Raw genomic sequence first — 57,671 nt, 5'->3', positions numbered from 1 at the left:
TCATCGCTTTTGGTACAATCGGTGTTGCACTTGCACTTATTTACATTAACCTTTCTAAGAGAGGTGGAGATATCGGTGGAGGAAATGCCACTTCTAACGACCCAATCGGTGATATCCTAGAAGACTACTAGAAAGGGGAACAATCATGGCTGAAAAAATTCAATTATCAAAATCAGATCGTCAAAAAGTTTGGTGGCGTTCACAATTCCTACAAGGTTCTTGGAACTACGAGCGTATGCAAAACTTGGGTTGGGCTTACTCATTGATCCCAGCTATCAAAAAATTATACACTAAAAAAGAAGACCAAGCGGCTGCTCTTGAGCGTCACCTTGAGTTCTTCAACACTCACCCATACGTAGCTGCTCCAATCATGGGGGTTACTCTTGCGCTTGAAGAAGAGCGCGCTAACGGTACTGAAATCGATGACGCGGCTATCCAAGGGGTTAAAATTGGTATGATGGGACCTCTTGCTGGTATTGGTGACCCAGTATTCTGGTTTACAGTTCGTCCTATCCTTGGAGCCCTTGGTGCTTCACTTGCTGCATCTGGTAACATTATCGGTCCCCTTCTCTTCTTCTTTGGATGGAATGCTATCCGTATGGCCTTCCTATGGTATACACAAGAGTTCGGCTACAGAGCTGGATCTGAAATCACTAAAGACATGTCTGGTGGTATCCTCCAAGATATTACCAAAGGTGCTTCTATCTTAGGTATGTTTATTATTGGTGTTCTTGTAAAACAATGGGTCAATATTGGTTTCAAAATCGCCTTACCATCTACAACTCTTACAGATCCAAAGGCTTACGTTGAAATTCCTGATGGTTCTGTAACTGGAGAGAAATTAGTTGAAATACTGAACAGAGCTCCTGGTATAAACCTTGGACCAGTAAAACACAATACTCTACAAGGTCAACTTGATTCTTTAATTCCAGGATTGCTAGGATTACTCTTAACATTCCTCTGTATGTGGTTGCTTAAGAAAAAGGTTTCACCAATCATTATCATCGTTGCTTTGTTTATTGTTGGTATTGTCGCTCACTACTTCAAGATCATGTAATCCAAGCTATCGAGAATATAAATAAAAAAGAATCAGGTAATAAACCTGATTCTTTTTGTGTATCAACTTTTTCTTCTAGTCAGATAATGCAAGCCCCCAATCACCACTGCTAGGATGGCTACATAGACAACTTGGCTGGTTTCTAAAGGCACAAACGCTCCTTGCAAGATAAAGGTATTGGCAAGCACTCCTACAAGGGCTGCAAGGCTCAAAAACGTGAGCAAGAGCAACTTGTATCGATTAAAAGGCAGGCTGACCTTAGCAACTAGACACAGACCATTGATCAGGGCAAGTAGGAAGCAAATGAATTTGACCTGACCTGGGACAGTGATAAAGAAGTTCGTCAAGAGTACACTAGCGACTAGAATGCCACCACCAATCGCAGCATTGGTCAAAATATCTCGCATAAAATGTGTGCTGACCTTTTCTTTATTCGACTCAAAAGTTAGGAAGAAGGATGGAATCCCAATCGTAATAGCTGAAATGATTGTAAACTGAATAGGGATAAAGGCGAATTCCAAACCAAATACCACACTCAAAATGGCAAAAACGATGGAGAAGAAGGTCTTTGTTAGAAAGAGAGAGGCTACCTTTTGGATGTTATTGATGACCCGGCGACCTTCCATCAAGATATCATAAAATACCGCAAAATCATCGGTCAAAAAAACAATATTGGATACACTTTTGGCTGCGCTCGTAGCCCCCTTCATAGCAAAGCTGATATCTGCTTTCTTGAGAGCCAGAACATCATTGACCCCGTCACCACTCATTGCAACTGTTTTACCAGCATTTTGCAAAATAGATACCATCTTTTGCTTCTGTTCAGGTGTCACACGTCCAAAGATTTCGTGTTCCAAGACCACTCTTTCAAAATCTTGTTCACTCACCTTGGTCATATCAATCGCACGGGCTTCTTCCTTAAAACCTGCCTTACGAGCCACCCCATATACAGCCACATGATTATCACCACTGATAATCTTCACTTCAACACCTTGAGATTCGAAATAGTCAAAGGTTTCCTTGGTATTGTCCTTAATCTCATCTGACAAAACGACGTGGCCTAGTAGTTCCATATTAGCTGGACTCGTAATCTGGTCCTTGCTATGAGCGAGTGTTAAGATTCGAAAACCTTGCTGCTTCAGATGCTCATAGTAGGCATCCATCGGCTGGGTAAAGCCTAGAAATTCATAAGCACCGAAGAAATAGGTCCCACCATCTTTTACTTGAACAAAGGAATACTTGTTTTTACTTGAAAAGGCACCAACTTCTTGAACTTCCCATTTTTTCTCACAGGTTAAGTAAGTTTTCAGAGCCCGCGACGTCGCATTTTCATCTTCGAAATAAGCCAAATAAGAAGATAGTTTCTCTGCTACATTAGCATCCATTTCTTGGACCTTCATATTCCCCGTCGTGATAGTTCCCGTCTTATCAAAACAAAGAACATCTACTCGCGCCAAGGTCTCCACACAGTATAGCTCCTGCACCAGAACCTTCTTTTTAGCCAGCTTCATGGCCGCTACTGCTAGAGAAACGCTGACTAAGAGAATCAAACCCTCTGGAATCATGCCGACCAAGGCGCCTGAACTTCCCAAGACAATCTCAACATAAGACCGTCCTAGACTAAAACCTCTTACATAGAGCAGAATGGCAACTGGCACCAGCAAGATGGAAACGATTTTTAAAATCTTATCCATGTAATCGCGTAGTTGAGAAGGGTATTTTTTAAATTCCTTGCTGGATTTTGCGAGTTTGTTAATATAGCTATCTGGACCCACAGCCGTTGCCGTAACCAGACAAGTACCGCTGACGACATTACTTCCGCTCATCAGCTTGTCACCAACTGTTTTAAAGACCGAATCACTCTCACCAGTCAGCAAGGACTCATCCACTTCAATATTCCCTTCAAGGACTTCCGCATCAACAGGTACCTGGTCTCCCAGATTGAGATGCAGGTACTCCTCTAAAACAATATCCTCCGGATCAATCTCGATCGTTTGACCATCTCGATTGACCCTGTACTTACTCTTACCAAGCAAACTCAGCTTTTCCAAAGCATTTTTTGAACGCACTTCTTGGAAAATACCGATGGCTGTATTGATGGCAATCACACCTAAAAAGAGCATGTTCTCAAATCGCAAGGTTGTGGCTACCAGAACTGCCAGAGCCAAGTTCATAGCATTAAAGAAGGTAAAGATATTTGAAACGACGATTTCCTTGGTTGTTTTATAGGGTTTAATGTCACTGATGTTTCGTTGACGATCCTTGATTTCTTGGCTGCTTAAATACTTCATTTCTACTCCGATATCCTTTTGTACTACTATAATAACACATATCTTTTTCTCTGTCACTTAAATACTCAAAATAAGAAGAACTCTCTTGACAAGCATCATCTGTCACCACTTTTAAAAAAGAGGCTAGGATTTCCCTAACCTCTTTTCTCTATACTTTATTCTGCCAAGGCACCCATTGGATCCCAAGGTGCGAGTACGATTGGTTCTGCTTCATAAGCAGCTTGTTCTTCTGCTGTCAGCAATTCTTTGCGAACAACGATTTGGTAGGTGTATTCGTCCATCCAAGCGTCTGAGGCAACAAAGTACCCATCTGTACCGACCTTGTCTCCCCAAGAGTTCTCAACCTTCCACTTGATCGACTTACCATTTTCGTCCAAGTCCACGCCTGTCAAGACCATGGCGTGGGTCATCAAGCTTTCGCTGTAGTCCAAGCGTCCAGCCTTGTCTTGAGTCAGTTGAATATCCATGCTTGATTCAAAGTCATAAACATCTGTCGCAAGGATTCCTGCTTTGCGGTTGCTGAGCTGGCCAACATCTGAACCAAACCAAACAGTTTCTCCTGTTTGTATTTGGGCAATCGCCAATTCTTTCAAGCGCTCCATAGGAACGTTGATATAACGAACTGCACGGCTACCAACCACATTTCCCAACATCTCAACTGTGTAAGATTTGCCATAAGGCTTGTCAGCAGTGGGAGCATTGATAACAGAAACATAATCTTCTAGTGGAAGATTGACATATTTCTTGTAAAACTCTTGTGGAGTAATACCCTTTTCACTTTGATAGTTATCATCCTTGTCACGATAAGCAAAGTCAAACTGACGTGGTGGAAGACCCAAAGACATGGCAAGGAAGTTAAAGATTTCCTGCAAGAGGTCTTCTTTCTTAGCTTGAACAGTCGCTTGGTCTGCACCAGAAGCGAGCAAGTCACGCAAGATTTGAGCATCTTGGCGAAGCAATTTGTTAAGGATGGCATTGAGCTCACGGCTGCTGCTAGATGAGATAGACTCAGGGTAAACAGACTTGGGCACGACACCGTATTTCTCAAAGAGGGACACTACCATATCCCACTGACCACCGTCTTGTTGAGGTGTTTGGAGTAGAAAGCTAACCTTGCGGCTCGTCAATTCTTGGTCTGCAGTCGCAATGACTTGCTCCAAGAACCAGTTGGATTTCTCGTACTTGTCCCAGAAGAATGTGTGGGCTTGTGACAACTCAAAGTTTTCCAGTTTGTATTGAGAGATGAGTTTGTGGCGGAAGGTGTTGAGAGCTGCAAACATCCAGCAACGACCAGAGGCTTTCTGGTTAGTAACCTTGTCCTTGGTCAAATCCAATGAGAAAACAGGTGTATTGTTTACATGGCTTTGGCGACGTTCTAGGGCTGCAAAAATTCCGTTATGGCTGACAGCATTTTCAATCGCTTGGTATTTGACATTTGCTTCATAGTTGGCAAATAGTCTATCTGTAAATGATTCTTGAATCGCGTTCATAGATTCCTCCTTTTATTCTACTGTCTATTATAACTCTTTTCACAAAGGAAGCAACTGAAAAACGAAAAAAGCAAGGACATTCTCCCTCACCTTTTTCTAATATAAAGCAAATTAAGCAATACTTGCAAAGAGCACTTCTAACTCCTCCTTGGTCAAGCGACGCCATTCTCCTTGTTCTAAGTTCTCATCCAAGACTAGAGTTCCCATCGTCAAACGTTGTAAGTCCACCACTTCCTTGCCACAGAAGGCCACCATTCGTTTGACTTGATGAAACTTCCCTTCAGCAATAGTCACACGAACCAGACTTTGATTTTTTTCTGGATCTACTGATACAAACTCCAGTTTAGCTGGCTGGCAGGTAAAGTCCTTGAGCGGAATCCCCTTAGCAAATGTCTCCACGTCTTCTTGGCTCATGATTCCCTCGACTTGAGCCAAATAGGTCTTATCCACATGACGTTTTGGTGAAAGAAGAGCATGGGCCAGCTGACCATCATTAGTCAAAAGCAAAAGACCATGGGTATCAATATCTAAACGACCGACAGGAAAAACTTCCTTGGCACGAGCATAATCATCTAACAAGTCTAGAACCGTTCTATGCTTAGGATCTTCAGTTGCTGAAATGACTCCTTGGGGCTTGTTCATCATATAGTAGACAAACTCTTCATACTCCAGCACTTGGCCATCAAAGCGAATCTCATCTCTTTCTTCATCAATTTGCAGTTTAGCTGATTTCTCTTTTTTACCATTTACCGTCACGCGCCCAGCCTTGAGCAAGTTTTTGACCTCTGTTCGACTCCCTACAGCACAGGCAACTAAAAATTTATCTAATCTCATAAAACTATTATATCATACTCAAAAGGAGGCTGGTACAATGACCAACCTCCTTTTCTTTTCATACTCTTCAAAAATCTCTTCAAACCGCGTCAACGTCGCCTTGCCGTACTCAAGTACAGCCTGCGGCTAGTTTCCTAGTTTGCTCTTTGATTTTCATTGAGCATCAGATTTAAGAAATTAACTTCCTCGTCTCCAGAAAATAGCTAAGACAATCATAGCTCCTAAAATAGCTGGGATAATGGCCGTTCCTGCTATAATTGGACCCCAAGTTCCAAAGAGCAGGTGGCCCAGAAAGGCACCAATCCAGCCAAGAAACATTTTCCCAAAGCATCCCATGCTCTCTCCACGATTGGTCAAAGCACCTGCCAAGAATCCCACTAGGAGACCAACAAACATACTTCCAAGCATAACTTCTCCTTAAATTGCCCAGTCTCCATTACGGAAGAGAGGTACACGTGTTCCATCCTCACGGATACCATCGATATCCATTTGACTAGAACCAATCATAAAGTCAACGTGAACATCTGAACGGTTAAGTCCTGCAGCTTCAAGCTCTTCTTCGCTCATCTCTGCACCACCAACAACGCTAGTCGCATAGGCAGCACCGATAGCCAAGTGGTTTGACGCATTTTCATCGAAAAGGGTATTAAAGAAGGTAATGCCTGACTGAGAAATTGGACTTGGATCTGGTACCAGGGCACATTCACCTAAGGCACGCGCGCCCGCATTTTCAAAGACAAGATCTTTCATGACCTGATCACCCTTCTCAGCAGTGATGTCTACGATTTGTCCGTCTTTAAAAGTCACCTTAATACCTTCGATGATATTTCCGTTATAGCTAAGTGGTTTTGTAGAAGTGACATAGCCATCTGCACGACGGAAGTCAGGAGCCGTAAAGACTTCTTCTGTCGGCATATTTGGCAAGAAACCTTCCCCTTGAGCATTGATAGCACCAGCTGATTCCCAAACGTGGTTCTTCGGCAAACCAAGGGTCAAATCTGTCCCTGGCGCTGTGTAGTGAAGGGCTGAGAATTGTTCTTTATTGAGCATTTCTGCCTTGCTCTTGAGGATAGCTGCATGTTCTTCCCAAGCCTTAACTGGATCTTCTTCGTAGACACGGCAAGTTTTGAAGATTTGGTCCCAAAGGAGGTCCACTGCTTCTTCATCGCTCGCAGCATTTGGAAAGACTTTCTTAGCCCATTCAAGTCCAGCAGCGGCCGCCACTGTCCAGCTAACCTTGTTGGATTGAGTTGCGATACGCATTGGCTTCATCGCAAGTCCCATAGCTTTTGCAGAAGCTGAAAGCTTATCCGCATCCACTCCGTTCAAGGCACCTGGATCAGATGAACGGACACCGAGACGGCTAGCCTTGTTCTCCAAGAGATAGTTCATCTCAGCAATCTTGTATTCTGGCACATTGTCCAGACGCTCCATCGGCGCATGGAGGAATTTCTCACGGTTGATGACATCATCTGTCCACTGAACAATAACCTCATGTGCACCCAAGGCATAAGCTTCTTTCACGATCAAATGCGCCAACTCACGTTGCTCCACATCGATAGAGAGAGCCAAAGTGTGACCAGGTTGCACGTTAATTCCATTCGCAACCAACAATTTTGCATATTTTTCTAGATTTTCTTTAAAATTTGGTAAAACCATTTTGTTTTTCCTTTTCTATTGTTATTTTTCCTTCAAAGCAGAAAATAATCCTGCTAAAGCAATGGCACCAGACAAGAGCGCTGTCGATAGAATAATTGTTTCATCTGCCAGCTCTAGCTGATAGTCAAAAATCTTTTCAGCAGGTTTATCTTCCGCAAAAATTCTTAGTTTCATGAAATATCCTCCGTTACTAGTATATCACATATGATATAAATTTAAAAACAAGCCTAATAAAGCTTGTTTTTAATTAACTAAAACAAAAGTCGTGTACATATCTTTCCACTTCTTTTTCCATAGATTGAATCTCACAAATACCCCATTTATCATTCTTTACCGTTACATCTGCCATCATCTGTAATTTTAAACTCTGGCGATTGAAAATTCCTTCCCACTGTTTATACTTTGCACTTGGAACTAAATTTCCAAACTTCGAATTTTGACTATCTGTAATGATACAAAGATTCCCAAAAGAGTGCAAAAATTTATCATCAATTTTTTCAACTCTTTCATCACTATTTGGATGTTGTGGAAACCAATGTTCTATGGAGCGACGATAAGCAAATTTGAAATCTTCAAACTTAACATCGTATGCTTTCTTTAATTCTTCACGATTTTTCCATAAAACATAATCCACAAAGTTAAAAGCATAAACAGGAATTGCACCATATTTCTTAATTCTTCTATCCTCAGTAAAAAATCTTTCTTCTGCATACGTCACTGCCATTTTTTCTAGAAATTCTTTAAAATGAGCACCAAATTCTTGATCATTTAGTTCTTCAATATGTCTGAAGAGAAATTGTAAAATCTCATATAACCAACGACTATCACGATTAGCAGTGAAGGTTACAGCGAACATGGATTGAAGGAGGATAATGTTTTTGTTTAAATTGTCAAAAGTATTTTTTTGATAATTAATTCGGACATATTTCCATCCTCCATTTTCATTTCGTTGATATGTCTCATACTGACCTCGTTTAATTTGCCATTCGGTTTCATTTTCTAATTGGACATTTTTTACGATAAACGTATCAAATATATGCTTCATAGTCAGAAGTAAATTCCCAAATTGTTGGACCCATTCTCTATCTCGTCGTTCAATTTCAAAAATTTTCAATAATTTTTTATCATCAAATGTAGTTTCGTCATTTCCTTCCATGATGAAAAATACTTGAAGTAAAAATGTTGGAAAATCAATTACAGTCGTATAATTTGAAATATCTGCTCCATTATTTACTAAGCTACTACTTTCATATTTTGTCTGAGTAATTGCATCTAGTAAACTTCGTTGCTCAATTTTTTTTACTCTTATTTTCTCAAATACACTTTCCAATTTGAAGTTAGTAAATTCTTTACCAAAAATTTTCTCCCCCTCTTCATCAGTATTGTTTGGTCTACTTCGGATTTGAAAAGTTTTTATTACCGGCTTATCAAACTCTGCACAGGCATCCCAAATCCTTGCAAATTTTTGTGCCATTTCTTGATCTGCACCAAACTTGGTCATCATTTGCGCCTTAAGAATCTCATGAGCCTCTAGTTGTTCTCCACGAGAGTTGAAACGTTCGAAATAAAGATTTAAGTCTAAATCTTCAGGAAGTATACTCCGAAAAATAATAACTTTATCAAAAAGATAATCAACGAAAGATTGAGGATTAAGGTGGCGCTCCTCTAGCACTTTTTTCAATGCGTCTTTAGCATGTCCGTAACCTCTAGTTAATTCATTTTCATCGTCCTCAGAGATTTTTTGCTTAGTAAATAGTTTTTGAATGTTCTCATTTGATTTCTTCCTAGCTGGGAAGGTAAGATTGATAGCTTTCAATCTATCAAAACCAAACTCATGCTTCAAAGCTAAGGCAATCAAATTAAAAGCGGTTGTTCGTTGTTGTCCATCTATGATTTTGAAATTGTCATTCTCTTTATTAACGACTAATGTTCCAATATAATAATTGTCTCTATTTTCTTGAAAAGCATCTGCTACATCGTTCAATAACTGCTCAATTTCATCATAAGTCCAGGCAAAATTTCTCTGATAAAGAGGAATGGCATAGGTATCTTCATTTAACAAATGATTAACTGATAAGCTTATATGTGTTTCTACCATTTATCTTTTTCCACTTCTATAATCTTGTCCACAGTATAATTTTCAAATAACTCTCTATCTATCTTTATCATGAAATCATTCGGAGTGACGGCATGAGATAAAAGTTGAAATAGCTTTTGAACCTCTTTTTGTCTAAACCTTCCACCAGCAGCATAGTTCCCAACCGTCGCATCATATATGGCTTTAGATTTAACTCGAGGGTAGTAAGACCAAATAAACAAGATCTCTACTATCTCCTTTGATAGCTCCTCTTTTCCAAATCTATCTGCGAAAAGCGAGCAAATATTTAGGAATATATTGTGACACTTGAGATAGCGACCCTTTGAGCTATTGTAAATGTTTAACATACCTTCTGGGTAAGCTACATTTTTTTCTTCCCCTTCAGGTTCATCAGAAAATCCTAACTCTTCATTTAAAAAATCTTTATGATTTTTAATAGTTTCATGAGCAGATTCAATATACTCAAAAAATTTACTTCCATCAATTATTGGCATAGTAATTGAAAGAGGGAGTTTCTCAATATGACGATACAATTCTAGGTATGGAAAGTTCTGATTCAAATCAACGCCTTTAAAGTCGTCAATAAAATCCTCTGTAAATCGTAGATAAGAGCCATAACGCTTGTTTGTTAATCCTGTTTCTCCCCTAGACCACCGTCTCATACGAAAAAGATGTTTATCAAATAACTCTTTGAGACTTAAATCTTTATCCTCTACAAATTGCTCCCACTTTTCAACAATCTTTTCATCTTCTGAATCTTGCTTGCGAAGATGATAGGCTTTGAGCAAATCATGAGGTTCTAAAGATTTTCCACGATTGTTCTGAGAATCAAATAACTGAAAGGCCTCTGATAATCGTGCCTGTGGCATAGTAATCACGGAGACAGAACAATTTTCCAATAAAAAGTTGCAAATATCTTTTGCCTGATTTTCGCCGACCAATTGAGTCAAATTTTTCCACTCATTATAATTTTCACTCGCATGATAGCAAGACATCTCTCCAAATTCAGCACTCAGCAGTTGATTCGCACCCTTATAATTCCCTAAATCATCTAATAAATGAAGAAACAAGGAAATTGAAATTAGACGTTGCTGTCCATCGACAATATCTAAATATCTATCATTTTCATGCAAGATAACAGAACCAATCTGATATTCCTTTTTTCCCATAGCATCTCGTAAATCATAAAAAAGGTTACGGATATGTTTTCTGTTCCATTTATAAGGTCTTTGATAAGAAGGAATCCGCAATTTCCCTTCTTTCAGTAGTTCTCCAACCTTTTTAGAAGTAAATTGAATACTCATTTTATCCTCATTTATATTTATCTATCATTTCTTGAACTGTTTGCTTCATATCCTCTACTAAAATCCGAGGAGACAAAACAGTAACTGCTTCCCCTTGTCCCAACAACCAGCGTTTAAGACCCGGTGTATACTGACTTTTAAACTTAAAATGAGTCCAGGAACCATTTTTCCCAACTATTTTTGCATTTGGAAATTGATCCATCACAATAGTAGGATCATACAAATACCCAATCTCAATACTGATTTTCTTCCCGATAAAAGCATCAACTCTCTCGTTACGAATATCACCATCTCTAAATTTATCTCGATAAGAAATAGAGGGTTTCTCTATACCACTAAGAGACCATGATTGGATACGGTCTACTCTTAAAGTAATATAAGTAGCGTGTTTTAACTGATAAACAACCAGATAAAAATAATGACTATCATAGTAAAGAGATACAGGCAAAACCGTCTGCTTCTTAGAAGACTCCGAATAAGGTTTTTGATAGATAATGTCTAAGACCTGTTCATGTAGAATAGACTCCGATAAATTCCAAATTTTCTCTATTCTATCTTGCTGATCCGTTAAGGGAGCATAATTAAGCTTTTCACTACCAATGATTTGCTCAATTTCTTTCTGGTCATCACGAGGAATTAAAATCAGTAAATTTTTTAGTAAGCTATCAATTTCTGGCCGATTCAATGCTCGATTTTCCAATAAAATCTTTGAAATAACAAGTATATCCTTTTTATTAAAAACTGACTTACTTGATAGGCTATACTTATTCGTTTTACGACTATAAAGCAGGTCTCCATTAAAATCGGGATGACTGGATAAAATATCACGAAGGAGCGAAAAATCTCTCTGTATCGTCTTTTCACTAACCTCAAATTCCTGGGCTAATTGCTTTTTTCCTAACGGAGTCCCAAACTGTAAGCGTAAAAAGATTGTTAGTAATCTCTCTTGATCATTCATCTAATGTCCTTTTTGTTAATCTTCAAGCGATGTTAGACAAGCTGTCATTCCCCACTTAAAACGCACAATCAAATGAAAATTTAGATTTTCCAATTGATCTGGTTCAGAGTCACCAGAGAAAACCATTTGTTTATTCATATCATGTTGAGAATTAAAAAGATTAAAAAATTTTTCTTGAATCATATCATCCTTTTCTCCCAATATCTGAATATCATCTACTATTAGGAGATCAAACTTCTCACTTCTAACTTTTTGTATTTCTAGCTCATTTTCTAATAAATCTTTAGCAGAAATATATTTTACTCGCTTTTCTGGATTGTTCTCAAGAACCTTATTTCCAATTGCTTGCAGGAGATGTGTTTTTCCTGAACCTGATTGCCCATAAATATAAAGGGGATTGTATTTTAATCCTAAGTTCTTTACTACTTCTAAAGCTTCTTTTTTTGCTAAAGCATTACCGTCTTTTTCTATAAAATTTTCAAATTGATATTTGTTATCTAATCCTGTATTGTTCATCATTTAAACCTCTTTCTTTGTTATGCTATAAGTATAACAAAACAGATGGACAATTTTTGTCCGTCTGTTAATTTTTTTTAAAATAAATCATCAAACAAGCTCAACTGGTTATCCTCAGGCATATTACTAAGAATCCCCATTTCATCCATCTTTTCAACCAAGGTAGATGACAGTCCACCGCGTTTGCGCAGTTCTGTTTTAGAGAGGAATTCGCCCTCTTGGCGCGCTCGTACCAGTTGCTTAGCAACGTTCTCTCCCAGACCATCCATTGCTACAAATGGTGGGATGAGGGTATCTCCGTCGATGAGAAATTCAGTCGCATCACTACGATAGAGGTCTAACTTGCCAAACTTAAAGCCACGTTCCCACATTTCATTGACAATCTCAAGAGTTGTATAGAGGTCAATCTCCACATTAGAGGCTTCATTATTCTTCCGTTTTTCAGCGATTTCTTCCATTCTACGCTTAATGGCATCCAAGCCCGCACCCATGGTCTTGATATCAAAAGCCTTAGCGCGGATTGAAAAGTAAGCACAGTAATAATAAATGGGATGGTGAACCTTGAAGTAGGCCACACGCAAGGCCATCATAACGTAGGCTGCCGCGTGGGCTTTAGGGAACATATACTTGATTTTTCCACAGGATTCGATATACCACTCTGGCACCTTATTGGCCTTCATGGCTTCGATATAGCCATTTCGTTCTTCTTCGGAAATCTTCAACCACAAGCCCTTACGTACGCGCTCCATGATGGTAAAGGCCATCTTTGGTTCGAGACCCGCGTGCATGAGGTAAACCATGATGTCATCCCGACATCCGATAACGGTTGATAGGTCAGCAATTCCTTGCTTAATCAAATCCTGGGCATTTCCCAACCACACATCGGTACCGTGGGATAGACCTGAGAGCTGAAGCAACTCTGCAAAAGTCGTCGGATGCGTCTCGTCTACCATCCCACGTACAAAGTTGGTTCCAAATTCTGGAATCCCCAGCATACCCGTCGGTGTTCCGATTTGTTCAGGAGTCACACCTAGCACATCAGTCCCAGAAAAGAGGGCCATGACACCTTCATCATCCATAGGAATTTCATTAGGGTCAATCCTAGACAAGTCCTGTAATTTCCGAATCATGGTCGGATCATCATGCCCCAGCACATCGAGTTTGAGGACGTTCTCATCGATATCGTGGAAGTTAAAGTGGGTGGTTTGCCATTCAGCCGTCACGTCATCCGCTGGATACTGGACAGGAGTAAAGTCGTAGACATCCATGTAGTTAGGAATAACAACGATTCCCCCTGGGTGTTGTCCCGTTGTCCGCTTGACACCAGCTGCACCTTGAGCAAGGCGTTCCACCTCTGCATCACGATAAAACTTCCCGTAGTCTCTCTCGTAGCCCTTTACAAATCCATAGGCAGTCTTGGCAGCTACCGTACCAACCGTTCCTGCACGGAAGGCATATTCTTCACCAAAGATATCACGCACATCCAAGTGGGCGCTAGGCTGGTCTTCTCCCGAGAAGTTCAAGTCAATATCGGGAACCTTATCTCCATCAAAACCAAGGAAGGTCTCGAACGGAATATCCTGCCCATTTTTGCTGAGTTTGTGACCACAGTTTGGACAATCCTTATTGGGCATATCAAACCCTGAACCGTAAGAACCATCGGTGATAAACTCGCTGTACTGACACTGACCACAGACATAGTGAGGAGAGAGAGGATTAACCTCCGTAATCCCAATCATGGTCGCAACGAAACTGGACCCAACAGACCCACGCGAACCCACCAAATAGCCCCGTTCATTGGAACGTTGCACCAGCATCTGCGAAGCCAGGTAAATAACGGCAAATCCATTCCCCAGAATAGAAGTCAATTCTTTTTCAATCCGCAAATCAACGATATCTGGCAGCGGATTTCCATAAATCTCAAAGGCCTTCTTGTAGGTCAACTCAGCGACCGTTTCTTCAGCCTTGTCAATGAAAGGAGTGTACAAGTCACCCTTAACGACCTCAACAGGCTCAAAAATTTCTGCCAAGGCATTGGGATTTTCAATAACCAATTTGCGTGCTAGATCTTCGCCCAAGAAGGCAAATTCATCCAACATTTCATTGGTTGTTCGAAAATGAGCCTTAGGTAGCGGAGCCGGTTGGGCATGTTCACCATGACCGATGGTTCGGTTAATCATAGCCCCCTGGCCCAAACTACGGACAATAATTTCACGGTAAATCTCTTCTTCCGGTTCAATATAGTGAACATTTCCCGTAGCCAAAACAGGCTTCCCAAGACGGTCCCCAACCTCTATCAAACTCTTGATAATAGTCTGGAGTTCCTCCATATCCTTGACCTGCTCTTTAGCAATCAAGGGAGCATAGATAGCCGGTGGCATGACCTCGATAAAGTCATAATACTTGGCCACCTCAACCGCCGCATCCACACCTTGGGAAACGACTGCGTCAAAAACTTCACCCTCCGAGCAAGCAGACCCTAAAATCAATCCTTCTCGATGGGCATCTAGAACCGTTCTCGGAATCCGTGGCACCCCTTCAAAATACTTGGTGTTAGACAAAGAAACCAGCTTAAAAATATTTTTTAAACCTACCTGATTCTTGACATAAATGGTCGCATGTTTAATCCGAGCTTTTTTATAAGAATCTGGACTGATTAGATCAATATTGAGTCTAGCCAGATCGGTCACACCATGTTTTTCTGCTACCTCTTTGATAAAGATGAAAAGCAGACGACCAGTAGCTTCCGCATCGTAGTTGGCCATGTGGTGGTGTTCAAGTGCTACACCAAAACGCTTAGTCAAAGGCCCCAAACCATGACGTTTATACTCAGGATAGAGGTTTCTAGCAAACTCCAGCGTATCGATAACTGGCTGGCTAATCTTAGGCAGACCATGACGCTCATAGTTGGCATTCATAAAGCCAACGTCAAAGGTAGCATTGTGGGCGACTAAGACTGTATCCTTGCAAAATTCTTGGAATTCTTGCAAAACCTGTTCCAGTGGTTTGGCATTTTTAACATGATCATATGTAATACCAGTCAACTCCGTAGTAAAGGCTGACAAGGGGTGACCTGGGTTGATAAATTCATCAAATTCGGCAATAACATTCCCCTTATACATCTTAGAAGCCGCAACCTGAATCAGGTCATTATAGATGGCTGAAAGCCCCGTCGTTTCCACGTCAAAAACCACATAGGTAGCTTCTGACAAGTCCATCTCCACTTCGTTGTAAACGATAGGGACACGGTCCTCCACAATATTGGCTTCCATTCCATAGATCAGCTGGATTCCAGCTTTCTTGGCCGCCTTATAGCCGTGTGGGAAAGATTGAACATTTCCATGGTCCGTGATGGCAACCGCCTTGTGTCCCCACTTAGCAGCTATCGCAACGATCTCCTCTACTTCTGGTAGAGCATCCATAGTCGACATATTAGTATGAGCATGAAACTCAACCCGACGCTCACCTTCTGGCATCAAATCCTTCCGCTCATAGTGAACAACTTCCTGCACATCCTGCACGTTCATGGTCAAATCACGGGTGAAGTTATTCATCTCCACATTCCCACGAACTCGGAGCCAAGAATTCTTCTTAATGATGTCAAACTTCTGAGCTTCTTCTTCATTCTTAACCCATTTTTGCATTGAAAAACTTGAAGTGTAATCCGTCATTTTAAAATTGATCAAAACGCGACCTGTTCTGGTCACCTTATGCTCCACATCAAAAACGACCCCTTCAAAGACCAGGCGATTTTCCTCAGTCGTCACGTCGATCATCTGGGTAACTTCAGCCTTATCTAGTTTAGGCTTGGCCACAGCCTTTTTAGCCTGAAAATCAAAGGCTGGCTTCTCTTCTACTGGAGGAGAAGCCATTTGTTCCAGTTGCTCCATAGCTCGTAAAGCTTCTTCGTTGGCAGCCTGGACGATTTGTTCATTCTCCACATGAAAGGCTTCTTCCTGTTCTTGTGTAAGTGCATCGTTCTTTTCTATCTGGCAAACAAAGACCGGGAAACCAAATTTTTCAAGTTGCTTTGCCAAATTAGGAAGATGATTCTTCTTAAAGTGCTCCTTATCAATCGCCTCTGAACCTTCAATAATGAGTTGATTTCCCTCCGCACGAACGTTTAAATTCTGGTAAAGAGATTTAAACCCCTGACTTGCACATGGACCTTCAGAAAAAGCCTCTCTATAGTAGGCCTGCAAGAGTTCATTAGAGAATTCTTGAGAAAGAGCCTTGATTTCGAAAACAGCTCGGTTTCCTGTCTTAGAAAATTCTTCACCAAGCCCTTTCTTTAACTCTAAAAATATTTCAATCGGTAAAATATTAGAAAATACAAAATGAAATTCCCAAATCTTACTAATTTTATGAACCACAACACGCTCAATTCTAGCATCAACAAGAGCAGGATCCCGTCTCAATTGTTCAGAGATTCCCAGTTGATTCATTAAAATTTCAAACTTACTTGACATTCATTTTCCTCACATTATTCTCTTACTATTTTACCATAATTAAAGAAAATATATGACTAGTACCATTCCTTAAACACTGCTAGTTTACCCAAATTTGTTCAGTAAACAAAAAAAGAAGACTCTCAGAATCTCCTTAGTAAATAAAAAAAGATACCCTTAAGTATCCTCGTAATAGATCGGGAAGACAGGATTCGAACCTGCGACACCTTGGTCCCAAACCAAGTACTCTACCAAGCTGAGCTACTTCCCGCGTTAAATAAAAAAATGCACCCTAGAGGAGTCGAACCTCTAACCGCCTGATTCGTAGTCAGGTACTCTATCCAGTTGAGCTAAGGGTGCTCATCATTATATGCCGAGGACCGGAATCGAACCGGTACGATCGTTACCAATCGCAGGATTTTAAGTCCTGTGCGTCTGCCAGTTCCGCCACCCCGGCCTCTCTAAGCGAACGACGGGATTCGAACCCGCGACCCCCACCTTGGCAAGGTGGTGTTCTACCACTGAACTACGTTCGCATTGACCTCTTATTCTATATAAAAAAATGCCGGCTACATGACTTGAACACGCGACCCTCTGATTACAAATCAGATGCTCTACCAACTGAGCTAAGCCGGCTGATTTCTATTATGCGGGTTAAGGGACTTGAACCCCCACGCCGTTAAGCGCCAGATCCTAAATCTGGTGCGTCTGCCAATTCCGCCAAACCCGCAAATATGACCCGTACTGGGCTCGAACCAGTGACCCATTGATTAAAAGTCAATTGCTCTACCAACTGAGCTAACGAGTCTAAAATAACTTCCGTTATCTTAAACGGTCCCGACGGGAATCGAACCCGCGATCTTCGCCGTGACAGGGCGACGTGATAACCGCTACACTACGGGACCTATGGGAGTTAACGGGATCGAACCGCTGACCCTCTGCTTGTAAGGCAGATGCTCTCCCAGCTGAGCTAAACTCCCTCGAGCTAAGCGACTTCCATATCTCACAGGGGGCAACCCCCAACTACTTCCGGCGTTCTAGGGCTTAACTGCTGTGTTCGGCATGGGTACAGGTGTATCTCCTAGGCTATCGTCACTTAACTCTGAGTAATACCTACTCAAAATTGAATATCTATCAAATACCAAGAAAACCTTCGCTTTCGTATTCTCAGTTACTTTGGATAAGTCCTCGAGCTATTAGTATTAGTCCGCTACATGTGTCGCCACACTTCCACTTCTAACCTATCTACCTGATCATCTCTCAGGGCTCTTACTGATATAAAATCATGGGAAATCTCATCTTGAGGTGGGTTTCACACTTAGATGCTTTCAGCGTTTATCCCTTCCCTACATAGCTACCCAGCGATGCCTTTGGCAAGACAACTGGTACACCAGCGGTAAGTCCACTCTGGTCCTCTCGTACTAGGAGCAGATCCTCTCAAATTTCCTACGCCCGCGACGGATAGGGACCGAACTGTCTCACGACGTTCTGAACCCAGCTCGCGTGCCGCTTTAATGGGCGAACAGCCCAACCCTTGGGACCGACTACAGCCCCAGGATGCGACGAGCCGACATCGAGGTGCCAAACCTCCCCGTCGATGTGAACTCTTGGGGGAGATAAGCCTGTTATCCCCAGGGTAGCTTTTATCCGTTGAGCGATGGCCCTTCCATACGGAACCACCGGATCACTAAGCCCGACTTTCGTCCCTGCTCGAGTTGTAGCTCTCGCAGTCAAGCTCCCTTATACCTTTACACTCTGCGAATGATTTCCAACCATTCTGAGGGAACCTTTGGGCGCCTCCGTTACCTTTTAGGAGGCGACCGCCCCAGTCAAACTGCCCGTCAGACACTGTCTCCGATAGGGATAACCTATCCGGGTTAGAGTGGCCATAACACAAGGGTAGTATCCCAACAACGTCTCCTTCGAAACTGGCGTCCCGATCTCTTAGACTCCTACCTATCCTGTACATGTGGTACAGACACTCAATATCAAACTGCAGTAAAGCTCCATGGGGTCTTTCCGTCCTGTCGCGGGTAACCTGCATCTTCACAGGTACTAAAATTTCACCGAGTCTCTCGTTGAGACAGTGCCCAAATCATTACGCCTTTCGTGCGGGTCGGAACTTACCCGACAAGGAATTTCGCTACCTTAGGACCGTTATAGTTACGGCCGCCGTTTACTGGGGCTTCAATTCATACCTTCGCTTACGCTAAGCACTCCTCTTAACCTTCCAGCACCGGGCAGGCGTCACCCCCTATACATCATCTTACGATTTAGCAGAGAGCTGTGTTTTTGATAAACAGTTGCTTGGGCCTATTCACTGCGGCTGACGTAAAGTCAGCACCCCTTCTCCCGAAGTTACGGGGTCATTTTGCCGAGTTCCTTAACGAGAGTTCTCTCGCTCACCTGAGGCTACTCGCCTCGACTACCTGTGTCGGTTTGCGGTACGGGTAGAGTATGTTTAAACGCTAGAAGCTTTTCTTGGCAGTGTGACGTCACTAACTTCGCTACTAAACTTCGCTCCCCATCACAGCTCAATGTTATAGATATAAGCATTTGACTCATATCACACCTCACTGCTTAGACAGACTCTTCCATTCGTCTGCTTTAGTTAGCCTACTGCGTCCCTCCATCACTACATACTCTAGTACAGGAATATCAACCTGTTGTCCATCGGATACACCTTTCGGTCTCTCCTTAGGTCCCGACTAACCCAGGGCGGACGAGCCTTCCCCTGGAAACCTTAGTCTTACGGTGGACAGGATTCTCACCTGTCTTTCGCTACTCATACCGGCATTCTCACTTCTATGCGTTCCAGCACTCCTCACGGTATACCTTCTTCACACATAGAACGCTCTCCTACCATACCTATAAAGGTATCCACAGCTTCGGTAAATTGTTTTAGCCCCGGTACATTTTCGGCGCAGGGTCACTCGACTAGTGAGCTATTACGCACTCTTTGAATGAATAGCTGCTTCTAAGCTAACATCCTAGTTGTCTGTGCAACCCCACATCCTTTTCCACTTAACAATTATTTTGGGACCTTAGCTGGTGGTCTGGGCTGTTTCCCTTTCGACTACGGATCTTAGCACTCGCAGTCTGACTGCCGACCATAATTCATTGGCATTCGGAGTTTATCTGAGATTGGTAATCCGGGATGGACCCCTCACCCAAACAGTGCTCTACCTCCAAGAATCTTGATGTCGACGCTAGCCCTAAAGCTATTTCGGAGAGAACCAGCTATCTCCAAGTTCGTTTGGAATTTCTCCGCTACCCACAAGTCATCCAAGCACTTTTCAACGTGCCCTGGTTCGGTCCTCCAGTGCGTCTTACCGCACCTTCAACCTGCTCATGGGTAGGTCACATGGTTTCGGGTCTACGACATGATACTAAGGCGCCCTATTCAGACTCGGTTTCCCTGCGGCTCCGTCTCTTCAACTTAACCTCGCATCATATCGTAACTCGCCGGTTCATTCTACAAAAGGCACGCTCTCACCCATTAACGGGCTCGAACTTGTTGTAGGCACACGGTTTCAGGTTCTATTTCACTCCCCTCCCGGGGTGCTTTTCACCTTTCCCTCACGGTACTGGTTCACTATCGGTCACTAGGGAGTATTTAGGGTTGGGAGATGGTCCTCCCAGATTCCGACGGGATTTCACGTGTCCCGCCGTACTCAGGATACTGCTAGGTACAAAGACTATTTTAAATACGAGGCTGTTACTCTCTTTGGCTGATCTTCCCAAATCATTCTTCTATAATCTTTGAGTCCACATTGCAGTCCTACAACCCCGAAGAGTAAACTCTTCGGTTTGCCCTCCTGCCGTTTCGCTCGCCGCTACTAAGGCAATCGCTTTTGCTTTCTCTTCCTGCAGCTACTTAGATGTTTCAGTTCACTGCGTCTTCCTCCTCACATCCTTAACAGATGTGGGTAACAGGTAGTACCTGTTGGGTTCCCCCATTCGGAAATCCCTGGATCATCGCTTACTTACAGCTACCCAAGGCATATCGTCGTTTGTCACGTCCTTCTTCGGCTCCTAGTGCCAAGGCATCCACCGTGCGCCCTTATTAACTTAACCTTATTTTTTGACCTTTCAGTCATAAACTCTTATTAATACTACAGCGTTTTCGGTTTATTTTCTTGTTACTATTTGATATAGATATTCAATTTTCAATGTGCATTACTTGGTGATCTCTCACCAATGGAGCCTAGCGGGATCGAACCGCTGACCTCCTGCGTGCAAAGCAGGCGCTCTCCCAGCTGAGCTAAGGCCCCACAAGACCTCTCAAGACTAAACAAGACCAATGTGCAGTTCCTTATCCTTAGAAAGGAGGTGATCCAGCCGCACCTTCCGATACGGCTACCTTGTTACGACTTCACCCCAATCATCTATCCCACCTTAGGCGGCTGGCTCCAAATGGTTACCTCACCGACTTCGGGTGTTACAAACTCTCGTGGTGTGACGGGCGGTGTGTACAAGGCCCGGGAACGTATTCACCGCGGCGTGCTGATCCGCGATTACTAGCGATTCCGACTTCATGTAGGCGAGTTGCAGCCTACAATCCGAACTGAGACTGGCTTTAAGAGATTAGCTTGCCGTCACCGGCTTGCGACTCGTTGTACCAGCCATTGTAGCACGTGTGTAGCCCAGGTCATAAGGGGCATGATGATTTGACGTCATCCCCACCTTCCTCCGGTTTATTACCGGCAGTCTCGCTAGAGTGCCCAACTAAATGATGGCAACTAACAATAGGGGTTGCGCTCGTTGCGGGACTTAACCCAACATCTCACGACACGAGCTGACGACAACCATGCACCACCTGTCACCTCTGTCCCGAAGGAAAACTCTATCTCTAGAGCGGTCAGAGGGATGTCAAGACCTGGTAAGGTTCTTCGCGTTGCTTCGAATTAAACCACATGCTCCACCGCTTGTGCGGGCCCCCGTCAATTCCTTTGAGTTTCAACCTTGCGGTCGTACTCCCCAGGCGGAGTGCTTAATGCGTTAGCTGCGGCACTAAACCCCGGAAAGGGTCTAACACCTAGCACTCATCGTTTACGGCGTGGACTACCAGGGTATCTAATCCTGTTTGCTCCCCACGCTTTCGAGCCTCAGCGTCAGTTACAAGCCAGAGAGCCGCTTTCGCCACCGGTGTTCCTCCATATATCTACGCATTTCACCGCTACACATGGAATTCCACTCTCCCCTCTTGCACTCAAGTTAAACAGTTTCCAAAGCGTACTATGGTTAAGCCACAGCCTTTAACTTCAGACTTATCTAACCGCCTGCGCTCGCTTTACGCCCAATAAATCCGGACAACGCTCGGGACCTACGTATTACCGCGGCTGCTGGCACGTAGTTAGCCGTCCCTTTCTGGTAAGATACCGTCACAGTGTGAACTTTCCACTCTCACACTCGTTCTTCTCTTACAACAGAGCTTTACGATCCGAAAACCTTCTTCACTCACGCGGCGTTGCTCGGTCAGACTTCCGTCCATTGCCGAAGATTCCCTACTGCTGCCTCCCGTAGGAGTCTGGGCCGTGTCTCAGTCCCAGTGTGGCCGATCACCCTCTCAGGTCGGCTATGTATCGTTGCCTTGGTGAGCCGTTACCTCACCAACTAGCTAATACAACGCAGGTCCATCTGGTAGTGATGCAATTGCACCTTTTAAGCAAATGTCATGCAACATCTACTCTTATGCGGTATTAGCTATCGTTTCCAATAGTTATCCCCCGCTACCAGGCAGGTTACCTACGCGTTACTCACCCGTTCGCAACTCATCCAGAGAAGCAAGCTCCTCCTTCAGCGTTCTACTTGCATGTATTAGGCACGCCGCCAGCGTTCGTCCTGAGCCAGGATCAAACTCTCATTAAAAGTTTGAGTTCTCACTCATTTCTGTCACTGACAGATTTATTGTTTTTTTCATTGTTCAGTACTATAACCTCAGTTATAGTGCCCTGCACATTGGTTCGTCTTGTTCAGTTTTCAAAGGTCTTTGCCTCTCATTCTCTCTCGAGCGACAACTATATTAGTATATCACAGCCATCTGTCTCTGTCAACAGATTTTTTAAACTTTTTTCAAGTTTTTTTAACCACAATACACCCATAGTCCGTACGGGATTCGAACCCGTGTTACCGCCGTGAAAAGGCGGTGTCTTAACCCCTTGACCAACGGACCTTGAGCTTTTCAACTCTTTCTATTATACCTACTTTTCCGCCTTTGTCAAGGACTTTTTTTCTCTTTATCGAAATTCTGAAAAGATAAGGGAAAGTTCTCTCAGGAGAGCTTTACGTCCTCTAAAGACTTCTCCTCCCATTAGACGGTCTATTAATTCTTGTTTTTCCATACTCTGCTTTGATTTGTAATTCTTTAGAAGTTCGTGAAAGAGATAATAATCGTCCAGCCTGAGTCCTTTCTCTCCTAGACGATGGCTAATCTCACTCACCTCTTCATAGGGTTCTTTGTCAAAACGGCGCTTGTGGCTTTCCTGTTTACGGATGTAATCTAGGATACGATTTCTAAACTTTGTTTTAAAGCAGACATAAAGTCGATGGCGCTCCCCCTCTAGTAACTCTGGGTTGCAACTCACCAGCTCATACAGACATAACATGCCTTCCTGATTCCAGTCCTCTTTCTCCCACAGATGCAAATGATAATCTTTGCGACACTTATGGACGATTCCCTTACTTTCTTCATATAAATCTTTTAGATTCATAGACCTCTCCTTTCTGCATTTAGTTTAGCAAAATGTGCGAGCCACTGGGTCTACTTCCTCTATTCTATACTTCTTCCTCCCTCAACGGCACATAAAAAGAGAGGCAAAGCCTCTCTGGGGTTATAATTCTGCAATTTGGTTGAGATTCACTTCTGCAATCGTATCATTACCAAACATAGAGATAATCATCTTCACTTTGTTGTTATCAATTTCAGTAATTTTACCTGTGTAGTCTGCAAAAGCGCCATCAATGATGCGGACTGTCTGGCCAACTTCAACATCAATATCAAACTCTTGAACAGTTTGTCCCATTGAAACCAGAATATCACGGATTTCTTGTTCCAAAAGTGGAGTTGGTTTTGATCTGTTACCGTGTGAGCCGACGAATCCTGTTACGTTAGGTGTGTTTCGAACGACGAACCATGCTTCATCAGTCATGACCATTTCTACAAGGACATAACCTGGAAAGCGATTCTCTTCAACTTCCTTTTTCTTTCCATTTTTCTCAACTTGCACGGTTTGTGTTGGAATCTCAACGCGTAGAATATTATCCAACATGTTATACGTTTGCGCACGTTGCAATAGATTTTCTTTTACCTTATTTTCATAGCCAGAATAAGTTTGTAGAACAAACCATCCCTTGTCAAAACTATCCATGATATTTCCTTTCATACATATATAGAAGAAAGCTAGCAGAAGTTCTCCACTTTTCTTCTAAAAAATGTTAATAAATCGAATCAAACCTGATACAATCAACTGGTCAAAAATGTAAATGATGACCACAAAGAAGGCTGTGTATTCCATAATAGAGCGAAAATCTCTCCAGCTTTCTTTGCGAGTTGGCCAAGTTGTTTCTTTAAGAAGTTTAAAAATATCCTTAATAAAACCCATCGTTCTCTCCTATCTCGTTTCTCTATGTGTCGTATATTTTCCACAATGTTTACAAAATTTATTTACTTCTAGTCGTGTTGGCTTGGGGTTCCCACTAATTTTGATTGAGTAATTCCTTGAACCACAAACTGCACAAGCTAGGCTTGCTTTTTTTAGTGCCATAACGCCTCCATCTTATCTATTATAACAAGAAACCTAGGCTTTGACAAGCCTCTTAACGAAATAGATTAAGGATTGAGTCCCATATTGTCTGGGCTTTTTCTTTTATCTTAGCTTCTGAAATCGCACGGCCTGCTTCATCTACAAGATTTTGTGCACGACTACGAATATCTCCTATCGGGTCCTCAGACTGGTTTGTCTCATTTTCAACAACCTGCTTTTTCGTATTTTCTGGTTCAATCCCATTTTGTTTATAAGCATTCTCAACTGTAAAAGTGCTACCTGGAGTGTAAGGCAAAATGGTATTAGCCATACTTCTAAAGACATGGGCTGCTCCATTTGAGGTCGAACCTGCTAGATAATGGTTCTCATCTGTTGTTGGGAAGCCGAGCCAGTGGCTGATGACCACATCTGGAGTATAGCCGATCACCCACTGGTCACTGGTATATTCTGGGTTGAAAACAGCTTCAGTCGTACCTGTTTTACCAGCCATAACATAATCTGCTGGTGACGAACTAATTCCTGTACCATTGGTAAATGTTCCTAGCATCATGCTGGTCATTTTATCAGCTACAGACTTATCAATCACTCGTTTTTGAGAATTTTTATGACTCTTGATGACCTGACCGCTGGCATTTTCAATACGAGTGATGAAATGTGCTTCAGGCATTAGACCTCCATTGGCAAAGGCTGCATAGGCTTGCGCCATCTGGAGAGGATTCGTCTCCACACCTCCACCAAGAGCAACTCCAAGAACTCGGTCAACTTTTTCCATATTTAGGCCAAATCTCTCCCCAGCGTCAAAAGCTTTGTCAATACCTAATTCATTTACTGTCGCAACAGCTGGTAGGTTGAGTGATTCCGCCAAAGCCTGATACATAGGTACTTCTGGAGATGTCTTAATACCTGCATAGTTATCTACTTGATAACTGTTGTACTGCATCGTATGATTATCCAGTTGCTTGTTCAAGGCCCACCCTGCTTCTACTGCGGGTGTATAAACGACTAAAGGTTTAATGGTTGAGCCTGGGCTACGCTTAGACTGAGTGGCATAGTTGAAATTGCGAAAGCCTGGTTTGTCATCACCAGCTACACGACCAACAACTCCACGCACTCCACCAGTCTTGGGTTCTAGAGCAACACTACCTGATTCGGCATGCGTTCCGTCTTCTGCTATTGGAAATAGCGCAGTGTTTTCATAAATAACCTGCATGTTTGCTTGGTAGTTTTGGTCAAGCTCTGTGTAGATTCGATAGCCGTTGTTAACAATCTCTTCTTCTGTGATATTGTACTTGGAAACCGCTTCGTTGACAACTGCATCAAAATAGGACGGGTAACGATAATCCGAAACTTTGCCTTCATACTTATCTTGCAGTTGAGAAGCCATATCTACTCCAGCCGCTTCGGTCTCTTGCTTTTTATCAATATAGCCCGCTGCAACCATATTTTGCAAAACAGTATCCCTACGGTTGGTCGAAGTTTCAACAGAATTTAATGGATTATACAATTCTGGTCCCTTGAGCATCCCTGCTAGAGTGGCCGCCTGATCAAGCGTTAGTTGTGAAGCCGATACACCGAAATATTTCTTACTTGCATCTTCAACACCCCATACCCCATTTCCAAAGTAGGCGTTATTGAGGTACATAGTAAGGATTTGCTCCTTGCTGTATTTCTTGGTCAACTCTAAGGCAAGGAAAAACTCCTTGGCCTTCCGTTCAACGGTCTGATCCTGAGAAAGATAAGCATTTTTTGCCAACTGTTGAGTGATGGTGGATCCCCCTCCAGAACGACCTGCTGTAAGGATAGCTAGAAAGAAACGACCGTAGTTAATTCCATCATTTTTATAGAAGGAACGGTCCTCTGTCGCGACGACAGCATTTTGCAAGTCTTTACTGATATCTGTCAGTTCAACATAGGTTCCCTTTTGACCCGACAGGGCTCCTGCCTCTTTTTCTTCGCGATCAAAAATCAGAGTTCGCGTTTTCAAGGCATTTTGCAAATCATTGACATTGGTAGACTTGGCTATCGCAAATAGGTAGGTTCCTACTATCAAACCTGCACTTAACCCTAAAATGATGACGATTTTTGTCAGATGATAACGACGCCAGAATTTCCGAATCGGACCTACATGGCCTAATTTTTTTCTATCGCTCCGTGAACGACGCATGCTAGTCGAATCAGACTCTGCTGATTCATTCGTTTCTTTTTTAAAGAGAGAAAGAAACTTCTCAAATAATTTATCTAATTTCATGCGTTTATTTTATCATCTTCACCATAGGAACTCAAGAATTTAGCTACTCCCTATCCAAATAGGGCTTTTTTTGTTACAATATCTGTATGCAATTCACATTTACATTACCCGAATCCTTGCCTCAAATGACGGTCAAACAATTTCTAGAGGAACAACTCCTCATCCCTAGAAAAATCCGCCATTTTTTGAGAATAAAGAAGAACATCTTAATGAACCACAAACAAGTTCACTGGAACGAGATGGTCAAGCCAGGGGATATTTGTCAGTTGACTTTTGACGAGGAAGATTATCCCAAAAAAGAAATCCTTTGGGGCAATCCAGACCTCGTTCAAGAGATTTACCAAGACCAACATCTCATTATCGTCAACAAGCCCGAAGGCATGAAAACTCACGGAAATCAACCTGGTGAAATTGCCCTTCTCAACCATGTCTCTGCCTACGTTGGTCAAACCTGCTATGTCGTTCATCGCCTGGATATGGAAACAAGCGGTTTAGTGCTTTTTGCTAAAAATCCTTTTATCTTACCCATCCTCAATCGTTTGTTGGAAAAAAAGGAAATCGCTCGTGAGTACTGGGCACTTATAGAAGGGCGAGTAGAGAGTAAAGAACTTGTCTTTCGAGATAAAATTGGTCGTGATCGACACGATCGTAGAAAAAGAATAGTTGATGCAAAACATGGACAATATGCTGAAACACATGTAAGCAGATTAAAGCAATTCCCAAATCAGACTACCCTTGTCCGTTGTAAACTAAAGACCGGTCGAACACATCAAATCCGTATTCACCTCTCTCATCATAACCACCCTATTCTGGGCGATCCTCTCTATAACTCTAGTTCAAAAGTAAGCAGGCTCATGCTTCATGCCTTTCGACTTTCCTTTACTCATCCACTCACCTTAGAACAATTGAGTTTCACTGCCCTCTCGGATACTTTCGAAACAAAATTAAAACAAAATGGATGACACTATCATCCATTTTTCTATACAAAAAAGCAAGACCAGAAGGCCTTGCTTTTATCAACTCAAGAATTATTTAGCGATTTTTGCAAAGTATTCAAGAGTACGTACAAGTTGTGCAGTGTATGACATTTCGTTGTCGTACCATGATACAACTTTAACCAATTGTTTACCGTCAACGTCAAGAACTTTAGTTTGAGTTGCGTCAAACAATGAACCGTAAGACATACCTACGATATCTGAAGATACGATTGGATCTTCTGTGTAACCGTATGATTCGTTTGAAGCTGCTTTCATAGCTGCGTTTACTTCATCAACAGTAACGTTCTTTTCAAGAACTGCTACCAATTCAGTAACTGATCCAGTTGGAGTTGGAACACGTTGTGCAGATCCGTCAAGTTTACCGTTCAATTCTGGGATTACAAGACCGATAGCTTTAGCAGCACCAGTTGAGTTAGGAACGATGTTTGCAGCACCAGCGCGAGCACGGCGAAGGTCACCACCACGGTGTGGTCCGTCAAGGATCATTTGGTCACCAGTGTAAGCGTGGATAGTAGTCATCAATCCTTCTACAACACCGAAGTTGTCTTGAAGAGCTTTAGCCATTGGAGCCAAGCAGTTTGTAGTACATGAAGCACCTGAGATAACTGTTTCAGTACCGTCAAGAACGTCGTGGTTAGTGTTGAATACGATTGTTTTAACATCGTTTCCACCAGGAGCAGTGATAACAACTTTCTTAGCTCCACCTTTAAGGTGTTTTTCAGCTGCATCTTTCTTAGCAAAGAAACCAGTTGCTTCAAGAACGATTTCTACACCGTCAGTAGCCCAGTCGATTTGTTCTGGATCACGTTCAGCAGAAACTTTAACGAATTTACCGTTAACTTCGAATCCACCTTCTTTAACTTCTACAGTACCGTCGAAACGACCTTGAGTTGTGTCGTATTTCAACAAGTGTGCAAGCATAACTGGATCTGTAAGGTCGTTGATGCGAGTAACTTCAACACCTTCTACGTTTTGGATACGGCGGAAAGCAAGACGACCGATACGTCCGAAACCGTTAATACCAACTTTAACTACCATTAGTGATTTCCTCCTTATGAAAATCATGAAAATTTTATTGTGAAAAGAGTAACTTGAATCACTACAAATCACCTTTCAACAAACCTATTATATAACTATTTGAGTTTAATTGCAAGTACGGGCGTTGATTTTCTCTCCTGCTTTTCTACTTTTTCTTCCCCCTTTTTATTCATCCATTCTTTTATTTCCAAAGCATATCTCTAGAATCTTTTATAATATCTGCATATTCTCTTCATTATCAAGGTGAAACCCCAATTTCAACTCTTTAAGAGTTTACAAAAAAAGAGACAGGATAACTCCTGTCTCTAGGCTGATAAACGATTATTTACGACGTCCTGGTCGTTCTGCATAACCATAGTAAGCATCTGCCATGATTTCTTCCATGTCAGCTACCATTGGCAAGCGTGGGTTAGCAGGTGAACATTGATCTTCATAAGCAAGCAAGGCAATTTCATGCAAGCTGTCTTTCCAAGCTTTTTCATCAATTCCTTGATCCTTGAAGTTCATCTTGATACCTACTGCAACACCAAGTTCGTAAACAGCTTTAGCGTATGCTTCAACTGCTTCTTCTGGAGTTGAGTGAGGCAAGCCAAGCATTTTCGCGATGTCTTGGAATTTCTCATCAGCTTTCCAGTAGTTGTATTTAGGCCATGTAGTCGTCTTAGATGGACGAGTTCCGTTGTAACGGATAACGTATGGAAGCAAGATTGCGTTTGTACGTCCGTGAACAGTGTGGTGAACACCACCGATCTTGTGGGCCATTGAGTGGCTCATACCAAGGAAGGCATTGGCGAAGGCCATACCAGCCATTGTAGACGCATTGTGCATTTTCTCACGAGCTTCTGGGTCAGCTGTCTTAACTGATTTTTCCAACCATTCAAAGACAAGTTTGATTGTTTGAAGCGCAATACCGTCTGTGTAGTCGTTCGCGAAGTTTGAAGTGTAGGCTTCAGTCGCGTGAGTCAAGACGTCCATACCTGTATCAGCAGCGATGAAGTCTGGAACTGATTCAACCAAAGCAGGGTCAACAATGGCAATAGTTGGTGTCAATGAGTAGTCAGCCAATGGATATTTGCGGTTGTTTTTCTTGTCAGAGATAACGGCAAATGGTGTTACTTCTGAACCTGTACCTGAAGTTGTTGGGATACCGATGTACTTCGCTTTCTTACCAAGTGATGGGAAGCGGAAGGCACGTTTACGGATATCCATGAATTTTTGAACCAAGTCACGGAAGTCGATTTCTGGTTGTTCGTAGAAGAGCCACATCACTTTCGCAGCGTCCATTGGAGAACCACCACCAAGAGCGATAATTGTATCTGGTTCAAATGCTTTCATCACTTCAGCACCACGTTCTACAGTTGTGATGTCTGGATCTGGTTCAACATCTGAGAAGACTTGAATAGTTACACGGTTGCTACGTGCGTTCAATTGATCAATAACACGTTGAACAAAGCCAAGTTTTTCGATAGATTTGTCTGTAACAATCAGAACGCGCTCAATATCTTCACATGTTTGAAGGTATTGGATAGAGTTGCGTTCGAAGTAAATTTTTGAAGGAACTTTAAACCATTGCATATTATTTCTACGTTTCCCTACTTTCTTGATGTTTAGAAGGTTAATAGCGCTCACGTTATCACCAACTGAGTTGCGTCCGTATGAACCACATCCAAGTGTTAATGATGGGATGAAGGCATTGTAAACGTCACCAATACCACCGAAAGTAGATGGAGAGTTCCAGATAATACGCATAGCTTTGATTTCTGTACCAAAGCGTTTAGCAAGCTCTTCGTCTTTTGTATGGATAGCTGCTGAGTGACCAAGTCCGTTAAACTCAACCATTTGACGAGCTTTTGTAAGACCATCTTCTGTGTCTTCAGCTTTTAGGACAGCAATAACTGGTGACAATTTCTCACGAGTCAATGGTTCTTTTGGTCCTACTTCTGCACATTCTGCAGCCAAGATATTTGTTCCTTCTGGAACGCTGAATCCTGCTTGTTCAGCAATCCATGCTGCTGGTTTACCAACGATGTTTGCATTTAGTTTAGCACCTGCACAATTTTTGCTGTTAGCTTTCACACCGAAACAGAATTCTTCAAGAAGGGCTTTTTCTTTTTTGTTTACAAAGTAAGTGTGATATGATTTGAATTCTTCTACAAATTCGTCATACACTTCTTTATCAATGATAACGGCTTGTTCTGATGCACAGACCATCCCATTATCAAATGATTTAGACATAACGATGTCATGAGCAGCTTGACGAAGGTCAGCAGATTTTTCTACATAGGCAGGAACGTTTCCGGCACCTACCCCAAGAGCTGGTTTTCCACATGAGTATGCAGCTTTAACCATGGCATTCCCACCAGTTGCAAGAATAGTTGCAACACCTTCGTGGTTCATTAGCGCTCCAGTTGCTTCCATAGATGGCTTTGTAATCCATTGCACACAGTTCTCAGGTGCGCCAGCTGCAATCGCTGCATCGCGAACGATTTGTGCTGCGTGAGCTGATGATTCTTGAGCAGATGGGTGGAAGGCAAAAACGATTGGGTTACGTGTTTTCAAAGCAATGAGTGATTTGAAAATCGCTGTTGAAGTTGGGTTTGTTGTCGGAGTGACACCACAGATTACCCCTACAGGTTCCGCAATCTTTGTCAAACCTGTAATTGGATCATCTTCAATAACTCCAACTGTTTTAACTCCACGCATATTGTTCACTACGTGTTCGCAGGCAAATAGGTTTTTTGTCGCCTTGTCTTCAAATACCCCACGACCAGTTTCTTCAACTGCATGTTGCGCAAGGATACCGTGCGCGTCAAGTGCTGCAACCGAAGCTTTTGCCACGATGTAGTCAACTTGCTCTTGGTTCAGCTTGCGCATTTCATCAAGCGCAACCAAGGCTTTTTTCACGAGACCATCGACATGCTTTTCAGCAGCAAGTTGTTTTTCCTCTGGTGTTACTGTTTTTTTATCAGCCATATTATCCTCCATAGCCTTTAAGGATGTTATCCTTTGTTAATTTTTTCACAAGTTTATTATAACTCTTTTTTTATGCTTTGTAAACAGTTTCATAAGTATTTCACAAAGAATTTTTCTGAGATTGTGATTTTTTTCTCAATATAGCTACGCAATAGAGTTTTGTCTGGACGATTGTGAAATTATGGAAAAAATTTTTTTATTTCACAAAGTTTTTTCTAGTTGATAGTTAGTTCTCGAATTTAAGCGAAGAAAGCGTTTTCTTTTCAGACTTTGAAAATAGTCTCCTAACTTGGAGACTACTGTTTTTGCTGGAAAACGCCTTGTTTAAAGGTTCCTTCATAAACGACTTCTTGCTCTGTCGTCAACTTCCCTTGACCTTCAGCCTGACCATTTACAAAATCACCTTCGTATTTCCAGCCATCTTTTGATTGAAAAGTCCCTTTCCCATTAAAGGCTCCATTATTGAAATCACCTGTATATTGGTCTCCATTTTCAAAGGTCAGGGTTCCTTGACCATTCATTTTCCCACGTACCAAGGTGCCATCATAAACAAGAGCTCCACCATCAAGTGTCAAGACACCTTTTTTAGGCGTATTTAGCAGAAATACCGAAAGAGCACAGAGTACCATTACAACTACTGCAATGAGCTCTAACCTAGAACGAGTTAGGTAAACTCTACACTTCTCATAAAATTGTTTAAGCTTTTCCATTGTCACTCTCTTTTTCTAATCGATCCAGCCAGCTTTGACATCCACTTGTGATACGAGAATAGGTTTCCTCAAAATCTCCTGTATACCAAGGATCTGGGACACTTTCAGATGCAAAAGAGTAGATTTTGTACTGTAGTTCCTGAGGACACATGTGACGCAGATCTGAAACGTTTGAAGCATCCATACCGATAATGTAATCAAACGATTCAAAGTCTTCTCTGCCAATCTGAAGCGATGTTTTATCTTTGTCATACGGGATCTGATATTGCTGGAAAATTCCTTGCGTTCCCTTATGAATCGGATTGCCATGTTCCCATGATGACGTTGCACGACTCTCGATGTGGTAATCGCTCGTCATGGACTTCATCACAAACTCTGCCATGGGACTTCGGCAAATATTTCCTAAGCAAACAAATACTATTTTTTTCATCCCTTTTCCTCTTGTCTCATAGAAAAACGGGAGTGACAGGTCCCGTTTTATTCTTCGATTGCTCCGCCTTCGTCAACAACTGTTCCTTCTGGTGTCACAGCTTCTTTGAGTGGCAAAACGGTCTTAATTGCAGCCAATTCAAAAGTCAAATAAACGCCATCTACATCCAGTACGATTGTACCTTTCTCAGTATCTACTTCATCCACTGTTCCGTAAAGTCCACCAATTGTAATGACTTCATATCCTTTTTGAAGTTTGTTCAAGCTTTCCATACGCTTTTGTGCTTGTTTCTTTTGAGAACGTTGCATAAAGAACATCAAGGCAAACATACCTACAAGCATGATCAAAAATGTTAAATTTGGACTAATATTTTCCATAGTATTTTCTCCTTTGTATTTTACATAGGACTACTATATCAAATTTCAGCTACTTTTACAAGGTTGTGCCTTGTTTTTATGATGATAAAAAAATCAGAGTTTTCACTCTGATTTTTGTGATTATTTCAAGTTTTGAACGACTTTGACTAGATTTTCTACCGTAAATCCATACTCTGCCAATACTTTTGGTGCTGGGGCAGATGCTCCGAAGGTATCAATACCGAGAACTGCACCATCAAGACCAACATATTTGTACCAGTTTTGAGTTGCACCCATTTCGACTGCAACACGACGGCGGACTGCATTTGGAAGAATTTCTTCCTTGTAAGCTGCATCTTGTGCGTCGAAGACATCTGTAGATGGCATGCTGACTACGCGGACTTTTGCGCCTTGGCTAGCCAATTCTTTGGCAGCTGCGACCACCAAATTCACCTCTGAACCTGTTGCAATCAAAATTGTATCAAAGTCTGCTGCATTTTCATAGACAACATAGGCACCTTTCGCAACTTTGTCAAAGTCTGTTCCTTCTTCGACAGTCAAGTTTTGACGTGTCAAGACAAGGGCAGTTGGTGTTTTTTCGCTTGTCACGGCAAGGTACCAAGCTGCTTGAGTTTCACGCGCATCTGCTGGGCGGAAAACATTGAGATTTGGCATAGCACGAAGACCTGCTAGGTGTTCAACTGGTTCGTGAGTTGGACCATCTTCACCAACCGCAATAGAGTCATGGGTGAAGACATAAGTCACAGGAAGTCCTTGTAAGGCTGACAAACGGACAGCTGCTTTCACATAGTCAGAGAAGACGAAGAAAGTACCTCCGTATACACGAAGTCCACCGTGAAGGGCCATCCCATTCAAGATCGTTCCCATTGCAAATTCACGAACACCAAACTGAATATTGCGATTCAAGCGATTAGCATCGTCTTGAAGTCCGTCCGTTTTGATATAAGTCATGTTTGAGTGAGCAAGGTCAGCTGATCCACCTAAGAAAGTTGGCAATTTAGCAGCTACAACGTTCAAAGCATCCTGGCTTGAATTACGAGTTGCTTGAGAAAATCCATTTTCTAAGGCTGGGAAGTCTGCTGGAGTAACTTTAACTGGATCACGTCCGTCGATAATAGCTTCTACTTCTGCAGCCAGTTCTGGATGAGCCTCTTTATAGTCAGCAACTAATTTAGTCCAAGCTTGATAAGCTGATGCGCCACGGTCTGCAACATTTTCTTTGAAATCAGCATAAACTTGCTCTGGAATTTCAAATGGTTCATAGTCCCAACCGAGAGCTTGGCGAGTCGCTGCAGTTTCATCTGCTCCAAGAGGAGCACCGTGTACGGCATTAGTTCCTTGTTTGTTTGGAGAGCCGTATCCAATAACAGTCTTCACTTCAATCAAAGATGGTTTGCCTGAAGCTTTAGCAGCTTCGATAGCAGCATGGATAGCTTCCAAGTCTGTTCCATCTTCAACCAAGGCTGTATACCAACCGTAGGCATTGTAACGGTCACGAACACTTTCTGTAAAGGAATCCTTTGTCTCACCATCCAAGTTGATGTCATTTGAATCATAAAGAACCACCAACTTGTCAAGTTTTTGCAAGCCTGCGTATGAAGCCGCCTCACTTGAGACACCTTCCATCAAGTCTCCGTCTCCACAGATCACATAAGTATAGTGGTCAAAGATATTGAAGCCTTCACGGTTATACTTCGCCGCAAGGAAACGTTCTGCTTGGGCAAAACCAGTGGCAGTAGAAATCCCTTGTCCTAGAGGACCGGTTGTAGCGTCAACCCCTGCAGTGTGGCCAAATTCTGGGTGACCAGGTGTTTTGGAACCCCATTGGCGGAAGCTCTTGATTTCATCCATGCTGACATCTTCAAAACCAGAAAGGTGAAGAAGGGCATAGAGAAGCATAGATCCGTGTCCTGCTGAAAGAATAAAGCGGTCGCGGTTGATCCAGTTTGGTTGGGCTGGATTGATACGAAGTTGTTTTGTAAAGAGGCTATAGGCCATTGGAGCAGCCCCCATAACCACCCCTGGGTGACCTGAGTTTGCTTTGTTGATGGCGTCAATACCTAGAAAACGAATTGCATTAACAGATAGATTTGACATAGAATTTCCTTTCTCTTTGAGGTGATTAATGAACCACACATCCTATTTTACTATTATATGAAAAAATGCATAGAATAGCAATAAAACAATTTGCGTTCATCTAACACATTTGATTTTCTATTCCCTCGTCACTTCATAGTACGGGAGCAAGCGAGTATAAGCGTCTTCTAGCTTCTCCAATATCGCTTCTACTGACTGATTTGCAATGAAGGAAATATCTGACTTGACTAATACTTTACGAACTTCCTGATTTCTCAGCTTCTCTCGTAAAGTACGACGATTTTCTTCATTAGCCTCCATCTTATGACTTTCCCCATTTGAGTAGACTAGATAATAAATTCCTTCTACCGCTGGAAGCTCTAAAACCTTGGCTTGCTTGTCTAAGGTCTGTTCGTCTTTCTTGCGCTCGATGAAACTGACTTCCAAAGAAATCCCAAAGTCAGCAGGTGTTCCATACAAACGAAGAGCCATCATAGGTTCTGTCACTTGTCCGTCTCTCTGTAGATAGACCCAGAAATGCGGTCGCAAACGCTGCGCTTGGTTCATCCACTGACTAGTCTGTTGGAGTTGCCATTCTGGATGACTTGCTTGAAAGGTTTTGGTCAGTTCTGTAAAAGACTTCCGAGCTTCTTGACCTTTTTGCCGCAAGGCCAACATCTTTTCTCTTTCATCGCCAGCTTTATCAGGATTACGGTACTGGACTCCTGCAAATGATAGGTATTCTCTAACTGCTTTCAGCATATCTGAATCTTTCCTTTCCTAGCAAAAAATCAGGATGAACCTGATTTTACTTTGCTTATTCTGCATCTACGACAACATAGCGATTTGGCTCGTCACCTTCAGAGTAACTCGTCACGCCATCCATGCGTGAAATAATGCGATGGATAATCTTGCGTTCGCTATTTGACATTGGATCCGTTTGTTGGCTACGTCCTTCTTCTAAAACGCGAGTCGCCAATTTTTGAGCGTAGGTTTGCAAGACTTCTGCACGGTGCTCAACGTAATCATTGACATTGATTGTGATGTAGAAGGTTCTTGAATAGCGGTTATAAAGATAATTTTGAGCCAATAGTTGCAAGGCTTTCAAAACTTTACCATGATAACCGATAATACGGCCTGGTTCGTTAGTGTCAATTTGAAGATTGATGGTGCGGCGATTGTAGTCACTTGAAATCGTCCCTTCAACATCCATATCATCTACAATGGTTTGAACGTAGTTAGCTACTTCAGTTGCCACTTGTTCGATGTCATAACTTGGTTCTACTTTCAAGCCTAAATCTTCCAAAGATTGGCTTGTTGCTTCCTGCGTTTCAGTTTCTTTTTCTGGAGCAGAGTCCACTTCCTCGGCAGTATCCTCTGGTTCCAAATCATTTAAAATTGAAATATGACCTGTTTCTTCCAAAATCGTGCTGGCGTGCTTTTCATTTTTCAAGATTTCAGCCTTGACCTCTTCAGAGACACCTTGACCTTCTTCTTCAATTTTCTTAATTGCTTCAACTACATGCCCCAAATCAACAGTTGCTTCACTTACTGTTTTCACGGGTTCATTTTTTTCATTAACTTCTTTTGGAACCCCTTTAATGGCCTGCTGATTGGCTTTGATCACTGTCGTTTCACTAATCGCTTCGATATCAACTTGAGCCGGCTTCTTACCAAACAAGCCTAAGAATCCTTTTTTCTCTTTCGAAACGACCTTGATGTGGGCCTTCATTCTTGGAATGTCTAATTCTTTCAACCCTTTTTGGATTGCTTCTTCAACCGTTGAACCTGTAAATAATACCATTACCAGATTCCTCCTTATTTTTTCTTTTTCTGTGCTTTTTTCAAGGCTCTTCTCTTCTTGCCTTCTAAATCTTTTTCTGCTTGCGCCACTGCTTCTCTTTCAGCAATAATCTTGAAAGGATTGTTCAAGAAATAGGTTTGCAGAACTTGGTAAGCATTGGATACAGCCCAGTACAAGGCTACACCACTTGGGGCGGAGATAGCAAAAACAAAGATCAATACAGGCATACCATACATCATCCCTGTCGTAGCTCCACTTTTTTCAGACAAAGCTTTATTCGATAACCAGCTACTCAAGAAGGTAAAGACTGCCGCCAAAATCGGAAGGACAAAACTTGTATCTACTCCTCCCAAATTAATCCATAAAAAGTGACCTGTTTTCAAAAAGTCTACTCGACTCAAGGCTTGAAAGAGCGCCAAGAGGACAGGCATTTGTATTAAAATTGGCCAGAGAGAGGATGAATGCTTAATCCCCAACTCTTTATAAACCTTGCGCATCTCCTGGTCTAGCTTGGTTCTACTTTCCATATCACGACCCGGATATTGCTCTCGCAAAGCCTTGATGCGTGGTTGAGCCTCTTGCATTTTTCTAGAGGCAACCATCTGTGTCTGAAAGACCGGCAATAAAATCGTCCGGATCAAGATTGTGAAGAGGATAATCCCCACTCCGATACTAATGTCAAAGGACAAAAAGCGGATAATTTCAGCAAAAAAATAGACGAATTTGCTCCAAAAGTCTGTCGAGTCTGCTGTTATATCGCTAGCTGCACCATTTGTTGCACAGGCTGTCATGATAACTAAGGACAAACCCAGAAAACTAGTCAACTGTAGTTTCTTTTTCACTCCCATTTCCTTCCTGGTAAATCTTTGATAACTTTAATACGTGGAGTAGGTTTTTCTCCATCTCTGCATATTCCAAGGTTTCCACCCCTTTTCGGGCAATCACAACAAAATCAACATGCTCTACTAAACTCCCTTTTACACTTTGTAGAATGTGCCGGATTCGTCTCTTGATCTGATTTCTGGTAACTGCATTCCCCAGCTTTTTGCTGACGGACAGTCCTACTCGAAAATGGTTTTGCTGGTTTTCCAATTGGTAGACAACAAATTTTCGATTGGCAAAACTTGTTCCGTCCTTGAAAATCGCCTTAAAATCTTTCTCTCTTTTTACACGAAAGCTTTTCTTCAAAACTCAACTCCATCTATTAAATTACTACTATTATACCATATTTTTTGAAAAAGCCAATAACAGCAAGGTTTTAGACATTGTCTACATAAAAAAAGCTGGAAAATCTCTTTCCCAACTTCTTTTCACAATCAAATTTTACGTGTATTTACTTATTTTTTCAAGCGCTCAACATCGCGTGCAATCACCAATTCTTCATCTGTTGGAATAACCAAGACACGGATTTTCGCTGCGTCAGTTGAGATGTCTCCCGTTACGCCAAAGACGTTCTTTTCTGGATCCACATCACAACCAAACCAAGAGATACCTGAAATGACATCCTCACGAACCAAAGCTGCATTTTCACCAATCCCTGCTGTGAAGATAATCGCATCTGCTCCATTTAGGACTGCAAGGTACTGGCCGATATGTTTTTGGATACGATCAACATACATTTCATAAGCCAAAGTCGCATCATGGTCTCCTGCTTCCATAGCAGCAATCACATCACGCATATCGCTTGACTGACCAGAAACTCCCATGAGCCCTGATTCACGATTGAGAACGCGACTAATATCTTCAGGGGTGTTAAAGTCCTCTGTATATTGCATGAGATAAGGGATGATAGCAGGGTCAATATCTCCTGTACGAGTTCCCATCATCACACCGCCAAGTGGTGTGAATCCCATAGAAGTATCTACAGACTTCCCACCCTTAACAGCTGTGATAGAAGCCCCGTTACCAATATGGCAGGTAATCAATTTCAAGTCTTCTAGAGGACGACCCAAAAGTTTCGCTGCTTCTCCTGCGACAAACTGGTGACTTGTCCCGTGGGCACCGTATTTACGAACCTTGTTTTCTGTATAGTATTTAGTTGGTAGAGGGTAGCGATAAGCCTTTTCTGGCATGGTTGTGTGGAATGAGGTATCAAATACGACAACACTGGTAATATCTGGAAGCAATTCCTTAAATGCGCGGATTCCAGCTGCGTTAGCTGGATTGTGAAGAGGAGCCAAGAGTCCCAATTCCTCAACTTTTTCTAACACATCTCCCTCAACAACTGTTGATTCCTTGAAATATTCACCACCTGCAACGACGCGGTGTCCGACACCTGTAATCTCATCGTACCCTTTGATGATGTCAAAACGAATCAAGTCATCCAATAAAATTTTAACGGCTTGTGTATGGTCTTCAATATCAAGAATTTGTTGCTCCGAACGACCGTCAAATTTTACTGTTGAAATGGAATCTTTCAATCCAATACGTTCAATCAAGCCTTTAGCCAAAACTTTTTCCTCAGGCATTTGATAAAGTTGCCATTTCAAGCTTGAGCTTCCTGCATTGATTGCAATTGTTTTTGTCATAAGATGATACCTCTTTTTAAGCGTTTTCATCTATTATAACAAAATCTCTTTTATATTTCAGTACCTTTGCTCCAATTTTGAAAATTTTCTTTAAAGGTCAACAAAACTGACGGATCTTGCAAGCTAGTAAGAGGGTAAACAAAGGGTTCCATTTCCTTGTCTCTTTTCTTCTGTAAGACAAAAATACTTTTAGCTTGGCTTGCAGTTGAGAAAATATCCTCTGGCAGAGCGATGATAGCAGCCAGACTCACTTCGTCTTTGAGCCACCCTTTTAATAAGTCACTCTGAGGACTGGTCAATAAATCACTCGGAGCTAGAAAAATAGCATAGCCATCTGACTTAAGGTACTTGAGGCCTTGTTCCATCAGCAAATGATGGGCATAGGTATGCTCTTGACTAGAAGACACTTGATAGCGCGAAGCGATGGCATCGTCTGGGTAATAGCCAACAGGCAAGTCGCTGATGACCACGTCGCTTTCTTTAAGCATTTGCGGACGAACGGCGTCTCCTTGAACAAAACCAGCTTGTAAACCAATCACATCTGACATACTGGCTGCCAAATCAATCAGCAAGTCATCCACTTCGATTCCCAAGTAATCTACTTTTTTAGCAAGAGAAGTCAAGAAAGTAGCGCCCAGAATCCCCATGCCAGAACCCATTTCGAGGATGCTAATTTCCTCTTGATTCAGCAACTCTTCCACAATAAGTACCAAGAGGAGGGCAATGGCATCCGGCGTAAACTGGTGATTAGCCTGTAAAGGCTCCGTTTGCCCTGCCTTCATCAAGAGAAACTGGTAGGTTTTGAGCCACTCTTCCTTGCGAAGGGCTAAGCGCTTAAGGGCTTGATTGTTCTCCTTGACCTGCTCCAACTCGGTCTCGCCATCTAGGTAGATACTATTTTGCTCTACCAAGGCATCATAAAAGTTGGTCGCTAAATCACTTTGGATGACTTGGACATTCTCTAGTAAATACGTATAAGCTTGTTCTATTTTTTCAAAATCCATATTCCTATCTTATCAAAATTCCCCTATTTTTTCCATCTGAAGAGAAAAAATCACTGCTTTAGTGAGCGAGTGATTTTTGGGCTACAGTTAAAAAGAGCTCTGCGTAATTTCCTAGGAAAAGACCTTCAGCACTATAGAGAATCTGACTGTCAATGCTCGAAAAACCAAACTGGTCGAGTTTGGTTTCCAGTTCAGGCAATTCAAAGCCATGATGGTTGGTATCTGTCTTGACAAAATCGGCAATGAGGACCTGTCCATTCTCCCTAAGATGATAGTGAAACATGGCAAGAGTCGCATCTAGATTAGGCATATGATGAAGAACCCGACTAACAACAATCAGGTCAAATTGTTGCTCCAAAGGATTCACCAGTAAATCCTGTTCCAAAAACTGGATATTCTTGATGTCTTGTTGCTCTGCTTTCAAACGGGCTTGCTCCAGCATTTTCTCCGAGATGTCCACAAGGGTAACAGACTTGGCCTGCTGAGCCAGGGGCAAGGCTAACAGACCCGTCCCACCACCAAAGTCCAGTATTTTCTTGTCTGATAGAAGATCAATCTGTGCTTCAACTGCCTGACAAACCAAGTTTGCAAGAAAGATATTTTTGGGCGAATCAAAGGTTTCTGCTTTGTGATTAAAATCGTGTTTCATGCTTTTAGTGTAACACAAAGAAGTTGAATTGCCTAGGAATTGGCTTTCTTTTCAGGCTTTTCTTCTGATTTTTTCTTCCCTGCTTGATTGCTTGAATCAGTCGCTACCTCTTCCTTTTTAGCTATTTTCTTTTCTTGGATTTTCATCGGAGGAAAGAGAAATTCATAGTTGCCCTTATTCATACGAACACTTGTTGCAAAACCTGTTTTCGTATTTTGATACCTGACTTTTCCTAAGTTGAAGACTCGTTCCCCACTTTCTTGTTCAACCTTATCTTTACTTCGCTTGGCCATGGCAAAAGCTGCCAACTTTTCTTTGTTCAAGGCGTAGTCTTGATAATGGGCAACTTGCCGGTTCAGATAAAACTGCAACAAAAGGCTAAAAATGGCTGCCATGGTGACTGCATATAAAAGAACGCCTGCCTTAACTTTTTGTTTTTTCCACACGATAGATGAACTCCCTTTCTAAGCCCTTTTGAAATTGGAAACGAAAGCGAACCAATTGATTTTCCTCTGTAATTTGAGCTGATTTGAGTCCATAAACCATCGGCTGATAGCCTCGTCCGCTGGTATCCGTTTTTCGAAAATCATCCGATTTAGACTTCCCTATAGAGATATCCTTACCATCCTGTTTCATGTAGAGGCGATTGCCTTCCACCTTTTCAAACTGCGAACGTTCTAACTCTGCCTCCAGTTGATCCACAAACAAGAGCCACTCCTTTTGCTCGCTTTGCTGCTGGTAACGAACTTCTGAAATGAGGAGCTGACTCATAGCTTGAAAAAGGAGCAAACCTCCGCTAATGACGATAAGGGCAAGCAGAGATTCTAAAAGAGTAAAAGCTCTTACCTTACTGCTCTTTAAGATCGAGCAATTTCTCTGAACCATGGTAGACCTCCAATCCTTTTTCACTTGCAAATACCTGAATCTCAACTCCATTTATGTTTACCTGATTTTGCCCTGTTTGCAGAGCCATCTTCGCCACACGCAAGACTTCTTCCTTTTGCAAGATTTCTGCCTCTTCTTGTCTATTTTTCTGAATTTGCCCCAAAAGGAGGGTCGCAATGCTGGCAAACACAGCCAAAGCTACTACTGCTTCTAGTAAGATTACTGCCTTAATTTTTTGTTTCCTTAGTGCGTTTAATTTTTCCATTTCCTAGATATAATTGATAGCGAATCGCTCCTTTGCTGGTCTGAAATTCAACCTTAGCCAGGGACGAATTGCCCCCAGCTCGGTCAAATATAATGCTTTGTCCTGATGGTGCCTGAATTCCTTTAGGAACTGTCAACTTTTGACTGCCATTGCTAATCGTCTGTCCATCTAAATTCAAGCTGGTTTTTTGCTGACTGGCTAGACTGCGTTTTTGCGTTTCCCGATAGAGTTCTTCAAACTCCATAAAGAAAATCTGCTCCTCCACCGCTGCAAAACTGGACTGAACAGAACCGGACAAGCCCAAGGCAAGGATACTCACAAGTCCCAAAACAAGGAGACTTTCCAGCATAGTAAAGGCCTTAATCTGCAACAGTTTGACTTGTTTTTTGTTTTGCATGGTAGTCTTTATAAGCTTTGGCTTGCTCAGCTGTGATACGACCGTCCGCTTGTAATTTGCTGAGGCTGGCGTCATCATTTTTATCTAAACGATAGAGTTCTGCCTGGCTTTCCACGACCTTGACAACAGCAGCTTTTCCTTTATCATCTACGGCATCCTTTTGCTTGGTCAAATTGGGCACAAAGAGCAAGAGAAGAACACTGATGATGAGCAAGACGACTAACATTTCTACCAGAGTGAAAGCTTTAAGCTGGGCTTTTTTTAGTTTTATCATGAGTTTTTTCATTTTAAAAATTTACCTCCATATTTTGATACATGGGCATAAGCATTGCCGCATAAAGTAAAACGATAATCAGAGCCACAAAGATAAAAACCAGTGGCTGTACTAAGTTCATGGTGCGGTTGACTCGGGTAAAAAAGGCTTCCCAAGTCTTTTCCGCGTAGATTTCCAACTCACTCCCCAGCTTGGACTTGACTTCCCCATACTCGATGATGAGACTCAACTCCTTTTTAAAGAAAGGATAGGTTCCTATAGTTTGAGAAAATTCGCAGCCATTTTGCAGGGCTTGAGCCAAATCTTGACCGATTTCTTTAAAGAGCTGGGAGCCTTGTTCCTGCATGATTTGAAAAATCTGCGTCAGCTCCATCCCCTGTGAAATCATATTGCCCCATTCACGCGCGTAATAAGCCGTCAGATAAGTCTGGACAAAGATTCCTAGAAAGGGAATCCGTGCTAACATCGAGAAGACCCGCATCTTGGAACTTCTTTTGTAGAAAGTGAGAGCTAAAAGTAAAGATAGAGAGCAAACCAACACTAGTCCCAAAAAAATTTGTGGCAGATTGCCGATGATTTGAGTGGCGATATTGCTACTGTCCAGTTGAGGCAGCAAATAATTCCTCAACCCCAGCATGATTAGCAGGAGAAATCCCAGCAAAATCAGGGGATAGGTCGCCACTTCGATTAATTTTTTCTTGACCTTGGCCAGATTGTCCAGATATTCTTCTATCTTTCCCAAACTCAGGTGAAGATTTCCATGTACTTCAGCTAGAGATAATTGGGTCACAATAGCACTTGAAAACCCCAAGCTGTCCATCATCTCTGAAAAGGATTTCCCCTGAGACAAGCCTTGGTGCATCCGGGCCACATAGTCCTTTTCCAGCAGGGCACTTCTGCCCAAAAAAGAAATAATTTCCACCAAATGAAAGCCACTGGAAAAGAGGTTGTTAAACAGGGTGATGATTTTCTTCTGCTTAGCTGTAGCTAATTTTTTCCGTTTCAGCCTGAAGACTTGTGATATGTCCATCTTTAAGAAGCTGGTCAATCTGCGCATTCCAGCTAGTTGGCTGGTGTTCTTGAAAGTCTTTGTTTGCAAAGTCAACGATTCCTCCTCCCCCGATTAATCTCTGGTAGCAGACTCCTTGCAGAACAACTGCTAATTCTTCCTCCGTCACACCTAACTCCAGAAGGCGTTCATAAACACCTCGGATACTCTTGGCATGAATGGTTGAAAAGACTGTCGCCCCTGTCAAACTGGCTCTGACCACCGCACGCGCCGTCTCGCTATCCCGAATTTCACCGATAATCAAGAGGTCAGGACGATGCCGGAGAGACAGTTTGATGAGATTTTCATAGGTCAAACCAATCGCTTCATTCAACTGCAACTGGAGCATGTCTTCCTGCTTGATCTCGACAGGATCTTCAATGGACATGACCTGTTGCCCCATAAACAGAGACTTGGCTAATTCGTGCATCAGAGTCGTCTTGCCACTTCCGACTGGACCTGCAAAGAGATAGAGTCCCCGTTGCCTGTACTGCTCACCCAGTTCGTTCATATCCTGAAACCAGAAATGCAGGTCCTGCTCCTCATCGTGCAACAAACGAATGACCAAACTCTCATGCCCCCGATAATCTCCCACGGTAGACAAACGCAGAGAAGACACCTTCTCCCCATGCTGATAGTCGCAAGAGCCCAGCTGACTACGTCTCTTCTCTCCTACGTTCATACCCGCCACAAACTTAAAATGACTAATCACAGCAGCTAAAACATCAAACTCATAGGAGTCAACGAGACACCGCTCGTCTCCAACCCGCATGTGAAGCTCGTAGGACTTTTCCTTGGGGATAAAATAGATATCCTGGGCCTTCTTTTCTTTCGCAGTAGCAATAATTTTCTGTGCAATTTCTTGTACCATACCACCCTCCTTATCTAACTATTCGCAAAAAAATAAAAAAAGCAACTTAAAAAGTTACTTTTTTTATCTCCATTTCATACGGCAAGAACGGTGTTTTTCTTGACCTGTTTGTTTTTCATAGCCTGGACGTAGCTTTTCATCGGGGATGACTTGCTCATCCTGTAAAAGTGCCAAAGAATGGTACTGCTGCAAATACTCATCACACTCATCACACCAGCGTTTATCAGCAGGATCCCAAAAGATAGTCATCAAATCACTCCGACTCTTATAAAGAGGATTCTTCTTTTCCAGCTCAAACCAGCATGATTTATAATATTTTAGAGCATCATAATACTTGTCAAAAGATTGACTCATGATGACATCTTCTTCCCAACCTTCTATGAACCACCACGGTTCAAAATCCCCATACATTTCTATAACACGATACATTCTTACTACTTCCTTTGTATCGTATATTATATCTAATTTTTTATTACAAGAAAAGGATTTTGCTTGCCTTTCCCTTTAGGAAGACTTCTTTAAATACCTTTTCAGCCTATCATAAAAATAGGAGTCCTTTATTGACCCCTATTTTTATCTTCTTAGGCTTGATAACGTTTCACACCATCTAGGTAGGTTGCTACCAATTCCAAATCTTTATCTAGTACGATAAAGTCAGCGTCGTAGCCTTCACGGATTTGGCCACAGACATCATCGATGTGAACAGATTTTGCTGGGTTGAGACTGGCCATCATGACTGCTTCATGTGGATTCGCAATGCCCCATTCGACCACATTCTTCAAACCGTCCTTGAGTTTGAGGATAGAACCTGCCAAATTGCCTGTAGATTTGAGGCGTGCAGTTCCATTGGCAACAACTACTGGGAATTCTCCCAACATGTAGTCACCTTCTTCCAAGCCACCAGCTGTCATACAGTCTGTGATAAGGGCGATATTTTCAGTTCCTTTTTGCTTAAGCAAAATGTCACAGGCCTTTGGATCTACGTGGTGACCATCACAAATCAATTCTGCGTAAGTATGTGGCAATTCATACATGGCTCCCACCATACCGAGCTCACGGTGAGTCAACCCACGCATCCCATTGTAGGCATGTACCCAAACACTCGCTCCAGCATCGACTGCTTTTTTAGCTTCATCAAAAGTCGCATTTGAATGTCCAAGAGCAACCGTTACGCCTTCGCCCGTAACTGTACGAACAAAGTCTTCTACACCTTCACGTTCTGGCGCAAGGGCAATTTTATTGAGCAAGCCATTGGCTGCTTTTTGCCAAGCACGAAACTCATCCATACGAGGGTCTTTCATATAGGCAGGGTTTTGAGCCCCCTTGTATTTCTCTGTGAAATATGGGCCTTCAAAATAGATTCCACGAATCTTGGCTCCACTTGCTTCCTGGTAACGAGCACCGATATTTTCAGTTACCGCAAGCAACTGCTCGTAAGAGGAAGTCAACGTCGTTGGCAAGAAGCTGGTAACACCTGTGCTAAGTAGTCCTTCACTCATGGTATGAAGGGTTCCTTCAATGTTATTATCCATGACATCGACACCACCAAATCCATGAATGTGGGTATCCACAAGTCCTGGGGCAATGCTATAACCTGTATAGTCAATCACCTCAGCTCCTTCAGGAATCTGTTCTACATGCTTACCAAACTTGCCATCCACAAGTTCCAAGTAACCGCCACGACGAACTCCGTGTGGGTAGAAAAACTGATCCGCTTTAATATAATTAGGCATAATGATAACCTCCTTGATAGATTGATTCTAGAATTTATTATGTCAATTACATTATAAACCTTTCTTTTTCATTTGTAAATGGTATAGACCTATTTTCTAGAGATATTTTAAAAGAGCTGGATATCTCCAACTCTTTGATCTTATTTTGATTTCACAGGTAGCTCTTGAGCAGCCTTGACAGCAGCTGCAATCGTTTCTGCGTAAAGTTTAGCACCTTCTTCAATCATGTTGCTATCATTTCCAAAGTGGACTTGGTCGGTTCCAGCCCAAATTTCAGGGTGTTCCTTAGCAACCTTATTCCAGTCAGCGATGCTCACGTAAGGATTCTTTTCAGCCAATTCCCGTGCATAAGCCGCATACTGCTCCACTGATGTGTAAGTGTCCTTGCTCTTATCTCCCTCATAAGGTGTCACCAGTATCAGATGGTGTCCTTTCGGTAGATTGTTCACGATGCTGTCCAAATCATTCTTGTAGCCTTCAGGATTGTTGACCCCTGTTGCAATGACGACTGTTTTTAGCAGCGCCTTGTTCTGACTGTTATTGAGCATAATGTCATTGGCTTGCTTGGTCGTTCGACTAACCTGGGCATTGATATTTGCTTCAGGAAGTGCCTCTTGTAAGGCCGTATTGGCACGCAAGGCTACCGAATCTCCTATTAGGCTTGTTCCCTCAGAAATTCCTAGGCGACTCAGTTCAGCTTGTTCAGCAAGAGTCTTTGTTTGTCCTATATTGGTCTGGGCTTGTTTGAAACCATTGACCATCAAGTCTGTCTCAAAAGCTCCAACTTGAGGAGCCACAGCTATGATAATCAAGGTAAGCAAGGTAAGAATGCCAGCAGCACCAGCACTAATTGGTTTAATATGAGGCAATCGACTAATCTTCCGTATTAAAGGATTGGATTTACCAGCAATCAACGGCTCAATAATATAGAAGGATAGGATAGCAAAGAAATAAGAAAAGATGATTGTCAGAATAACAGCAGGCAGATTACTCATCAACTGAGAAAAGATAATATAAAAAGGCCAGTGGAAGAGATAAACCGCATAACTGGTATCCGCTAAAAATGTAATGATCCGAGGTTCTTGTATCTCAGGCGTTTTCTCATGCAAGACACGCGCAGCAAAAATCATAGTCACTGCCGCTAAACTTGCTAGCAAGAAGCCAAATAAGTACGCAAACAGGTAGGTGAACTTGACAAAGAAAGTCAAGAGCACTAACACCAAAAGCCCAGCAGCAAATACCAGTAGATTCTGACGAAGATCCCACATCCGGTCAAACTGCTTGACTAAATCGCTCGTCTGACGAACCCCCACAACTGTCGCCAAAATGCTTCCTAAAAAGAAGGGATAGACATGGGTTAAACTTGAAAAGTAGACAGATGAATAGGAACTCGCCATTAGACTACCAATAAACATGGAGAAAAAGCTAATGATAAAAGCTCCCGCAGAAAGGAGAAAGACTATCCCTCTCAATTGACTACTAGATTTTGAACGTTTCGATAAGAACCAAACCGCTAAGCCCCAAAGGATATAGTAGTGAACCTCAACAGCTAGACTCCAGTTGTGAACAAAGAGATGCGGAATGAACTGGGATTCATAACTTCCCCCTGTTAACATTTCGTAGAAGTTGGTCATAAAACCGAGAACTCCAGCAATCTGGCCACCAATTCCAGCAACATAGTCTTGACGAACCAAGAAAGTAAAAGGCATGGTCACCAAAACCATCAGCACCACAGGTGGTACGATACGATAAAACCGTCTCTTAAAAAATCCAAGTAAATCAATCTGGCGTGCCTTCCAAAATTCCTCTAAAAGGAGGGAGGTGATCAAAAATCCTGAAAAAGTGAAAAAGACATCTACCCCAAAGAATCCTCCAGGAAAGATCGTTTGAAAGAAGTGGTACAAAAGCACCAAAAGTAAACCTGTAATCCTAATTAAGGAAAACCATTTAATACGCATACGAGTCTATTCTCCATTAAATTAGGAAGCAAAACACCACCTAATTTCCATTCCATTATACTCCCTATTCTATCAAAAAAATAGGAAAAATCCTAAGAGAAAACTTAGGATTTTGGCATTCTATTTTTACACTTTAAAAATTGCGTCCTGACTTGTTGTAGCCATATTTTTCTACAAAATACTCACGAAATTCCAAGAGATTATCATCCATGATGGCTTGACGCACTTGCTTCATCAGATTGAGTAAGAAGTAGAGATTGTGGTAGCTAGTCAAGCGGATACCAAAGGTTTCGTCAGCCTTGAGCAGGTGGCGAAGATAAGCGCGTGTATAGTTCTTACATGTGTAGCAATCACACTCAGGATCCAGTGGCGTAAAGTCTTCAGCGAATTGGGCATTCTTGACAACCAAACGACCTTGGCTGGTCATACAAGTTCCGTTACGAGCGATACGAGTCGGCAAGACACAGTCAAACATATCCACACCACGAATAACCCCATCAATCAAGCTGTCTGGCGCTCCGACACCCATCAAATAGCGAGGTTTGTTTTCAGGAAGAAGTTGGGTTGTAAAGTCCAAGACGGCATTCATTTCTTCGTGCGTTTCTCCCACTGCCAAACCACCGATAGAGTAGCCAGGGAAGTCCATGCTGACAAGGTCATGAGCTGACTGACGGCGAAGATCTTCAAAGCCTGCTCCCTGTACAATTCCAAACAAACCTTGGTCATGCGGACGACGATGAGCCTTCAAACCACGCTCAGCCCAACGGCTAGTACGCTCGATGGATTTCTTAACGTAGTCGTAAGGTTGGTAAAACTGAGGACATTCGTCAAAGGACATCATGATGTCTGAGCCTAGATTGTTCTGAATAGAGATGGCTTTCTCTGGTGATAGGAACATCTTGGAGCCATTGAGATGGTTTTTAAAGGTTACTCCTTCTTCGGTGATATTACGGCTATCTGCTAGGGAATAAACCTGGAAACCACCACTATCCGTCAAGATTGGTTGGTCCCAGTTCATAAATTTGTGGAGACCACCTGCGCGTGCGATGAGTTCATCTCCAGGACGAAGCCACAGATGATAGGTATTAGAGAGGATAATCCCTGATCCCATCTCCTTCAACTCCTCTGGTGACTGGGTCTTGACAGTAGCTTGGGTCCCAACTGGCATAAACATAGGCGTTGGAAAGGTACCGTGCGGGGTGATAATTTCTCCCAGACGAGCTCCCGTGTGTTTTTCTTTCTTAATCAAACGGTATTTGATTGGTGAATCTGACATTTTTTACCTCCGAAGCTGGGAAAAACAGTCCCAGTTCATACTTTGTGCCCAAAGGCATACTGTATGATTTTATCAAAAAAACTAGGAACTGTCACGAACTATGGTATAATGAGAGAATGAAATACCCAAAAATTGATTTAAAAACCATTCGTCTGCAGACGAGGCAATTTCAGGCTGAAAATCCCCGCCTCTTTCTCGTCTATCTCTTACCTAGCATGCTGGTCATCTTATCAGGTTTTCTCAACCCCTTGGCTCGTCTCCAAGAAAGTGTTTTAGAGCAATCCTTTTTCAGCATGTTGGCACAAGTACTCCAAGCCTATCTCTTCCCGTTAGTAGTTTCTTTTGTGAGCACGATTTTCCTAGCAGGTGCTGCCTTTGCGACACTCCGACTCCTCAAGGATCCTGATACGGACCTCTCAGTAAAATCAAGTCTAGCCCTCTTTGCTGAAGAGCGCTTCTCGCAAACCTTCCTAACTCTGCTGCTCAAACGTTTCTACCTCTTTTTATGGAGCATTCCAAACTTAGTAGGCGTTTATTTTCTCTTTTATAGCAATCTCTTGGCTCGGAGATTTGTCGCCCTACATCCTGAATTTCCAAAATTAGACCTCTCATCCCTTGAAACGGAGCAGTTCCTTATGACCTTTGGCCTCTACTTTTTCGCGAGTCTCATCTTGATGATTGTAGGGAACATCCTCTATGTTCCGCAACATTATGCCTACTCGCAGGTAGAATTCCTCCTCTGCGACACTCTGGATTTAGGGCAGGCTAAACCCAGTCAAATTCTGAAAACCAGTCGCTTTTTGATGAAAGGTTACAAATTTCAACGCTTTGTCCTCGACCTACAACTACTCCCTTGGTACTTCCTCAACTGGATCACCTTTGGAATTGCTAGTTTTTCAATCCTTCCCTATATCCAGAACAATTACATCTTCTTTTACAGAGCCCTACTAGCTCGTAAACGTCGAAATGGATAAGAGCATACAAAAACCAGCGTCCTGAAAGACGCTGGTTTTCTTATTTCAAAAGTAACATACTCAGCAGAGTCAAAATAGCAGGCCCACCTTGCTTCAGAATAATCTTCTTGTCTACTGTCAGAGAACCGTAGGTCGCTACACCAAGCACAAATAAAACAAAGATGGTCACAATTTCCAAGCTTTGCGAAAAATAAATTCCGTACAAAAGAAAGGCCCCTATCAAAGCATTATAAATTCCTTGATTTTTAAATAATGAACTCACTGAAGAACGAGCCAGTTCTTCCTGATCTACATTAAACACGCGACTAGTAGTATCTGATTGCGTAGCCACACTTTCCAGATAAAAAATGTAAAAATGCTCCAAAGCAACGATAGTTGCTAAAATAATTGTAAAAATAGACATATTCTTCTCCTTAAATTTCTATCTCTTCTAAGCCAGATATCAACTTTTCTAACAAGCGACTGAACTCTTCTCGCTCTCCTTTTGTAAGTACACTCTCCATCTGACTCTTTACCTTTATATGGCGTTGGGGAGAGTCGGTTATTAGTTGTTCTCTCGCAAAGTCTGTGACTTCCACCAAAACTTCCCTCTGGTTTTGAGGATTCCGACGTCGCTTAACCAAACCTTTCTTTTCCAGAATCTTAAAGTGCCGTGTCAAGGCAGCCTGATCAATCTTCAGACGCTCCTGAACCGCTATTTGATTACACGGAGACTGATCGATTAAGAAATATAAGATTTGATAACGAGTGAGACTAATTCCTAATTGGCGTTCGAATAATTGTGTCATAGACTGATCTGCCAACCGTAGTTGATACAGTAAATCTTGTATTGCTACCATAAATCTTTCTCCTTTAAAATTGATTTGTCAATGATTGACTTATCAAATATAGTATAAGGCAAAAGATAAATCAAGTAATCTGTTTACATTCTCTTGAAACATTACTCACTTCCTCATATTTATCCCTTTTATCCTGAAGGAATGACACAAAAAAAGAAGCGGGAACTCAATCAGTTCCCAACTTCCATTTTAATGATTAGTTCATTGATACGTGAACGTGGTCATAGTGGTTTTCGGTCACACTACCACGATCCGGCATTGGATTCCACGTATAGGCTGGTCCATATTTGCTATCGTATGGAGCGTAGAAACGTTGTTTCCAAATGATATAGTTGATACCACGACTAGCCATATTTTTGACTGCATATTCTGCAACTTGATCCCCGAGTGCTGAACTCACTGGAACCATGAAGTCGATGGCCAAACCTTTACCATGGTCCCCACTGTCACCAGGACGGTAGCCACTAAAGGATGTGATGCCAAACAAGTTGGCTACTTCTTCTTTAAAGGCTGCCGTTTGCGGTTGAAGACCAGCATTCTCAGACTTAGCTACAGCAAGTCCTGCATAATCAGGAGCTGCTGGAGCCGAATAAGTTCTTGAAGGAGTTTGGCTTTGCTCTGCTTGATAAGTCGAAGTTGCAGTGTCAGAAGTTGCTGTTGATGTTGCTGTTTCTTCTGTTGCACTTGTTCCTCTTGTATCAGCAGGCGTTTCAGTTGCTGGAGCAGCTGCTACTGGGGCTTCTGCTGGAGTTGTTGCTGCCGTTTCTTCGGTAGCTGGAGTCGCTGCTTGAGGAGCTTCTTCTTCAACTGGGCGAGTTGTTTCTGCTACTGGTGCTTCCGTTGGAGTCGTATCAGCTGTTTCTTCTACTACAGGTGTTTCTGTAGATGGTATCTCTTCAGCAACTGTCGCTGTATCAGAAACTTCTGAACTTGGCGCTACTTCTGCTGGTTTTTCCGTCTCTGTTGCAGTTGGAGTATCCTCAATTGGTTGAGAAAGGTCTTCTACTTGAACTGTTTGTTCATCAACTGTCACTTGGTTGGTCGTCAAATCAGCGGTCGCAGTCGTCACTTCTTCACTAGCATCTGTTTGAGGAGTTTGGATTTCAACTTCCGTTACTTCTTCTTCCTCATTGACAGTTGTAGTGAGGACAGTATCTGGGAAAATCAAGTCCATATTAGTGATTTTGTTCAAATTGGCAAGAACCGTCACATCTACTCCCAAAGCTTCTGCAATCGTGCTCAGGGTATCACCATACTGAACTGTATAGCTGTTTTTGTTCTCGTTTTTCGTCACGTCATTTTGGATTTGCTCAACAGTACGTGCTGTCCAAGAGATTTCTTCCGCTTGAGTTGCCAATGCTGGCGCAAAAGACAAGGCTACTGTTGAGGCTAAAATAATTCTTTTCTTCATTCGTTCATATTCCTTTCAAATGAGTACCTGTCTATCATAACACAAAAAAAGCAGAAAAAAAGCCCTCTCGGGCCTATTTAACAGAACTGTCTATTCCTTGTAACAAACTCGATTACTTGAAATAGTTTGTTAGGTTTCTGTCACAAAATTGACACAATCTTCTCGTTACTTACTCTCAAAAATATGAGGAATATCTGCTAACTCTTGAATCATGTGATTGCCTTCAAAAGAAGATTCTAAAAAGTTGATGCTTTGAATACCGCTATTCTGGGCAAATTCCGCATCCAAAGTCCGGTCCCCTATATAGTAGGTGTTATCAGGATCCAACTGATACTTGTCTAGCAGATAGTTAGCCGCTTCTGGATTAGGCTTGCGCGCAAAGCCACTCTGACTGGTTAAAATTTCTGTGAAATAGCATTCCAACCCCAAGTCTCTTAAAATGGTAAGAGCATTGTCCCCCTTATGAGTATAGACAAACTGCTGAATCCCTGCTTGGTCTGCCCAAGCTAGCACTTCACGTGCACCTGGCATCAAAACTACCTGGGCATTTTTCTCAGACAAGCTCTGGGCACGTACCTGATTGAGCACTTTCGCATCCAGGTTTCTCTCTTCTGCCACCTGCTCCAGCAAATCCTGTACAGAGTACCTGAGGATAAACTCTCTCACTTTCTCCTTATCATAAGGAACAGAAAACTGAGCAAATGTTTCCTCAATCCCTGATAAAATCGCTTCGTAAGAGTCCAATAAAGTCCCGTCTAGATCCCAAATAAAGGCTATTTTTTGCATCTCCTATCCTTTCAACATCATATAACGTTGGTAACGGTAACGTAGAAATAACCAGCGAAAACCATTATCCAAAAGGGTTCCAGCCCAAATACCAGGCAAGCCCCAACCAAGAACAATCCCCATCAGATATCCTGTTCCAATGCGGATACACCACATTCCTATGCTTGTTGCATAAAAGGGAAGGCGAGCATTCCCCAAACCCTGCCAAACTGCAGTATAGATGACTGTTCCTATCGTCATAGGAGTACCTAGTAGAGAGAACAGTGCCACCAAAACACTCGCCTCGACTGCTATAGGGTCCGTCGTATAGAGATGAGTCAGTGGTGTCCCTAAGGCATAGATACTGAAAGTTAAGGGCAACATGAGAATCAGAGAAAGCCAAAAGGTTTGTTTGCTCAACCTAGCGACTCTTTCCCAATTATTCTCTCCAACTGCTCGAGCCACCTGCATGACCGTCGCCGTAGCGACGCCAAAGGCAGGCATATAGTTAAACTGGGTCAAGACTTCTCCGACAGCATTCCCCGCTACTGCCTCCGTCCCAAAAGAAACAACCAAGGCAATAATCACTACATCTCCAGCCCGCATCATGAGACGTTCTCCTGCTGCTGGCAATGCCAAGGTCAGTAAGTCTTTATCGAGTCCAAAAGTCGGTTTCTCAAAAGGCAGCTTTAATTGCGACCACAAAATCACAAGACCAACTAAGCGAGACAAGATAGTCCCCCAAGCAACACCCGCTATGCCCATATCAAGGACAAAAATAGCTAGACTTGAAAAAAGAATATTCAAGGCATTGGATAAAAGACTAACATAGAGAGGCAGACGTGGATTATGCGTTGCACGAATTAAGGCACCTAGACTCGTCATCAAGCCCAAGAGAACAATCGATCCACCCACCAAAGATAGGTAAAGTCCACCACTCTCAGCCACCTCCTGCTCAGTTCCCAAAAGTCCTATCATCTCTTGCCCAGCAAAGATGGATAAAGCGCCTAAAAGTGCACTCAGCAATAGGGTTATCTTGAGAGCCTCTGTCACGTGATAAGCCAACTTGGACTGATCTTTCTGCCCCAAACTTTTTGAAATAACGCTGGAAATAGCAGCTCCCAGAGCGATAAAAATCGCCTGGTAAATCGTGATAATATTGCCAGCCACTGAAACACCTGAAATGGCGATTAAGCCCAAGTGAGCGACCAAGTAACTGTCCACCATTCCCATGAGCATCTGCAAAAAGTTTTCACCCATAGCTGGCAATGCAATATTAAGAATGTCTTTATTTTTCTTAAACAATCTCTCCTCCTGATGAAAAGAAACTCAGTTGGTTTCCCAACCGAGTTTACTCCCTCTGTCTTAAAGTCCTAGATAAGCCTCAACCGCTGCTTGCATGTCAGCAGCTGCCACTGTTGTTTTATGACGAACTGGAGCTGTTTCAAGGCCATCAACCGCTGGTGGCACTGCCACTCCTGAAATGTCATGTAATTGAGCCAAGGCTTCAAAGTCAGTCAAGCCTGCTTTTCCTGTTACCGCTTCTACGGCAACCACTGGGAACTTGTAAGGACTAGCTGTTGAAGCAATCACTGTCTTAGTCGCATCGCCAGTAGCCACTTGGTATTTTCTATAAACAGCTGAGGCAACCGCCGTATGTGGATCCTCGATATAGGCATCTGTATCATAAACACGTTTAATTTCTGCCGCAGTTTCTTCCTCAGTCGCATATTCAGCTGCAAAGAGTTCCAGAATCGCTGTATCAAAGTCTGTCAATTCATATTGTCCTTGTGTACTCAAGGCATTCATGAGTTCAGCTGTCTTAACCGCATCATTCCCCAAAAGATGGAAAATCAAACGCTCCAAGTTTGAAGATACCAAGATATCCATAGATGGACTAGTCGTTACCTTGAACTCACGTTTCTTGTCGTAAACACGTGTTTTAAAGAAGTCAGTTAAAACATTATTGTCATTTGAAGCACAGATTAATTTGCCAACTGGCAGACCGATTTGTTTAGCATAAAAGGCAGCCAAGATATTTCCAAAGTTTCCTGTTGGTACTGTAAAATTGACCTTTTCACCAGCCACAATCTCACCAGTCTTAATCAACTGAGCGTAGGCATAGACATAATAAACAATCTGTGGTACCAAACGACCAATATTCATAGAGTTAGCTGATGAAAATTGAAGTTTATTGGCAGCCAACTTTTCACGAAGAGCTACATCGTTAAACATATGTTTGACGTTGGTTTGCGCATCATCAAAGTTTCCATCAATAGCGATAACATGAGTATTGTCGCCAGTCTGAGTAGTCATTTGCAACTCTTGTACCTTGCTGACACCGTCTTTTGGATAAAAGACGATGATCTCAGTCCCAGGCACATTCGCAAACCCTGCCATAGCCGCTTTCCCAGTATCACCAGATGTCGCTGTCAAAATGACGATTTTGTTCTCCAAACCATGCTTTTTAGCAGCAGTCGTCATAAGGTAAGGCAAGATAGACAAGGCCATATCTTTAAAGGCAATCGTTGAACCATGGAACAATTCCAAATTATATTGCCCATCCAGTTTCACCAATGGCGCAATCGCTGGAGTATCAAACTTGCTATCGTAGGCATTGTTGATACAGTAATCCAACTCCTCAGCTGTAAAGTCATCTAAAAATGCTGACAAAACTAATTTAGCCACTTCTTGGTAAGAAGCATCTTTTAATGTGTCAAAGTCCAAATCCACCTTTGGATAAGTAAGAGGTGTAAACAGACCACCATCCGTCGCCAAACCTTGCAAAATAGCTTGGCTGGCCGTTACTGTATTGTTCGCATCGCGCGTTGATTGATAAACTAATGTCATGAATCTCTATCCTTTATCTATAGTCTCTTCCATTATATCATGATTTTTCAGAAAATTCTCCCTTTATAAGAGAAATTATAGTCCCAATTCTTTCTTCAAAGGCTCTAAATAAATCATTTCTTGCTTATCCCTTTTCTCCAGTCCTTCCTCAGCTAGGATGAGTAAGTCTTTAGAAAATTCTCGAATCGCAGCTTCTTCCTCACCTGTGAGTTGTTTTTTAGAAAAATGTCGTCTTAAAAACTTATAATCACGACCAGCTATGGTAAAAAATGGAGCAGTTCGCAAGTAAGCTTCAAGCTTGTCTATATTAACCAACAATCCCAAGTGAAAGGCAGCAGAAGTAAAAGTTCTATCTAGAGGTTGCGTACAAACACTACGAAACTCAACTGTTCCTCGAGTCGTTAAGTCTTGGTACTGGTAACTACGATGGGTTTCAAAATCCTTCTCCTGAGGGTAAATCAGACCCTCATCCCCATTAAGGGTAAATGCCTGGATTTCAGGTGTAGTCAAATAATCTCTAGCCTGAATCGGATAAAAATAATAGGTCTGCCCATCACGCTCCGCAGTAAAAATCGCAGAATGATTTAGATAGCCAAAAAAATCATCCTCGTCTTTAAAGAGTCTAGCATTGACACCTACATTCTCTGGATAGATACCATGCATGGATTCTTCCCAAAAAATATCCCTGGAAATCTTGGTATCCCAATCTGCCCCTGAAAACTCAGAGTTTGCAAACAAATAAGCTTTTGCAGCTTCAATTTGAGTAAAAGTGTTGATAACACGCAGAAAGTTAGACTTTGAGACGTCTAGTTGAACCTGACTTCCACAGATAAAGGCACCATACTCAGGAAAATGATGTAAATCTGATT

51 protein-coding genes, 11 tRNA genes and 3 rRNA genes (2 of these 65 only partly in view) are annotated in these 57,671 nt (G+C 42.3%); 4 read left to right on the top strand and 61 right to left on the bottom strand.

All coding sequences use genetic code 11. The features are described 5' to 3' along the window. Both SOR_RS01095 and SOR_RS01090 read left to right on the top strand, forming a co-directional pair. Window positions 1–131, top strand: partial view of a PTS mannose/fructose/sorbose transporter subunit IIC gene (locus tag SOR_RS01095; protein WP_000022710.1) — the 3' end only. It extends 670 nt beyond the left edge of the window; only the last 131 of its 801 coding nucleotides appear in the window; the start codon falls outside the window, past its left edge; the stop codon is at window positions 129–131. 14 nt (window positions 132–145) lie between these two features. Beyond that, entirely contained in the window at window positions 146–1,057 is a 912-nt protein-coding gene (locus tag SOR_RS01090) for a PTS system mannose/fructose/sorbose family transporter subunit IID (protein WP_000818312.1), read from the top strand. Window positions 1,058–1,119: 62 nt separating this feature from the next. On the opposite strand, the gene SOR_RS01085 is transcribed toward SOR_RS01090, so the two are convergent. The 30 genes from SOR_RS01085 to pbp2a all read right to left on the bottom strand — a co-directional run bounded on the left by SOR_RS01085 (window position 1,120) and on the right by pbp2a (window position 26,669). Continuing rightward, window positions 1,120–3,348, bottom strand: coding sequence for an HAD-IC family P-type ATPase (locus SOR_RS01085; protein ID WP_000876397.1), 2,229 nt, complete (start codon window positions 3,346–3,348; stop codon window positions 1,120–1,122). A 155-nt stretch (window positions 3,349–3,503) separates the two neighbouring features. After that, window positions 3,504–4,838: an aminopeptidase C gene (pepC, locus tag SOR_RS01080; protein ID WP_000991690.1), complete on the bottom strand. Its 1,335-nt coding sequence runs from the start codon at window positions 4,836–4,838 to the stop codon at window positions 3,504–3,506. 111 nt (window positions 4,839–4,949) lie between these two features. Then, on the bottom strand, window positions 4,950–5,672 hold the full coding sequence (locus SOR_RS01070) for a pseudouridine synthase (protein ID WP_001234891.1): 723 nt from the start codon (window positions 5,670–5,672) through the stop codon (window positions 4,950–4,952). Between the two features lie 177 nt (window positions 5,673–5,849). Beyond that, window positions 5,850–6,080, bottom strand: coding sequence for a GlsB/YeaQ/YmgE family stress response membrane protein (locus tag SOR_RS01065; protein WP_000901565.1), 231 nt, complete (start codon window positions 6,078–6,080; stop codon window positions 5,850–5,852). A 9-nt stretch (window positions 6,081–6,089) separates the two neighbouring features. Then, on the bottom strand, window positions 6,090–7,331 hold the full coding sequence (locus SOR_RS01060; protein WP_000243940.1) for an aminopeptidase: 1,242 nt from the start codon (window positions 7,329–7,331) through the stop codon (window positions 6,090–6,092). 21 nt (window positions 7,332–7,352) lie between these two features. Beyond that, complete coding sequence (locus SOR_RS10230) at window positions 7,353–7,505, bottom strand: hypothetical protein (protein ID WP_000776613.1); 153 nt, start codon at window positions 7,503–7,505, stop codon at window positions 7,353–7,355. 73 nt (window positions 7,506–7,578) lie between these two features. Then, window positions 7,579–9,429 (bottom strand): GmrSD restriction endonuclease domain-containing protein, encoded by a 1,851-nt coding sequence (locus SOR_RS01050; RefSeq protein ID WP_000230425.1) that lies wholly within the window; start codon window positions 9,427–9,429, stop codon window positions 7,579–7,581. Next, on the bottom strand, window positions 9,423–10,733 hold the full coding sequence (locus tag SOR_RS01045) for a DUF262 domain-containing protein (RefSeq protein WP_000027039.1): 1,311 nt from the start codon (window positions 10,731–10,733) through the stop codon (window positions 9,423–9,425). Before SOR_RS01045 ends, SOR_RS01050 begins: the two co-directional genes overlap by 7 nt. 7 nt (window positions 10,734–10,740) lie before the next feature. Beyond that, on the bottom strand, window positions 10,741–11,691 hold the full coding sequence (locus SOR_RS01040; protein WP_000999608.1) for a helix-turn-helix transcriptional regulator: 951 nt from the start codon (window positions 11,689–11,691) through the stop codon (window positions 10,741–10,743). Window positions 11,692–11,706: 15 nt separating this feature from the next. Continuing rightward, window positions 11,707–12,210 carry a DnaA ATPase domain-containing protein gene (locus tag SOR_RS01035; protein ID WP_013670155.1) on the bottom strand — a complete coding sequence of 168 codons (504 nt, stop codon included), beginning with the start codon at window positions 12,208–12,210 and terminating at the stop codon, window positions 11,707–11,709. A 74-nt stretch (window positions 12,211–12,284) separates the two neighbouring features. Next, window positions 12,285–16,676, bottom strand: coding sequence for a PolC-type DNA polymerase III (locus SOR_RS01030; protein ID WP_000095444.1), 4,392 nt, complete (start codon window positions 16,674–16,676; stop codon window positions 12,285–12,287). Window positions 16,677–16,852: 176 nt separating this feature from the next. Next, window positions 16,853–16,926: transfer RNA gene (locus SOR_RS01025), tRNA-Pro, on the bottom strand. A gap of 15 nt (window positions 16,927–16,941) precedes the next feature. Then, window positions 16,942–17,015: transfer RNA gene (locus SOR_RS01020), tRNA-Arg, on the bottom strand. Window positions 17,016–17,026: 11 nt separating this feature from the next. Continuing rightward, window positions 17,027–17,112 (bottom strand) — tRNA-Leu (locus SOR_RS01015). A gap of 7 nt (window positions 17,113–17,119) precedes the next feature. Next, a tRNA-Gly gene (locus SOR_RS01010) sits at window positions 17,120–17,191 on the bottom strand. Between the two features lie 27 nt (window positions 17,192–17,218). Continuing rightward, window positions 17,219–17,291 (bottom strand) — tRNA-Thr (locus SOR_RS01005). A gap of 12 nt (window positions 17,292–17,303) precedes the next feature. Further along, window positions 17,304–17,385: transfer RNA gene (locus SOR_RS01000), tRNA-Leu, on the bottom strand. Between the two features lie 5 nt (window positions 17,386–17,390). Next, window positions 17,391–17,463, bottom strand: a tRNA-Lys gene (locus tag SOR_RS00995). Between the two features lie 24 nt (window positions 17,464–17,487). Next, a tRNA-Asp gene (locus SOR_RS00990) sits at window positions 17,488–17,560 on the bottom strand. A gap of 2 nt (window positions 17,561–17,562) precedes the next feature. Beyond that, window positions 17,563–17,635 (bottom strand) — tRNA-Val (locus SOR_RS00985). 4 nt (window positions 17,636–17,639) lie between these two features. Then, a 5S ribosomal RNA gene (gene rrf, locus SOR_RS00980) occupies window positions 17,640–17,755 on the bottom strand. 76 nt (window positions 17,756–17,831) lie between these two features. Further along, window positions 17,832–20,732 (bottom strand): 23S ribosomal RNA (locus SOR_RS00975). Window positions 20,733–20,856: 124 nt separating this feature from the next. Beyond that, window positions 20,857–20,929, bottom strand: a tRNA-Ala gene (locus SOR_RS00970). Between the two features lie 51 nt (window positions 20,930–20,980). Then, window positions 20,981–22,526, bottom strand: a 16S ribosomal RNA gene (locus SOR_RS00965). The 16S, 23S and 5S rRNA genes sit together here with 11 tRNA genes alongside, the layout of an rRNA operon. A gap of 232 nt (window positions 22,527–22,758) precedes the next feature. After that, a tRNA-Glu gene (locus SOR_RS00960) sits at window positions 22,759–22,830 on the bottom strand. A 64-nt stretch (window positions 22,831–22,894) separates the two neighbouring features. Further along, a complete protein-coding gene (locus SOR_RS00955) occupies window positions 22,895–23,368 on the bottom strand; it encodes a hypothetical protein (protein ID WP_001049309.1) in 474 nt (157 codons plus the stop codon). Window positions 23,369–23,488: 120 nt separating this feature from the next. Then, window positions 23,489–24,025, bottom strand: a complete 537-nt coding sequence (gene nusG, locus SOR_RS00950) for a transcription termination/antitermination protein NusG (protein WP_000376732.1) — start codon at window positions 24,023–24,025, stop codon at window positions 23,489–23,491. Between the two features lie 57 nt (window positions 24,026–24,082). Next, complete coding sequence (secE, locus tag SOR_RS00945; RefSeq protein WP_000505776.1) at window positions 24,083–24,259, bottom strand: preprotein translocase subunit SecE; 177 nt, start codon at window positions 24,257–24,259, stop codon at window positions 24,083–24,085. A 9-nt stretch (window positions 24,260–24,268) separates the two neighbouring features. Then, window positions 24,269–24,421, bottom strand: a complete 153-nt coding sequence (gene rpmG, locus SOR_RS00940; protein ID WP_001809375.1) for a 50S ribosomal protein L33 — start codon at window positions 24,419–24,421, stop codon at window positions 24,269–24,271. Between the two features lie 52 nt (window positions 24,422–24,473). Further along, window positions 24,474–26,669: a penicillin-binding protein PBP2A gene (pbp2a, locus tag SOR_RS00935; RefSeq protein ID WP_000762588.1), complete on the bottom strand. Its 2,196-nt coding sequence runs from the start codon at window positions 26,667–26,669 to the stop codon at window positions 24,474–24,476. An 86-nt stretch (window positions 26,670–26,755) separates the two neighbouring features. On the opposite strand from pbp2a, the gene SOR_RS00930 reads away from it, so the two are divergent. Further along, window positions 26,756–27,631 carry an RluA family pseudouridine synthase gene (locus tag SOR_RS00930; RefSeq protein ID WP_013670154.1) on the top strand — a complete coding sequence of 292 codons (876 nt, stop codon included), beginning with the start codon at window positions 26,756–26,758 and terminating at the stop codon, window positions 27,629–27,631. A 66-nt stretch (window positions 27,632–27,697) separates the two neighbouring features. Here SOR_RS00930 and gap read toward each other — a convergent pair whose 3' ends face one another. The 24 genes from gap to tgt form a co-directional block, all read right to left on the bottom strand. Next, window positions 27,698–28,705: a type I glyceraldehyde-3-phosphate dehydrogenase gene (gap, locus tag SOR_RS00925; RefSeq protein ID WP_000260679.1), complete on the bottom strand. Its 1,008-nt coding sequence runs from the start codon at window positions 28,703–28,705 to the stop codon at window positions 27,698–27,700. Between the two features lie 321 nt (window positions 28,706–29,026). After that, window positions 29,027–31,678 (bottom strand): bifunctional acetaldehyde-CoA/alcohol dehydrogenase, encoded by a 2,652-nt coding sequence (gene adhE / locus SOR_RS00920; protein ID WP_000764000.1) that lies wholly within the window; start codon window positions 31,676–31,678, stop codon window positions 29,027–29,029. Window positions 31,679–31,974: 296 nt separating this feature from the next. Beyond that, window positions 31,975–32,388 carry an MORN repeat-containing protein gene (locus SOR_RS00915; RefSeq protein ID WP_000413195.1) on the bottom strand — a complete coding sequence of 138 codons (414 nt, stop codon included), beginning with the start codon at window positions 32,386–32,388 and terminating at the stop codon, window positions 31,975–31,977. Beyond that, window positions 32,375–32,818 carry a low molecular weight protein-tyrosine-phosphatase gene (locus SOR_RS00910; RefSeq protein WP_000724852.1) on the bottom strand — a complete coding sequence of 148 codons (444 nt, stop codon included), beginning with the start codon at window positions 32,816–32,818 and terminating at the stop codon, window positions 32,375–32,377. The genes SOR_RS00915 and SOR_RS00910 overlap by 14 nt, the downstream gene beginning before the upstream one ends. Before the next feature lie 47 nt (window positions 32,819–32,865). Then, complete coding sequence (yajC, locus tag SOR_RS00905) at window positions 32,866–33,186, bottom strand: preprotein translocase subunit YajC (protein ID WP_025168800.1); 321 nt, start codon at window positions 33,184–33,186, stop codon at window positions 32,866–32,868. Window positions 33,187–33,315: 129 nt separating this feature from the next. After that, complete coding sequence (gene tkt, locus SOR_RS00900) at window positions 33,316–35,292, bottom strand: transketolase (protein WP_000067897.1); 1,977 nt, start codon at window positions 35,290–35,292, stop codon at window positions 33,316–33,318. Between the two features lie 117 nt (window positions 35,293–35,409). Further along, complete coding sequence (locus SOR_RS00895) at window positions 35,410–36,033, bottom strand: hypothetical protein (protein ID WP_000910057.1); 624 nt, start codon at window positions 36,031–36,033, stop codon at window positions 35,410–35,412. Between the two features lie 55 nt (window positions 36,034–36,088). Continuing rightward, on the bottom strand, window positions 36,089–37,075 hold the full coding sequence (gene jag, locus SOR_RS00890) for an RNA-binding cell elongation regulator Jag/EloR (RefSeq protein WP_000242584.1): 987 nt from the start codon (window positions 37,073–37,075) through the stop codon (window positions 36,089–36,091). Between the two features lie 14 nt (window positions 37,076–37,089). After that, entirely contained in the window at window positions 37,090–37,917 is an 828-nt protein-coding gene (locus SOR_RS00885) for a membrane protein insertase YidC (protein ID WP_332370225.1), read from the bottom strand. Continuing rightward, complete coding sequence (rnpA, locus tag SOR_RS00880) at window positions 37,892–38,263, bottom strand: ribonuclease P protein component (RefSeq protein WP_000748120.1); 372 nt, start codon at window positions 38,261–38,263, stop codon at window positions 37,892–37,894. Before rnpA ends, SOR_RS00885 begins: the two co-directional genes overlap by 26 nt. Window positions 38,264–38,412: 149 nt before the next feature. Then, window positions 38,413–39,603, bottom strand: coding sequence for an acetate kinase (locus tag SOR_RS00875; protein WP_000167792.1), 1,191 nt, complete (start codon window positions 39,601–39,603; stop codon window positions 38,413–38,415). Window positions 39,604–39,653: 50 nt separating this feature from the next. Next, the gene (locus SOR_RS00870) at window positions 39,654–40,607 is read right to left on the bottom strand and encodes a class I SAM-dependent methyltransferase (protein WP_000345112.1); all 954 of its coding nucleotides are present in this window, start codon (window positions 40,605–40,607) and stop codon (window positions 39,654–39,656) included. Window positions 40,608–40,665: 58 nt separating this feature from the next. Continuing rightward, window positions 40,666–41,256 (bottom strand): class I SAM-dependent methyltransferase, encoded by a 591-nt coding sequence (locus tag SOR_RS00865; protein WP_000679766.1) that lies wholly within the window; start codon window positions 41,254–41,256, stop codon window positions 40,666–40,668. Window positions 41,257–41,288: 32 nt separating this feature from the next. Beyond that, window positions 41,289–41,702 carry a competence type IV pilus minor pilin ComGG gene (gene comGG / locus SOR_RS00860; RefSeq protein WP_000265656.1) on the bottom strand — a complete coding sequence of 138 codons (414 nt, stop codon included), beginning with the start codon at window positions 41,700–41,702 and terminating at the stop codon, window positions 41,289–41,291. Next, window positions 41,680–42,141, bottom strand: a complete 462-nt coding sequence (comGF, locus tag SOR_RS00855; RefSeq protein ID WP_000250703.1) for a competence type IV pilus minor pilin ComGF — start codon at window positions 42,139–42,141, stop codon at window positions 41,680–41,682. Before comGF ends, comGG begins: the two co-directional genes overlap by 23 nt. After that, window positions 42,104–42,406, bottom strand: coding sequence for a competence type IV pilus minor pilin ComGE (comGE, locus tag SOR_RS00850; RefSeq protein WP_000413375.1), 303 nt, complete (start codon window positions 42,404–42,406; stop codon window positions 42,104–42,106). Before comGE ends, comGF begins: the two co-directional genes overlap by 38 nt. Continuing rightward, entirely contained in the window at window positions 42,369–42,803 is a 435-nt protein-coding gene (comGD, locus tag SOR_RS00845; protein WP_001180057.1) for a competence type IV pilus minor pilin ComGD, read from the bottom strand. Before comGD ends, comGE begins: the two co-directional genes overlap by 38 nt. Continuing rightward, on the bottom strand, window positions 42,766–43,089 hold the full coding sequence (comGC, locus tag SOR_RS00840) for a competence type IV pilus major pilin ComGC (RefSeq protein ID WP_000735753.1): 324 nt from the start codon (window positions 43,087–43,089) through the stop codon (window positions 42,766–42,768). The genes comGD and comGC overlap by 38 nt, the downstream gene beginning before the upstream one ends. 1 nt (window position 43,090) lies before the next feature. Further along, the gene (comGB, locus tag SOR_RS00835; RefSeq protein WP_000355374.1) at window positions 43,091–44,107 is read right to left on the bottom strand and encodes a competence type IV pilus assembly protein ComGB; all 1,017 of its coding nucleotides are present in this window, start codon (window positions 44,105–44,107) and stop codon (window positions 43,091–43,093) included. Beyond that, window positions 44,055–44,996: a competence type IV pilus ATPase ComGA gene (comGA, locus tag SOR_RS00830; RefSeq protein ID WP_000249588.1), complete on the bottom strand. Its 942-nt coding sequence runs from the start codon at window positions 44,994–44,996 to the stop codon at window positions 44,055–44,057. The genes comGB and comGA overlap by 53 nt, the downstream gene beginning before the upstream one ends. 63 nt (window positions 44,997–45,059) lie before the next feature. Continuing rightward, window positions 45,060–45,425 carry a DUF1033 family protein gene (locus SOR_RS00825; protein WP_000286396.1) on the bottom strand — a complete coding sequence of 122 codons (366 nt, stop codon included), beginning with the start codon at window positions 45,423–45,425 and terminating at the stop codon, window positions 45,060–45,062. Between the two features lie 152 nt (window positions 45,426–45,577). Next, window positions 45,578–46,729 carry an N-acetylglucosamine-6-phosphate deacetylase gene (nagA, locus tag SOR_RS00820; RefSeq protein ID WP_001134448.1) on the bottom strand — a complete coding sequence of 384 codons (1,152 nt, stop codon included), beginning with the start codon at window positions 46,727–46,729 and terminating at the stop codon, window positions 45,578–45,580. A 140-nt stretch (window positions 46,730–46,869) separates the two neighbouring features. Continuing rightward, complete coding sequence (locus SOR_RS00815) at window positions 46,870–48,687, bottom strand: acyltransferase family protein (RefSeq protein WP_001220900.1); 1,818 nt, start codon at window positions 48,685–48,687, stop codon at window positions 46,870–46,872. 133 nt (window positions 48,688–48,820) lie between these two features. Continuing rightward, on the bottom strand, window positions 48,821–49,963 hold the full coding sequence (gene tgt, locus SOR_RS00810) for a tRNA guanosine(34) transglycosylase Tgt (protein ID WP_001285237.1): 1,143 nt from the start codon (window positions 49,961–49,963) through the stop codon (window positions 48,821–48,823). 116 nt (window positions 49,964–50,079) lie between these two features. On the opposite strand from tgt, the gene SOR_RS00805 reads away from it, so the two are divergent. After that, window positions 50,080–50,937 (top strand): DUF975 family protein, encoded by an 858-nt coding sequence (locus tag SOR_RS00805; protein WP_000876918.1) that lies wholly within the window; start codon window positions 50,080–50,082, stop codon window positions 50,935–50,937. 40 nt (window positions 50,938–50,977) lie between these two features. Here the strand turns inward: SOR_RS00805 and SOR_RS00800 are convergent, their stop codons facing one another. The 7 genes from SOR_RS00800 to SOR_RS00770 form a co-directional block, all read right to left on the bottom strand. After that, window positions 50,978–51,340 (bottom strand): DUF1304 domain-containing protein, encoded by a 363-nt coding sequence (locus SOR_RS00800; protein WP_000021887.1) that lies wholly within the window; start codon window positions 51,338–51,340, stop codon window positions 50,978–50,980. A 10-nt stretch (window positions 51,341–51,350) separates the two neighbouring features. Beyond that, window positions 51,351–51,776, bottom strand: coding sequence for a MarR family winged helix-turn-helix transcriptional regulator (locus SOR_RS00795; protein WP_000225769.1), 426 nt, complete (start codon window positions 51,774–51,776; stop codon window positions 51,351–51,353). Between the two features lie 196 nt (window positions 51,777–51,972). Next, window positions 51,973–53,187, bottom strand: a complete 1,215-nt coding sequence (locus SOR_RS00790; RefSeq protein ID WP_000745992.1) for a LysM peptidoglycan-binding domain-containing protein — start codon at window positions 53,185–53,187, stop codon at window positions 51,973–51,975. A 165-nt stretch (window positions 53,188–53,352) separates the two neighbouring features. Beyond that, window positions 53,353–53,973, bottom strand: coding sequence for an HAD family hydrolase (locus SOR_RS00785; RefSeq protein WP_001169122.1), 621 nt, complete (start codon window positions 53,971–53,973; stop codon window positions 53,353–53,355). A gap of 3 nt (window positions 53,974–53,976) precedes the next feature. Then, window positions 53,977–55,257 (bottom strand): MATE family efflux transporter, encoded by a 1,281-nt coding sequence (locus tag SOR_RS00780; protein ID WP_000473981.1) that lies wholly within the window; start codon window positions 55,255–55,257, stop codon window positions 53,977–53,979. A 60-nt stretch (window positions 55,258–55,317) separates the two neighbouring features. Then, window positions 55,318–56,802 carry a threonine synthase gene (gene thrC / locus SOR_RS00775; RefSeq protein ID WP_000177132.1) on the bottom strand — a complete coding sequence of 495 codons (1,485 nt, stop codon included), beginning with the start codon at window positions 56,800–56,802 and terminating at the stop codon, window positions 55,318–55,320. A 75-nt stretch (window positions 56,803–56,877) separates the two neighbouring features. Beyond that, window positions 56,878–57,671 carry the 3' portion of a hypothetical protein gene (locus SOR_RS00770; protein ID WP_000091652.1) on the bottom strand. It continues 484 nt past the right edge of the window, so 794 of the gene's 1,278 nt are visible here — the last part of the coding sequence; its start codon lies off the right edge, out of view; its stop codon occupies window positions 56,878–56,880.

It is taken from the genome of Streptococcus oralis Uo5, from assembly GCF_000253155.1.
GTDB classification, from domain to species: Bacteria; Bacillota; Bacilli; order Lactobacillales; family Streptococcaceae; genus Streptococcus; species Streptococcus oralis_L.
This window is presented reverse-complemented; position numbering and strand designations above follow the sequence as displayed.

Excerpts from the sequence above, each read along its gene's own strand:
- SOR_RS01090 (WP_000818312.1), top strand. The coding sequence starts at position 146 with ATGGCTGAAAAAATTCAATTATCAAAATCAGATCGTCAAAAAGTTTGG.
- SOR_RS01085 (WP_000876397.1), bottom strand. The coding sequence starts at position 3,348 with ATGAAGTATTTAAGCAGCCAAGAAATCAAGGATCGTCAACGAAACATC.
- pepC (WP_000991690.1), bottom strand. The coding sequence starts at position 4,838 with ATGAACGCGATTCAAGAATCATTTACAGATAGACTATTTGCCAACTAT.
- SOR_RS01070 (WP_001234891.1), bottom strand. The coding sequence starts at position 5,672 with ATGAGATTAGATAAATTTTTAGTTGCCTGTGCTGTAGGGAGTCGAACA.
- SOR_RS01065 (WP_000901565.1), bottom strand. The coding sequence starts at position 6,080 with ATGCTTGGAAGTATGTTTGTTGGTCTCCTAGTGGGATTCTTGGCAGGT.
- SOR_RS01060 (WP_000243940.1), bottom strand. The coding sequence starts at position 7,331 with ATGGTTTTACCAAATTTTAAAGAAAATCTAGAAAAATATGCAAAATTG.
- SOR_RS10230 (WP_000776613.1), bottom strand. The coding sequence starts at position 7,505 with ATGAAACTAAGAATTTTTGCGGAAGATAAACCTGCTGAAAAGATTTTT.
- SOR_RS01050 (WP_000230425.1), bottom strand. The coding sequence starts at position 9,429 with ATGGTAGAAACACATATAAGCTTATCAGTTAATCATTTGTTAAATGAA.
- SOR_RS01045 (WP_000027039.1), bottom strand. The coding sequence starts at position 10,733 with ATGAGTATTCAATTTACTTCTAAAAAGGTTGGAGAACTACTGAAAGAA.
- SOR_RS01040 (WP_000999608.1), bottom strand. The coding sequence starts at position 11,691 with ATGAATGATCAAGAGAGATTACTAACAATCTTTTTACGCTTACAGTTT.
- SOR_RS01035 (WP_013670155.1), bottom strand. The coding sequence starts at position 12,210 with ATGATGAACAATACAGGATTAGATAACAAATATCAATTTGAAAATTTT.
- SOR_RS01030 (WP_000095444.1), bottom strand. The coding sequence starts at position 16,676 with ATGTCAAGTAAGTTTGAAATTTTAATGAATCAACTGGGAATCTCTGAA.
- SOR_RS00955 (WP_001049309.1), bottom strand. The coding sequence starts at position 23,368 with ATGAATCTAAAAGATTTATATGAAGAAAGTAAGGGAATCGTCCATAAG.
- nusG (WP_000376732.1), bottom strand. The coding sequence starts at position 24,025 with ATGGATAGTTTTGACAAGGGATGGTTTGTTCTACAAACTTATTCTGGC.
- secE (WP_000505776.1), bottom strand. The coding sequence starts at position 24,259 with ATGGGTTTTATTAAGGATATTTTTAAACTTCTTAAAGAAACAACTTGG.
- rpmG (WP_001809375.1), bottom strand. The coding sequence starts at position 24,421 with ATGGCACTAAAAAAAGCAAGCCTAGCTTGTGCAGTTTGTGGTTCAAGG.
- pbp2a (WP_000762588.1), bottom strand. The coding sequence starts at position 26,669 with ATGAAATTAGATAAATTATTTGAGAAGTTTCTTTCTCTCTTTAAAAAA.
- SOR_RS00930 (WP_013670154.1), top strand. The coding sequence starts at position 26,756 with ATGCAATTCACATTTACATTACCCGAATCCTTGCCTCAAATGACGGTC.
- gap (WP_000260679.1), bottom strand. The coding sequence starts at position 28,705 with ATGGTAGTTAAAGTTGGTATTAACGGTTTCGGACGTATCGGTCGTCTT.
- adhE (WP_000764000.1), bottom strand. The coding sequence starts at position 31,678 with ATGGCTGATAAAAAAACAGTAACACCAGAGGAAAAACAACTTGCTGCT.
- SOR_RS00915 (WP_000413195.1), bottom strand. The coding sequence starts at position 32,388 with ATGGAAAAGCTTAAACAATTTTATGAGAAGTGTAGAGTTTACCTAACT.
- SOR_RS00910 (WP_000724852.1), bottom strand. The coding sequence starts at position 32,818 with ATGAAAAAAATAGTATTTGTTTGCTTAGGAAATATTTGCCGAAGTCCC.
- tkt (WP_000067897.1), bottom strand. The coding sequence starts at position 35,292 with ATGTCAAATCTATCTGTTAATGCAATTCGTTTTCTAGGTATTGACGCC.
- SOR_RS00895 (WP_000910057.1), bottom strand. The coding sequence starts at position 36,033 with ATGCTGAAAGCAGTTAGAGAATACCTATCATTTGCAGGAGTCCAGTAC.
- jag (WP_000242584.1), bottom strand. The coding sequence starts at position 37,075 with ATGGTATTATTTACAGGTTCAACGGTTGAAGAAGCAATCCAAAAAGGG.
- SOR_RS00875 (WP_000167792.1), bottom strand. The coding sequence starts at position 39,603 with ATGACAAAAACAATTGCAATCAATGCAGGAAGCTCAAGCTTGAAATGG.
- SOR_RS00870 (WP_000345112.1), bottom strand. The coding sequence starts at position 40,607 with ATGGATTTTGAAAAAATAGAACAAGCTTATACGTATTTACTAGAGAAT.
- SOR_RS00865 (WP_000679766.1), bottom strand. The coding sequence starts at position 41,256 with ATGAAACACGATTTTAATCACAAAGCAGAAACCTTTGATTCGCCCAAA.
- comGF (WP_000250703.1), bottom strand. The coding sequence starts at position 42,141 with ATGGTTCAGAGAAATTGCTCGATCTTAAAGAGCAGTAAGGTAAGAGCT.
- comGE (WP_000413375.1), bottom strand. The coding sequence starts at position 42,406 with ATGGAAAAATTAAACGCACTAAGGAAACAAAAAATTAAGGCAGTAATC.
- comGD (WP_001180057.1), bottom strand. The coding sequence starts at position 42,803 with ATGCAAAACAAAAAACAAGTCAAACTGTTGCAGATTAAGGCCTTTACT.
- comGC (WP_000735753.1), bottom strand. The coding sequence starts at position 43,089 with ATGAAAAAACTCATGATAAAACTAAAAAAAGCCCAGCTTAAAGCTTTC.
- comGB (WP_000355374.1), bottom strand. The coding sequence starts at position 44,107 with ATGGACATATCACAAGTCTTCAGGCTGAAACGGAAAAAATTAGCTACA.
- comGA (WP_000249588.1), bottom strand. The coding sequence starts at position 44,996 with ATGGTACAAGAAATTGCACAGAAAATTATTGCTACTGCGAAAGAAAAG.
- SOR_RS00825 (WP_000286396.1), bottom strand. The coding sequence starts at position 45,425 with ATGTATCGTGTTATAGAAATGTATGGGGATTTTGAACCGTGGTGGTTC.
- nagA (WP_001134448.1), bottom strand. The coding sequence starts at position 46,729 with ATGCCTAATTATATTAAAGCGGATCAGTTTTTCTACCCACACGGAGTT.
- SOR_RS00815 (WP_001220900.1), bottom strand. The coding sequence starts at position 48,687 with ATGCGTATTAAATGGTTTTCCTTAATTAGGATTACAGGTTTACTTTTG.
- tgt (WP_001285237.1), bottom strand. The coding sequence starts at position 49,963 with ATGTCAGATTCACCAATCAAATACCGTTTGATTAAGAAAGAAAAACAC.
- SOR_RS00805 (WP_000876918.1), top strand. The coding sequence starts at position 50,080 with ATGAAATACCCAAAAATTGATTTAAAAACCATTCGTCTGCAGACGAGG.
- SOR_RS00800 (WP_000021887.1), bottom strand. The coding sequence starts at position 51,340 with ATGTCTATTTTTACAATTATTTTAGCAACTATCGTTGCTTTGGAGCAT.
- SOR_RS00795 (WP_000225769.1), bottom strand. The coding sequence starts at position 51,776 with ATGGTAGCAATACAAGATTTACTGTATCAACTACGGTTGGCAGATCAG.
- SOR_RS00790 (WP_000745992.1), bottom strand. The coding sequence starts at position 53,187 with ATGAAGAAAAGAATTATTTTAGCCTCAACAGTAGCCTTGTCTTTTGCG.
- SOR_RS00785 (WP_001169122.1), bottom strand. The coding sequence starts at position 53,973 with ATGCAAAAAATAGCCTTTATTTGGGATCTAGACGGGACTTTATTGGAC.
- thrC (WP_000177132.1), bottom strand. The coding sequence starts at position 56,802 with ATGACATTAGTTTATCAATCAACGCGCGATGCGAACAATACAGTAACG.